Annotated in this window: 47 protein-coding genes, 2 riboswitches and 2 other annotated features (2 of these 51 running past the window's edge); of the genes, 32 read left to right on the top strand and 15 right to left on the bottom strand. The window is 31.1% G+C overall.

The annotated features are described in order from the left end of the window. From ACZ5N4_RS08385 to ACZ5N4_RS08435, 11 genes are all read left to right on the top strand, one after another. Positions 1–1,314 carry the 3' portion of an ABC transporter substrate-binding protein gene (locus tag ACZ5N4_RS08385; protein ID WP_464208929.1) on the top strand. The gene continues 1,134 nt to the left of window position 1, outside the view, so 1,314 of the gene's 2,448 nt are visible here — the last part of the coding sequence; the start codon falls outside the window, past its left edge; it ends in the stop codon at positions 1,312–1,314. 129 nt (positions 1,315–1,443) lie between these two features. Continuing rightward, positions 1,444–2,952, top strand: a complete 1,509-nt coding sequence (locus ACZ5N4_RS08390; RefSeq protein WP_464208931.1) for a DUF1846 domain-containing protein — start codon at positions 1,444–1,446, stop codon at positions 2,950–2,952. A gap of 248 nt (positions 2,953–3,200) precedes the next feature. Then, complete coding sequence (locus ACZ5N4_RS08395) at positions 3,201–3,365, top strand: hypothetical protein (protein ID WP_464208933.1); 165 nt, start codon at positions 3,201–3,203, stop codon at positions 3,363–3,365. A gap of 167 nt (positions 3,366–3,532) precedes the next feature. Next, positions 3,533–4,072, top strand: a complete 540-nt coding sequence (locus ACZ5N4_RS08400; RefSeq protein WP_464208935.1) for a hypothetical protein — start codon at positions 3,533–3,535, stop codon at positions 4,070–4,072. Positions 4,073–4,273: 201 nt separating this feature from the next. Beyond that, positions 4,274–4,633 (top strand): alpha/beta hydrolase, encoded by a 360-nt coding sequence (locus ACZ5N4_RS08405; protein ID WP_464208937.1) that lies wholly within the window; start codon positions 4,274–4,276, stop codon positions 4,631–4,633. A gap of 614 nt (positions 4,634–5,247) precedes the next feature. Then, the gene (locus tag ACZ5N4_RS08410; RefSeq protein WP_464208939.1) at positions 5,248–5,727 is read left to right on the top strand and encodes a UPF0158 family protein; all 480 of its coding nucleotides are present in this window, start codon (positions 5,248–5,250) and stop codon (positions 5,725–5,727) included. Between the two features lie 174 nt (positions 5,728–5,901). Continuing rightward, positions 5,902–6,702: a formate/nitrite transporter family protein gene (locus tag ACZ5N4_RS08415; RefSeq protein WP_464208941.1), complete on the top strand. Its 801-nt coding sequence runs from the start codon at positions 5,902–5,904 to the stop codon at positions 6,700–6,702. A gap of 247 nt (positions 6,703–6,949) precedes the next feature. Beyond that, positions 6,950–7,258 (top strand): hypothetical protein, encoded by a 309-nt coding sequence (locus ACZ5N4_RS08420; RefSeq protein WP_464208943.1) that lies wholly within the window; start codon positions 6,950–6,952, stop codon positions 7,256–7,258. A gap of 192 nt (positions 7,259–7,450) precedes the next feature. Then, entirely contained in the window at positions 7,451–9,031 is a 1,581-nt protein-coding gene (locus ACZ5N4_RS08425; protein WP_464208945.1) for a multicopper oxidase family protein, read from the top strand. A 280-nt stretch (positions 9,032–9,311) separates the two neighbouring features. After that, on the top strand, positions 9,312–10,160 hold the full coding sequence (locus tag ACZ5N4_RS08430; RefSeq protein ID WP_464208947.1) for a histidinol-phosphatase HisJ family protein: 849 nt from the start codon (positions 9,312–9,314) through the stop codon (positions 10,158–10,160). A gap of 187 nt (positions 10,161–10,347) precedes the next feature. Then, positions 10,348–10,731, top strand: a complete 384-nt coding sequence (locus ACZ5N4_RS08435) for a RidA family protein (protein ID WP_464208949.1) — start codon at positions 10,348–10,350, stop codon at positions 10,729–10,731. A gap of 119 nt (positions 10,732–10,850) precedes the next feature. On the opposite strand, the gene ACZ5N4_RS08440 is transcribed toward ACZ5N4_RS08435, so the two are convergent. Then, the gene (locus tag ACZ5N4_RS08440) at positions 10,851–11,879 is read right to left on the bottom strand and encodes a C40 family peptidase (RefSeq protein ID WP_464208951.1); all 1,029 of its coding nucleotides are present in this window, start codon (positions 11,877–11,879) and stop codon (positions 10,851–10,853) included. A gap of 479 nt (positions 11,880–12,358) precedes the next feature. Between ACZ5N4_RS08440 and ACZ5N4_RS08445 the strand changes: the two genes are divergently transcribed. After that, positions 12,359–13,603 carry a glycosyltransferase family 4 protein gene (locus ACZ5N4_RS08445; protein WP_464208953.1) on the top strand — a complete coding sequence of 415 codons (1,245 nt, stop codon included), beginning with the start codon at positions 12,359–12,361 and terminating at the stop codon, positions 13,601–13,603. A gap of 31 nt (positions 13,604–13,634) precedes the next feature. On the opposite strand, the gene ACZ5N4_RS08450 is transcribed toward ACZ5N4_RS08445, so the two are convergent. Further along, positions 13,635–14,312, bottom strand: a complete 678-nt coding sequence (locus tag ACZ5N4_RS08450) for a PHP domain-containing protein (protein ID WP_464208955.1) — start codon at positions 14,310–14,312, stop codon at positions 13,635–13,637. A gap of 336 nt (positions 14,313–14,648) precedes the next feature. Between ACZ5N4_RS08450 and ACZ5N4_RS08455 the strand changes: the two genes are divergently transcribed. Further along, positions 14,649–18,836 carry a DUF445 family protein gene (locus ACZ5N4_RS08455; RefSeq protein ID WP_464208957.1) on the top strand — a complete coding sequence of 1,396 codons (4,188 nt, stop codon included), beginning with the start codon at positions 14,649–14,651 and terminating at the stop codon, positions 18,834–18,836. 125 nt (positions 18,837–18,961) lie between these two features. Here the strand turns inward: ACZ5N4_RS08455 and ilvB are convergent, their stop codons facing one another. Next, positions 18,962–20,626 carry a biosynthetic-type acetolactate synthase large subunit gene (gene ilvB, locus ACZ5N4_RS08460; protein ID WP_464208959.1) on the bottom strand — a complete coding sequence of 555 codons (1,665 nt, stop codon included), beginning with the start codon at positions 20,624–20,626 and terminating at the stop codon, positions 18,962–18,964. Between the two features lie 43 nt (positions 20,627–20,669). Beyond that, positions 20,670–21,368, bottom strand: a complete 699-nt coding sequence (gene budA, locus ACZ5N4_RS08465; protein WP_464208961.1) for an acetolactate decarboxylase — start codon at positions 21,366–21,368, stop codon at positions 20,670–20,672. 392 nt (positions 21,369–21,760) lie between these two features. On the opposite strand from budA, the gene ACZ5N4_RS08470 reads away from it, so the two are divergent. Next, entirely contained in the window at positions 21,761–22,105 is a 345-nt protein-coding gene (locus tag ACZ5N4_RS08470) for a hypothetical protein (RefSeq protein WP_464208963.1), read from the top strand. 386 nt (positions 22,106–22,491) lie between these two features. Here ACZ5N4_RS08470 and ACZ5N4_RS08475 read toward each other — a convergent pair whose 3' ends face one another. The 4 genes from ACZ5N4_RS08475 to ACZ5N4_RS08490 are packed head-to-tail and all read right to left on the bottom strand — an operon-like array spanning position 22,492 to position 25,834. Then, positions 22,492–23,352, bottom strand: a complete 861-nt coding sequence (locus ACZ5N4_RS08475) for a PhnE/PtxC family ABC transporter permease (RefSeq protein ID WP_464208965.1) — start codon at positions 23,350–23,352, stop codon at positions 22,492–22,494. Next, complete coding sequence (locus ACZ5N4_RS08480) at positions 23,349–24,149, bottom strand: PhnE/PtxC family ABC transporter permease (protein WP_464208967.1); 801 nt, start codon at positions 24,147–24,149, stop codon at positions 23,349–23,351. The genes ACZ5N4_RS08475 and ACZ5N4_RS08480 overlap by 4 nt, the downstream gene beginning before the upstream one ends. Continuing rightward, positions 24,142–24,909: a phosphonate ABC transporter ATP-binding protein gene (locus tag ACZ5N4_RS08485; RefSeq protein WP_464208969.1), complete on the bottom strand. Its 768-nt coding sequence runs from the start codon at positions 24,907–24,909 to the stop codon at positions 24,142–24,144. The genes ACZ5N4_RS08480 and ACZ5N4_RS08485 overlap by 8 nt, the downstream gene beginning before the upstream one ends. A 10-nt stretch (positions 24,910–24,919) precedes the next feature. After that, on the bottom strand, positions 24,920–25,834 hold the full coding sequence (locus tag ACZ5N4_RS08490; RefSeq protein ID WP_464208971.1) for a putative selenate ABC transporter substrate-binding protein: 915 nt from the start codon (positions 25,832–25,834) through the stop codon (positions 24,920–24,922). A 356-nt stretch (positions 25,835–26,190) separates the two neighbouring features. Between ACZ5N4_RS08490 and ACZ5N4_RS08495 the strand changes: the two genes are divergently transcribed. Continuing rightward, complete coding sequence (locus ACZ5N4_RS08495; RefSeq protein WP_464208973.1) at positions 26,191–26,514, top strand: putative heavy metal-binding protein; 324 nt, start codon at positions 26,191–26,193, stop codon at positions 26,512–26,514. Positions 26,515–26,601: 87 nt separating this feature from the next. Here ACZ5N4_RS08495 and ACZ5N4_RS08500 read toward each other — a convergent pair whose 3' ends face one another. Next, positions 26,602–30,300: a multicopper oxidase domain-containing protein gene (locus tag ACZ5N4_RS08500; protein ID WP_464208975.1), complete on the bottom strand. Its 3,699-nt coding sequence runs from the start codon at positions 30,298–30,300 to the stop codon at positions 26,602–26,604. Positions 30,301–30,659: 359 nt separating this feature from the next. Further along, positions 30,660–32,372, bottom strand: coding sequence for a methyl-accepting chemotaxis protein (locus ACZ5N4_RS08505; RefSeq protein ID WP_464208977.1), 1,713 nt, complete (start codon positions 32,370–32,372; stop codon positions 30,660–30,662). Positions 32,373–32,622: 250 nt separating this feature from the next. On the opposite strand from ACZ5N4_RS08505, the gene ACZ5N4_RS08510 reads away from it, so the two are divergent. Next, positions 32,623–33,738, top strand: coding sequence for an aminopeptidase (locus ACZ5N4_RS08510; RefSeq protein ID WP_464208979.1), 1,116 nt, complete (start codon positions 32,623–32,625; stop codon positions 33,736–33,738). A 49-nt stretch (positions 33,739–33,787) separates the two neighbouring features. On the opposite strand, the gene ACZ5N4_RS08515 is transcribed toward ACZ5N4_RS08510, so the two are convergent. Both ACZ5N4_RS08515 and ACZ5N4_RS08520 read right to left on the bottom strand, forming a co-directional pair. Beyond that, positions 33,788–34,909 (bottom strand): threonine synthase, encoded by a 1,122-nt coding sequence (locus ACZ5N4_RS08515; protein ID WP_464208981.1) that lies wholly within the window; start codon positions 34,907–34,909, stop codon positions 33,788–33,790. A gap of 4 nt (positions 34,910–34,913) precedes the next feature. Next, complete coding sequence (locus ACZ5N4_RS08520; RefSeq protein WP_464208983.1) at positions 34,914–35,561, bottom strand: helix-turn-helix transcriptional regulator; 648 nt, start codon at positions 35,559–35,561, stop codon at positions 34,914–34,916. A gap of 373 nt (positions 35,562–35,934) precedes the next feature. Here ACZ5N4_RS08520 and ACZ5N4_RS08525 point away from each other — a divergent pair, with 373 nt between their 5' ends. The 4 genes from ACZ5N4_RS08525 to ACZ5N4_RS08540 all read left to right on the top strand — a co-directional run bounded on the left by ACZ5N4_RS08525 (position 35,935) and on the right by ACZ5N4_RS08540 (position 39,305). Beyond that, on the top strand, positions 35,935–36,786 hold the full coding sequence (locus tag ACZ5N4_RS08525; protein ID WP_464208985.1) for a site-2 protease family protein: 852 nt from the start codon (positions 35,935–35,937) through the stop codon (positions 36,784–36,786). A gap of 178 nt (positions 36,787–36,964) precedes the next feature. Then, positions 36,965–38,077: an AI-2E family transporter gene (locus ACZ5N4_RS08530; RefSeq protein WP_464208987.1), complete on the top strand. Its 1,113-nt coding sequence runs from the start codon at positions 36,965–36,967 to the stop codon at positions 38,075–38,077. Between the two features lie 15 nt (positions 38,078–38,092). Next, positions 38,093–38,275, top strand: a complete 183-nt coding sequence (locus ACZ5N4_RS08535) for a hypothetical protein (RefSeq protein ID WP_464208989.1) — start codon at positions 38,093–38,095, stop codon at positions 38,273–38,275. A 238-nt stretch (positions 38,276–38,513) separates the two neighbouring features. Then, positions 38,514–39,305 (top strand): methyl-accepting chemotaxis protein, encoded by a 792-nt coding sequence (locus ACZ5N4_RS08540; RefSeq protein ID WP_464208991.1) that lies wholly within the window; start codon positions 38,514–38,516, stop codon positions 39,303–39,305. A gap of 192 nt (positions 39,306–39,497) precedes the next feature. Here the strand turns inward: ACZ5N4_RS08540 and ACZ5N4_RS08545 are convergent, their stop codons facing one another. Both ACZ5N4_RS08545 and ACZ5N4_RS08550 read right to left on the bottom strand, forming a co-directional pair. Continuing rightward, positions 39,498–41,027 carry a methyl-accepting chemotaxis protein gene (locus ACZ5N4_RS08545; protein ID WP_464208992.1) on the bottom strand — a complete coding sequence of 510 codons (1,530 nt, stop codon included), beginning with the start codon at positions 41,025–41,027 and terminating at the stop codon, positions 39,498–39,500. 25 nt (positions 41,028–41,052) lie between these two features. Then, positions 41,053–42,057: a ketoacyl-ACP synthase III gene (locus ACZ5N4_RS08550; RefSeq protein ID WP_464208993.1), complete on the bottom strand. Its 1,005-nt coding sequence runs from the start codon at positions 42,055–42,057 to the stop codon at positions 41,053–41,055. A 77-nt stretch (positions 42,058–42,134) separates the two neighbouring features. Continuing rightward, a riboswitch (cyclic di-GMP riboswitch) is annotated at positions 42,135–42,220 on the bottom strand. A gap of 148 nt (positions 42,221–42,368) precedes the next feature. Between ACZ5N4_RS08550 and ACZ5N4_RS08555 the strand changes: the two genes are divergently transcribed. After that, a complete protein-coding gene (locus tag ACZ5N4_RS08555) occupies positions 42,369–43,115 on the top strand; it encodes a TatD family hydrolase (protein WP_464208995.1) in 747 nt (248 codons plus the stop codon). Between the two features lie 214 nt (positions 43,116–43,329). Continuing rightward, entirely contained in the window at positions 43,330–44,103 is a 774-nt protein-coding gene (locus ACZ5N4_RS08560; protein ID WP_464208997.1) for an ABC transporter permease, read from the top strand. Positions 44,104–44,178: 75 nt separating this feature from the next. Here the strand turns inward: ACZ5N4_RS08560 and ACZ5N4_RS08565 are convergent, their stop codons facing one another. After that, positions 44,179–44,418 carry a hypothetical protein gene (locus ACZ5N4_RS08565; RefSeq protein WP_464208998.1) on the bottom strand — a complete coding sequence of 80 codons (240 nt, stop codon included), beginning with the start codon at positions 44,416–44,418 and terminating at the stop codon, positions 44,179–44,181. A 374-nt stretch (positions 44,419–44,792) separates the two neighbouring features. After that, a riboswitch (TPP riboswitch) is annotated at positions 44,793–44,900 on the top strand. Positions 44,901–44,991: 91 nt separating this feature from the next. On the opposite strand from ACZ5N4_RS08565, the gene ACZ5N4_RS08570 reads away from it, so the two are divergent. The 10 genes from ACZ5N4_RS08570 to leuC form a co-directional block, all read left to right on the top strand. Further along, positions 44,992–46,014, top strand: a complete 1,023-nt coding sequence (locus ACZ5N4_RS08570; protein ID WP_464209000.1) for an ABC transporter substrate-binding protein — start codon at positions 44,992–44,994, stop codon at positions 46,012–46,014. A gap of 21 nt (positions 46,015–46,035) precedes the next feature. Beyond that, the gene (locus ACZ5N4_RS08575; protein ID WP_464209002.1) at positions 46,036–46,764 is read left to right on the top strand and encodes an ABC transporter ATP-binding protein; all 729 of its coding nucleotides are present in this window, start codon (positions 46,036–46,038) and stop codon (positions 46,762–46,764) included. 209 nt (positions 46,765–46,973) lie between these two features. Further along, the gene (locus ACZ5N4_RS08580) at positions 46,974–48,632 is read left to right on the top strand and encodes a SulP family inorganic anion transporter (protein ID WP_464209004.1); all 1,659 of its coding nucleotides are present in this window, start codon (positions 46,974–46,976) and stop codon (positions 48,630–48,632) included. A gap of 342 nt (positions 48,633–48,974) precedes the next feature. Next, a complete protein-coding gene (locus ACZ5N4_RS08585) occupies positions 48,975–50,486 on the top strand; it encodes a YfcC family protein (protein WP_464209006.1) in 1,512 nt (503 codons plus the stop codon). Positions 50,487–50,633: 147 nt separating this feature from the next. Next, a complete protein-coding gene (locus tag ACZ5N4_RS08590; protein WP_464209008.1) occupies positions 50,634–51,461 on the top strand; it encodes a nitroreductase family protein in 828 nt (275 codons plus the stop codon). Between the two features lie 285 nt (positions 51,462–51,746). Continuing rightward, positions 51,747–53,003, top strand: coding sequence for an MDR family MFS transporter (locus ACZ5N4_RS08595; RefSeq protein WP_464209010.1), 1,257 nt, complete (start codon positions 51,747–51,749; stop codon positions 53,001–53,003). Positions 53,004–53,285: 282 nt separating this feature from the next. Beyond that, positions 53,286–53,481, top strand: a binding site (T-box leader). Between the two features lie 143 nt (positions 53,482–53,624). Then, positions 53,625–53,822: a binding site (T-box leader), on the top strand. Positions 53,823–53,984: 162 nt separating this feature from the next. Continuing rightward, a complete protein-coding gene (locus ACZ5N4_RS08600) occupies positions 53,985–54,188 on the top strand; it encodes a hypothetical protein (RefSeq protein ID WP_464209012.1) in 204 nt (67 codons plus the stop codon). A gap of 52 nt (positions 54,189–54,240) precedes the next feature. Then, positions 54,241–55,239 carry a ketol-acid reductoisomerase gene (ilvC, locus tag ACZ5N4_RS08605; protein WP_464209014.1) on the top strand — a complete coding sequence of 333 codons (999 nt, stop codon included), beginning with the start codon at positions 54,241–54,243 and terminating at the stop codon, positions 55,237–55,239. 79 nt (positions 55,240–55,318) lie between these two features. Continuing rightward, positions 55,319–56,881 carry a 2-isopropylmalate synthase gene (locus tag ACZ5N4_RS08610; RefSeq protein ID WP_464209016.1) on the top strand — a complete coding sequence of 521 codons (1,563 nt, stop codon included), beginning with the start codon at positions 55,319–55,321 and terminating at the stop codon, positions 56,879–56,881. Positions 56,882–57,098: 217 nt separating this feature from the next. Beyond that, on the top strand, positions 57,099–57,671 hold the start of the coding sequence (gene leuC, locus ACZ5N4_RS08615) for a 3-isopropylmalate dehydratase large subunit (protein ID WP_464209018.1). It continues 702 nt past the right edge of the window; the window shows 573 of its 1,275 coding nt (coding positions 1–573); it begins with the start codon at positions 57,099–57,101; the stop codon falls past the right edge of the window.

A 57,671-nucleotide genomic window follows, 5' to 3' on the forward strand; every position in this document is an offset into this window, starting at 1 on the left:
GCTAAGAATTGGTATGTGGAAGATGATAATCGTACATGGATATTTAATCTGAGAAAAGGCGCTAAATTTCACAATGGAAAAGAAGTAACAGCAGAAGATGTAAAATATTGTCTTGAAAGATTGTTGAGCCCGAAACTTAATTCACCAAATAACTGGACATTAGAAGATATAGAAGGAGCTGTGGAATTTAAAAATGGAAGAGCTTCCTCTGTAAGTGGAATAAAAGTTATAAATAGATATTGTATTTCAATAAAGTTATCAAATCCATACAGTGGATTCTTATTAAATCTTGGACAGTTCTTTTGTGCCATTATGGATAAAGAGGAATTAGAGAAGGGTAATATAGTAGGATGTGGAGCTTTTCTTTTAGAGAAAAAAGGTGAAGATCATTGTACGTTAGCTGCATTTAAAGATTTCTTTAATGGTGTGCCTTATATAGATAAATTAGAAATTAAATTTAACAATCAAAATTCTTTACAAAAACTTATAGATAAAGAATATGATTTTATGGTTATAGACGGAAAAGGAGATATGGACAAGATAAAAAATGTAGAATATCTAAATACAAGTACAGCAATTCTAATGGGAACTTATTATGCTGGGTTTAATTTAGAGTCAAATTCAATATTTGCATCTAACAAGGAAGTAAGAAAAGCTCTAAATCTTGCTATAAATAAAAAGAGGATAATTGAGGAACTCCTTGGAGGTATGGGGGAAGAGGCAAAGGGACCAATTCCACCTGGTATATTAGGTAATTCGTATCTTGTGGCAATTCCTTATAATCCTCAGCTCGCTAAGGAATTGCTAAGAAAGAATAATGCAGGTGGCAAAAGTATTAATGTACTATACAGAGATGAGAGCGAATCATTACTTTTTAATAAAATAACAACCTGTATTGTAGAAGATTTAGCCTCTGTAGGGATTTCATGTAACCTTGTAAAAGTACAAGCCTCTGAATATTTGAAGCCTGAAAATATTAAAAAATGTGATTTATGTATAAGCAGATGGATTGCGGATTCAGGAGATGCAGATAACTTCCTACAGCCGATATTTAATCCTGCCAATATTGGAAATTTGTCTAGATATAATAATCATAAAGTTATTGAAAAACTTGAAGAGGCAAAAAAACTTATAAATCCTAATAGAAAGCGCGCTATGTATAAAGAAATTCAAGAGATGATAATAGATGATATGCCGTGGATTTCCTTATACCATCCTAAGATTGGAGTAGGTTTTAGAAAAGATGTATTAGGATTAAGAGTTAATCCAATTGGATTATTTAGTTATGATAATATAATTGCGGAGAAAATATAATATTATTTACTTTAAACTAAAATTGTGTAATAATAATAAGTTGTAAAGTTATGTTTATTGTTAGTATTTATAGAAAAATGTTGATGATAAAATAATTGTATAATAATTTTAGTATGGTGGGGAGTAAAAATGAATATAGGATTTGACCATAAGAAATATTTAGAAGAGCAATCAAAGTACATATTAGAAAGAGTTAATAACTATGACAAGTTGTACTTGGAGTTTGGTGGGAAATTGTTATTTGATCTTCATGCAAAAAGGGTTTTACCTGGATTTGATGAAAATGCAAAAATTAAATTACTTCATAAGCTAAGAGAAAAAGTTGAAGTTGTTATTTGTGTATACGCAGGAGACATTGAGAGAAACAAGATAAGAGGTGATTTTGGAATCACCTACGATATGGATGTTTTAAGATTAATTGATGACTTAAGAGCATATGATCTTGATGTAAACAGTGTTGTAATTACCAGATATGATGGACAACCAGCAACAACTGTTTTTATGAATAAACTTCAACGTAGAGGTATAAAAGTATATACTCATAGAGCAACGGAAGGATACCCTACAGATGTAGAAAAAATTGTTAGTGATGAAGGATATGGTAAAAATCCATATATTGAAACAACAAAGCCTATTGTTGTTGTAACAGCACCGGGACCAGGAAGTGGAAAGCTAGCAACTTGTCTTAGTCAACTTTATCACGAATACAAGCGTGGTAATGTAGCAGGCTATTCAAAGTTTGAAACATTCCCAGTATGGAATGTTCCACTAAAGCATCCTTTAAATATAGCCTATGAAGCTGCAACAGTAGATCTTAAAGATGTAAATATGATTGATTCATTCCACGTTGATGCTTACAATGAGATAACTGTAAACTATAATCGTGATATCGAGACCTTCCCTGTACTTAAAAGAATTATTGAAAAGATAACAGGAGAAGAATCTGTATACAAATCTCCAACAGATATGGGAGTTAACAGAGTAGGCTTTGGTATTATTGATGATGAAGTTATTAAAGAAGCATCTAAGCAAGAAATAATCAGAAGATATTTTAAAACAGGTTGTGAGTATAAAAAGGGTTATGTAGATAAGGAAACTTTCCAAAGATCTAAACTTATTATGGAAGAGCTTAACCTTAAACAAGAAGATAGAAAAGTGGTTATTCCTGCAAGAGAGCGCTCAGCTAAATTAAAGGAAGTCTCAAATAAAAATGATATTTGTCCAGCTGTAGCAATGGAGCTTAATGATGGAACAATATTAACTGGTAGAAGTTCAGATGTATTGGATGCGACAGCTGCTGTAGTTTTAAACGCTATAAAATACTTTGCAAATATACCTGATGAAATGCACCTTTTATCTCCAGTTATACTTGAGCCAATTATAAATCTAAAGTCAAAAACATTAGGTAGCAAAAATACTGCTTTAAACTGCGAAGAAGTGTTAATAGCACTTAGTATATGTGCTGCTACAAATCCAATGGCACAAGTTGCAATGAAAAAGTTAGTGATGCTTAAAGGATGTCAAGCACACTCAACTACAATTTTAAGTGCAAATGATGAACAGACTTTTAGAGAGCTTGGAATAGATGTAACTTGTGACCCAGAGTATCCATCAGAAAGTCTTTACTATAACAATTAACTCGTTGATATTACTGGCTTTGGTAATATTTTTTGAAAATATATAATCATGATTTTCCGGAATGTAAACATGAATAGGGCACTTTCGATATTGTAATTAAATATTGGAGGTGTCATTTTTATATAGCAAAAAAGTGATTATCAACTAAAGCGATTAATAGCGAAATTAAAGTTTCTACATCATTAGAATAACTTGTAAAAATGAAATTAAAAGGTAAAAGTAAATATACGATTGATATTTACAAAGAAATGATTAATAGATTTATTAAATTTATAGGGGATATAGAAACTAACCAAATTTATATTGATAGTTGTATTGAAGAATATTATAAGGCAGACACAAAAGCTATAAAATTAGCAGATTTACTACATAAAAATGTTTGGATAGTAAGAATTATAGGATTAAAGTCGTAAAAGATAGCAATACTGAAAAAGAAGAAGATAAATATAAGTTTTATAATATTACTTTTATTTATAACATTAAATATTTTAATACTTGGCTTAAAATTAAGGCTATAGAAACAAGATAAATCTTCTAATTTTGTAATAAAAGTGGTATTATATGATTAGGAGGTGTTTTCATGAAAAAAATATTAAGTTTTTTATTAGTAACTATTTTAGCTATTGGGGTTGTAGGATGTAGTGGCAAAAAAGAGACCACTCAAACTAATCAAACTAATCAAACTAATCAAACGAAAACAGAAAGTAAAAAAGCTTTGGGTGTTGGAGAAGAATACATATTTAAAAAAGATGGCAAAGATTACTATTCTATTAAAATAAATGGGGTAAAAATAGCTAATGATTTTAAGTATATAGATGGTTTTACTGAATCTAATAGAAAACAAATAGTTGAAGTAGATTATACTTATAGAAATATATCTAAAGAGGATGATAAAAATTTAGAGATAGGTAGTTCTGACTTAAAAGTTATGGATTCTACGGGTGCTATGGCTCAAAATTCGTATATGTTTCCGAAGCAAAAGCCACAAGCTGCACCAGTAGGAGCAAATTGTACTGTACAAGCTTATTATGGTCTTGCTAATAAAAGTGATAAAGTAAGAATAAATTTTACAAGTCAGACACTAGGAAAGACAGCAGAATTTGAAATACCAGTAAATTAAAAGACCTTAATGGTCTTTTTTATTATATTGAAAGTGTCATTTTATATAGTAAAAAATGGATGGTGCAAAAATACTAAATATAGAGTTTCTAAATGAAAACAAAAAATCTCCTTACAACATATTTACTTTGGTTAACTTTTAGTGTAAAATTACACTAAAAGTTAACTTTGAATAATAAATAGTGTAGGAGTAAATGACTATATGAATAAAAAAATTGGAGTTCTTATAATACATGGTTTTGCTGGAACTATAGAGGATATTAGTCCTTTAAACAAATTTTTATTAAATCAAGGATTTATAACAGTATGTACTAAGCTAAAAGGACACATAGGGAATCCATCGGATTTAATTAAAACAAATTATACTGATTGGATTGATTCTGCTGAGAAAAGCTTGATAGAGCTTTTAGGACAATGTGAAAAGGTTGTTATTATTGGCTTTTCCATGGGAGGGCTCATAGCGGCAAATATTGTGCTAAAGCATAAAATATCGGGGATTATAACACTTAGCACACCAATATATCACTGGGATATAAAAAAGAATATGTTTAAATATAGCTAAGGATTTTAGAACAAAAACATTTAAAAATCTAAAGCATTATATTAAAGCAATAATTAGGATTCCTTTTTCATCTATGATAAACTTTAAGATATTATTAATAAAAACAAAACCTTTATTTAAAGAAGTTAAATCCCCAATATTTGTTACACAAGGGCTGCTGGATGATACGGTACATTACAAAAGTGCAGATTATATATATTCAAATGTGTCATCAGAAAAAAAGATGATTAAATAATATGGTAATTCAAACCATATTATATGTAAAAGTAATGATAAGAATGAAGTATTTGATGATATACTTATGTTTATCCGATGCCTACAGCCACTAACACCCAAACTTTAAGAAAATCAGAGATTTGGGATCTCTGTTTTTCTTAAAGTTGGGCATAAGTGGAGCTACGACTCTGGACAACGGCTTCCCCTAAAGGATAACGCCTTCTAAGTGCTAAAGACACTAAGAAGCCTGTTAATAAGTTTCAGGTGGAGTTTTAGTTTGCATATTGAATGTCATTTAGGCATTTAACCTCCACTTGAAACTAAGAATCCTGTTTATAAATAGTAATTTTGTCTAAATTAATAGGTAGTAATGAAAAAGCTATCATAAGGAGGAAATAATGAAGAAACTAAATATCGATTTAGAATTACTTGTACAATCATTTTCATTTAATGAGGATGATTTAGCAAAAGAATATTTGGACACTTATACAGGAGAGATTATAAATATACCTTCTGAACTAGATAAGATAGTGCAAGGGGAGCAGGATGAGGAGGAGTTAGAGGAGTGGCAAAGAGAGTTATTAGAAGATGCCTATGCAATAAAAAATGATGATAAAGAGCGATATGCTCTAATACCTAATACTGATGATACATATACCTATGATATCATGGTCAGTTTTGTTAAGGAAAAAATATATTCTGAAAATCTTAGAGATATGCTGTTAAATGCTTTAAATACTAGTCAGCCTGTGAGAAATTTTAAGAATATATTATTTGAACATGAGGAAGAGTTGGTTAAATGGGAAACTTATGAAGAAGAAAAAGCCGAAGAATATGCCATAAATTGGTTAAGAACGCTAGGCTTAGAATTAGAGTAAAGAGCAGGTAGTCATCGGATAAAAGTTTAGTTTTGTAAAAGCACAATAAAGGATTGACAAATGTCGAAATATGATGTTAATATAGGTGAGTGTGTTTTTATAATGTGATTTTTTTATCACATTATTTTTTTTCTTTTAATTATATAATACATAGATCGGAAAGGATGAATAACTTTGTACAGTGAAGAAATTATTAAGTTAAGTGATGCAGCAGTAAAAAAGGACAAGCTTTTTAAAAATGGTAAGATGAAGTACGTAGTTTCCTCAGCTCTAGCTGGGATGTATATTGGTTTAGCAATTGTATTCATTTATACAATAGGAGGAATGCTGTATGCAGCACACTCACCTGCAGCAAAGATTGTTATGGGAGCTTCCTTTGGAGTAGGACTAAGCTTAGTACTTGCTTGTGGTTCTGACTTATTTACAGGCAATACCTTAATTATGCCATTAGGAGTTTTAGAGAAAAAAGTAAACTGGAAATCAGTATGGAATATATGTGTTACTAGCTATATTGGAAATTTTATAGGATCTGTGCTAATTGCAGCTATCTTTGTAGGATCAGGTCTTGCACAGGGAGATACTGCTGAGTTTATATTAAAGGGAGCTGCAGGAAAAATGGCTCCAACCTTTATGCAATTATTTTTCAGAGGAATAATGTGTAACATTTTAGTTTGTCTTGCAGTATGGGCTTATTATAAATTAAAAGATGAAACAGCAAAACTTATAATGATCTTTTGGTGTTTATATGCATTTATAAGCTCTGGTTTTGAACACTGTGTAGCCAATATGACATTGCTTACAATTGCATTAATGATACCACATAAGGCGAATATTTCAGTAGGAGCATATGTTCATAATTTAACTGCTGTAACGTTAGGAAACATAGTGGGAGGAGCAATTTTCGTAGGACTTGCCTACTGGTATATATCCAAAGAAAAAGATGATAGTAAAGAGAGTAATAAATCTGCAGCTTAAATGTATATAAATTCTTAAAAAATGGTGATAGCAATGATGGTTAGCTGTCACCATTTTTTATTATAGGAGAGGATTTGGCACTTATGAAAAATAGTTTTCTTTAAAATATAATTAAAATAGTTTTAATATTTGCATAACATTTGCCTGATAATATAAAAATGAAGTGAGTGGTTATGTTAGCAGCGACAGTAAATACACAAGAAAAATTCTTAAACTTATATAATTTCAATTGAAAGGCGGAATTTTTATGAGTGAAGAAGAAAAAAAATTATATAATATATTATTTCCTAATGACAATAATCCTTATCACATAAATTATGCATATTTTACAGGCGCAACTAAGAGATCTTTATCAATATTAAAATCCAAAATTAGAAACAGTTTTATAGAAGCTACCTTAGTGGAAGATGAAAAGGAGGATGGCTCATTCTTTATAAGGATATTACAAAAGGATGTGGATATATTTTTAAATATGATTAAACCTTTAAAATATAATGAAAGAAAGATACCAAATCGCTATATTAGTGAAATTAAGTTTTTATTTGGAGATAGCTAATAGTAACTCCAAAATATTATGTTTTGTTTTTTAAAGAGTAATTCTATAATAAGATAAACAGATGTGTAACCTGATGGTTTCGCATCTGTTATTTTTATTTGTAAGTTGTAACATAGGTTTGCAACCTTCATAAAATATACTACCTAAATAACAATGCATAAAATAATTTAATAATATTTTAGACTAAGGAGTATGATGGAGATGAACCTTACGAAATATATTGATAAACTGCCGATTCCTAGTGTTCTTTCACCTAAAGCAAAAAGAAATTTAGTCACTTATTATGAAATTACAATGCAAGAAGTTATGCAGCAGCTTCACAGTGAATTACCACCAACAAAGGTTTGGGGATATGAAGGAACTTATCCAGGACCAACTATTGAAGCTGCCATATATGAAAAAGTTAGAGTAAAATATATGAATGACCTACCTATGGATGAGCATTTATTGCCAGTAGATATGACAATTCATGGAGCAGATCATGGTGTTCCTATGGTAAGAACTGTTGTACATCTACATGGAGGACATGTAGCTCCAGAGTATGATGGACATCCAGATGCTTGGTTTACAAGAAATTTTGAACAAGTTGGAACTAAGTTTGAAGAAACAGTTTATGAATACCCTAACATTCAAGAGGCGACTACTTTATGGTATCATGATCATGCTGTGGGAATTACAAGATTGAATGTATACGCTGGATTAGCTGGTTTTTATATTATAAGACACAAATGCGAGGAAAAATTAAACCTTCCTAAAGGAAATTATGAAATTCCAATGGTAATTCAAGATAGATCTTTTAATGATGATGGATCACTTTTTTATCCAACGCAGCCTGATCCGCCAGTTTTAGGAGTTGACCCATCAATTGTTCCTGAATTCTTCGGAGACACTATATTAGTAAACGGCAAAGTTTGGCCATATTTAGAAGTAGAGCCAAGAAAATATAGATTTAGAATATTAAACGGTTCCAACTCTAGATTTTATAGATTACAATTTGATACAGATCAGGTGGTATGGTTTCAAATAGGTACAGATGGAGGTTTTCTTGAAGGACCAGTAAGATTAAATCAATTAATACTAGCACCAGCAGAAAGAGCTGATGTAATTATAGATTTTTCAAAAGCTTCAGAACAAAATATAATATTAGTTAACGACGCACCTACTCCTTTCCCAAATGGCGTTGATCCAAACCCTAAGACAACTGGACAAATAATGCAGTTTAGAGTTACACTGCCTCTTTCCAGCAAGGACACTAGTTCCATACCTAAATATCTTAATAAAATTGAGAAGCTAGAAGTTGATGATGCAGTAAAGGTTAGAGATTTATCCCTTAGAGAAAGTACTGACAACTATGGACGTTTATTCTTGCTTCTTACTGGAAGGAGATGGGACTATCCTATCACTGAAGAACCTCAACTTAATACTACAGAAATTTGGAGATTTATAAATCTTACTATGGATACTCACCCAATGCATCTTCACTTAGTTCAGTTCCAAATTCTAGATCGTCAGCCTTTTGATGTCGATTATTACAATCAAACAGCAGAAATTAGGTTTACAGGACCTCCTGAGCTGCCAGCACTTAACGAAAGGGGTTGGAAAGATACAGTCAGGGCTAACCCAGGACAAATAACCAGAGTTATTGCCCGTTTTGAAGATTTTTCAGGAGATTATGTTTGGCACTGTCATATTTTAGAGCATGAGGATCATGAAATGATGAGGCCATATGAAGTAGTAAATATATGTAAGAAAAAATTAGAAGAATGTAAATAGATATCAAGCAAGTACAGAAGAAAACCAAGGTAGCATTTAATAAATTAATATTAATATATTTGAGAATTAGATAACTGATCATTAATATTAGAGTTATAAGATAACTTAGGGCTTAACTAAGCCCTTTTTTTATTTAGAAAGCAAATATACTTTAAGATTTGAATCATAATTATTTAAATTTTATAGTCTTAATATGTAATTTACAATAATGTAACAGGAACTAAATGTATTAATGTTATCATGTAGATAAATCGAGATATTTAAATAAGGGAGGCAAAAAATGAATTATTTATATGATTATCATATTCACACTACCTATTCAACTGATGGTAATAATACTATTTTTGAGGTATGCAAAAGTGCAGTAGAAAAAGGATTAAAAGAAATTGCTATAACAGATCATTTTGAGCCAACAGAGGGAAATGAAAATTATTCTGAATATAAACCTAATGACTATAGAGTAGACATTGAAAAAGTAAGAGAGATATTTAGGGGAAAACTTAAAATAAAAATGGGTATAGAACTTGGTCAACCACATCATTTTTTAAATAGTTCTAAGTCAATAATTAATTCAATACCTTATGATTATGTTATCGGTTCAGCGCATAAGCTTTCAGATGACACAGACTTTAGCGAATTTGATTATAAAAATGTGCTTTTAGAAGATGCCTGTAGTGTTTACATTAGTGAGTTAAAGCAGCTTGTGAGTCAGGCAGATTTTGATTGTGTAGGTCATATGGATTTAATAAAGAGATACAGCACAGACATTTATAAAAGAAGAGTTTCTCTGATTACACAGCAAGAATTATTAAAAGAAGCTTTTGATACTCTTATTTCACAAGGAAAAGGTATTGAGATAAACACCTCAGGACTAAGACAAGCGCCAAAGGAAACAATGCCTGGAATAGATGTATTGAGACTTTACCGTGAATTAGGCGGCGAGATATTAACAATAGGTTCGGACTCACATTATGCACAGGATGTAGCTAAAGGATTAGATATAGCTATAGAAAATGCAAGAGAAGCAGGATTTAAGTACCTGACTATATTTTCTAATAGGGTTCCGGAATTTATTAGGATAAGCTATAAAAATGATTTTTACTACATGGATAACAGAAAAATTATATAGAATGCAAAGTTAGAAGTCTTGGGTATTATGTATCTAAGACTTTTGGTTAATCAGATGTTATTTGATTTTACATAATATTTATTATATGGAATAATATAGTTGAGAATCCAATGTATTTATTTTATACTAAAGTAGAGATATAACAAAGAGTATAATTCTATATTTAAAATTTGAAAGGAGTTTTACTATGACAAGGAAAGCTTTTAGTGCTGAAGGTGCTGTTGCCGTTGGACCTTATTCACATGCTGTTGAATCTGGTGATCATGTATATTTTTCTGGACAAACCCCTATAAATCCTGAAACTGGAAAGCTTGTAGAAGAAGATATTTCTGCACAAACTGAACAGTGTTTTAAAAATTTGTTTAACGTTTTAAAAGCTGCTGGTTTGACACCGGATGAGGTTGTAAAAGTTAACGTCTTTCTAACTGACATGAATAATTTTGCAGAGATGAATAAAGTATACTCCACAAAGTTTTCTACGCCATACCCTGCTAGGACTACAATTGGGGTAGCCTCACTACCTCTTGGAGCTCAAGTGGAAATTGAGATGGTTGCTCGAAGACAAAAATAGGTATACAGACCGAAAGTTAATTTATACGACGAGCTATGTTTCCAAGCTTCAATCCGTCAAAAACTTTTAGTCATCCTAAAGCTTAGAAACATATCCCTTTGTCTAAATTAACTTTCTAGTTACTTTTCTGATAGCTGCATAACTCTTCGAGCTGTTAAATAATCACTTCTGTTCAATGGTGAAATTTTGATGAAATCTCCTGTATGTGGTGCATGTATATATGCTCCAAAGCCTATGTACATACCTACATGATGAGGATCTTGCTTTGTACCAAAGAAAACTAAATCACCAGGCTTTAGTTTATCTACGGATACCTCAGTTCCATCTTTTATCTGATCATAAGTAGTCCTTCCGATATGTACCCCAAAATGTTCATATACATATTGAACGAAACCAGAGCAGTCAAAACCAGGTTTTGGAGAAGTTCCTCCCCATACATAAGGAGTTCCTAAAAAATCAGAAGCGTAGGCTATAATGTTATCAGAAGTCAAAGTAGATTTCCCATTTGCAAAAGCTTCAACAGATGAATCTTTTTTAATATTTTCGATATATTTAAGCGCATCTGCCACTAGAGCTGGATCATCGGAGTATCCGACAGCTTCAAATAAAAGTTTCTTTTGCTCCTCTTTATCTTTATTTAACTTAGCTAACTCTTTTTCGTTATCTGCTTTTAATGAAGCTAATACTTTATTTTTAGCGATTAAAGTTTCTTTTTTGCTGCTCATTAAGTCTTTTTTATCCTTATACTTATTAATAATACTTGCATCTAAATCTACTACTCTTTTAACTGCATCCGAGTTCGAAAGTAAATCTTTAACGTCTTTAGATTTAAGTAATGTATGTAAATAGCTGTCAAAACCATTTATATACATTGCTCTTATTCTATTATTGAATAAATTTTTTTCTTTGTTTAGATCACTTTCAACATCTTTAAGTTCTTTTTCTGTAACTTTAATGTCATTTTCAGTATCTAATATCTCTTTGTTGTTATCATCAATTTTTTTCATTACAGTTTCTATACTATTATCTAACTTTTCAATATTTATTTGTATACTTTCAATATTTTTCATTGGTTCAGCATAAACAGTACCAGTAATTAATAGTGATATTGTTAAAGTTAGGATAGACTTCTTTAAGAAAGAATTCAATTATATCACTCCTAAAAGATATATATATTGTTAAGTTTTTACAGAATATATTATATCATTAAGTTTGGCTAAGGAAATGAATATATTGTAAATAAAAAGTTAATAATTCAATGATTTAACTGACATAGAGATAAACAGAATTCTTGGCTTCAGGTGGAGTTTGTCTACGACCACTGGGCAATTCTGCCCGTTAAATGCCATTTAGGCATTTAACCTCCATCTGAAGCTTAGAAGTCGTTATCCAGGGGCATAGCCGCTCTTTACTCCCGCTTGAAGAAAAGCAGAGAGTCCAAATCTTCGATTTGGTACGAATCGCTTTCACAGAGTGCGATGGGAGTATTAGAGCGGGTAAGTCATCGGATAAATAATAAGGGAAAAATTGGCGAAATTTGCTTTACAGAAATGTTAATGTATTGTAGTATTTAGTCAAAAGAAGAAAGATGTTTATCTAAAGTAAGTTTCACTTTATGGAGGGTTTGATGAAAAAGATATTAAATATAATAGCACAAAGGCCAGATAGAACAGGAAGTGGAATATATCTGCAGGCTCTTGTCAAAGAAGGTGATGAAAAGGAATATAGACAGGCCGTAATTGCAGGAATATCAGATAATGATAGTAAAATTTGTTTTAATACAAAAATAGATGTTAAATTTTATCCAGTAGTATTTGATACAAAGGAATTACCCTTTCATATTGTTGGAATGAGCGATGTGATGCCTTATGAAAGTACTAGATATAGGGATTTATCCTTTGATATGTTTGAAAGATGGAAAAATGCCTTTTCAAAGGTTATAAAGAGAGCCGTTGATGAGTTTGAACCGGATATAATAATATGCCATCACTTATGGCTATTGACTTCACTAGTTGTAGAAATGTATCCAGATAAAAATATATTAGCCTTTTGCCATGGTACAGATTTAAGACAGCTGGAATGCTTTAAATATATAAATAGTGAGTTTTCTAGAGGAGTAATTAAATATGTTACAGAGAGCTGCAGCAATCTAAAGAAGATAGTTACATCTCATAATAGTGAAAAAGAGTTGGTAAAAAAGCAATACAACATAAATGAAAATAATATAAAAGTTGCTGGTACAGGCTTTAATCCAGATATTTTCTATATAAATGAAAATAAAAAAGACTTAAATAAGATAAAAATAATTTATGCAGGAAAGTTGAGTTATTCGAAAGGAGTACCATCTTTAATTAATTCTATAAAATTATTAGAAGATCAGTATGACAATATTGAACTCTATCTTGTAGGTTCTGGTGCAGGAATTGAGACATCAGATATAATCAATATGTGTAAAAATTATTCCTGCGGTGCTGACATACACATGCTAGGGGCGATACCTCAAAAAGAATTAGGAGAGCTATTTAGACACTGTGATATATTAGTACTTCCTTCTTTTTATGAAGGGTTACCATTGGTATTAATAGAGGCTATGGCCTGTGGACTAAAAGTAGTTTCAACAGATTTGTCTGGAGCAAGGGAATGGATGGGCAGTGTTATAAATAACAGTGGAATTATTGAATATGTAACCCTTCCAAGATTAAAAGACATAGATGTTCCTTTTGATGAAGATCTACCGCAGTTTGAAAAAAATTTGAGTATATCAATAAGAAAGCAGATAGAAAATAAATTAATAATGAATGAAGAGCTTAAGAACTCTATAAATAAAAAGTCTTGGAAAAGTGCTTTTGAAGATATAGAAAAGCTTTTTTAAATAGGAGCCTGATATAGGGCTCCTACAATGCTTAAATGGCTTTATACATATCATAAGGTAAGTTATTAGTGACTTTGTTGTAAATATCTATATGTTTAAATCCTTTATCTTGACGTATGGCAGGACATACATTTCCTTCTTTTATTGCATTTATAAGATCTATTTCATCTCTTATTCCATCAGGAAATACCGTAGCATATGTTCCTATCTTTTCAATAACATGTGCATCACTAGAGCCTATACATGGAAGGTTAAGCTCAGTGGCTAGAGAATAGGCATATAGGTTCTGATGAGGTTCTGTACTTCCATTAAAAGCTTCAACTCCATATAAACCTAACTCTTTAGCTTCTCTTATATAATTACCAAAGCCTCTATTGTTGTTTCTATATGGATGAGCACTTATGGCAACGCCATTGTGTGCATGGACCAATTTCAATAAATCTTTAGCATGCATCATTTCTTTAGGCCAGTCCTTTAAACCAAATACTAATACATCTCCCTCAAAGGTTAATATTTCAGCTCCTACTAATATTAAAAAACCTGTAGATCTTGATAGCGCATGTGCTTCTTCCATAATCTCGTTACTTTCATGGTCTGTTATGCATACACCATCTAGTCCTATTTCTTTTGCTCTTTTTATTATATCATTTAAAGATATTTCACTATCTAAAGAATATTTACTTTCATGAATATGAGTATCAATTAACATAGAGACCTCCAAATAGTAAGATTATCAGTATAGTATCATAGTATCATTTTATTAGTGTAATTGTTGAATTATTAAATAAATTTATAGAATATAAGACAACTATAAATGTTACTTATTTAGCAAAGTTAAAAATTATAAGAATTACTAAACAAGTTAGTTAAGACTGCGTATGCGTTGACAATATAAAGCAAGTGTAATATTATAACAGTGAATAAACTTCACCGGGTACTATTAAGGTGAAGCTTTTTTGATGAAGATATAATAATATGGGTGTAAGTCCGAAAGTTAGCATATACCTAACTTTCTTATTTCAAACCCTATGCTAAGGAGGACTTTATGCAGTTAGATTTAATAAAAGAAGTTTTAACTGGTTCTATAACAGGATATATAACAAATGCAATAGCTATTAAAATGATATTTAGAGAATATGGAATTGGTAAGTTTAAATTAGGCGGAGTAATAGTAAAAACTAAAGATGAATTTATAAATAATATAAGCTCACTAGTAGAAAGAGATATAATTAATAGTGATACTTTAAATAGTGAAGTATCAAAGGAATCCTTTAAAGAAAGTATAAAAGACTTTGTGGATGACTTACTAAGCGTACATATTTACCAAAATACATCTAACATCACATTAGGAGAACTAAATGCTTTCGACTCAACAATAAATAACACTAAAGAACTTGTGCAGAGTTCAGCCAATAAACACTTAAACAGTGTTTTTGATAAGATGCTAGAGAGTATAAGTTTTAAAGATATATTAAGCGAAAAACAAATTCAGCATATAAGTGGACAATTATATAATTGTGTTTTAGTGGCATTAGATAGTGACGATTTTATAGAAAAGGCTATAAAGGAGTTTTATGAAGAAAATAAATCAATAAGTTTTGGTGAGTTCTTCGGACAAAAGCTATTAGCAATTATAAGCAGCAATATTGAAGATAATATTAAAAATTTTCATATAGACTTAGAAAACAATTTTGATAAAGATATAGATAAGATTTTTGAAAATACTTTTGAAACACTAGAGGTCCATAAAATTTTAAATTCATTAGAAGAAAAGCTATTAGAAAAAAGAATAATAGATTTTATTAATAATAAGGACAATATTAATTTATCTAAAACTTTAATATATAAAATTAAAGGGTTTATAGAATCTAATGAAGGAAAAAGATTAATAAATAACTTTAGCAAAGAATTGCATAGTCTTTTGAAAAATATTGATCAGCCTGTGTTAGAGTTGCTTTCTGATGATTTAAAAGACAACTTTGAGGAGTTTTTCAAGGATAAGTTACAATATGCAGTAAAAGAAATAATATTATGGATAGAAAAAAACAAGAGTGATATAGAGGGACTAATAGAAAAGTCAATAGATGATACTATAAACTCCATTGATGATGGAATGAAAAAGAATGTTTTAAACTTAGTTAGAGATAAGTTCTTAAATGATGTGGCAAATAAATTTGATATAGTATCAAAAATTACTGAATATCTGGAGAATAATGCAGATATAGATTCTATAAGTAGGGATGTTACATCAATAATAATTACTTATCTTAAGGAAGAAAAGGTATCAGATATAATATTAAAGTTAGAAAAAAATAAGATATTCACAGAAGAAAGCTTTGCAAACTTTATAAATTATAATCTTGCTAACTACATTGACTATATACCAGAAGATTATTTCTGTGGACTCTTAAACATAAAAATGAAAGATATCTTCAGCTTAGATTTGGTTAATATCTTTGAAAAGCATGTTAAAGAATCAATAATTAGTACTTTAAAGTATAAATATATATACACAGAAAAAGTTACTAAAACTATAACTGTAGAGATTACCAAAAGGTTAAAAGATGTTAATGATATAAGTTTTGAAAAAATTATAAGCGAAGAGACTTTATCCTCTAACTATCCAAGTACTAAAAAAACAGTTATAGAAAAAATGAAGGATAATAAAAATACTATAATAGATTTGCTTTCTGATGAACTAAAAAAATCTATTTATTCTCTTCATTTGTATAGTGGATTAAATGATGAGATTAAAAATGGCTTATTAGATGAAATTGTAAGAGAAGTATCAAATAAAGCAGAAGAAAATTTAGAAAACTGCAGAGATATGAATCTGAAAATATTATGTGACAAAATAAATGATATAGAAGACGTTAATAATAATTTAGCAAATTCTATAGTTTTAATGTTGAAAAACAATCTTCAGTATATATTAAATGGCAATATAAAGAAGGCTGTATCCACTAACTTACATGACTTGAAAGATGAAGAACTTCAATTAATGATTGAAGAATTCATGGGTAAAGAAATGAAGCCAATTACTGTAATTGGTGCAATGCTTGGAGCTGTAATTGGTATAGGTATGTATTTCTTTGATAACTCAGTTACACAATATAATTATTTAACAGCTACCCTCGTAAGTATAGTAGTTTATGGATTTGTAGGCTGGCTTACCAACGTTCAAGCACTAGCAATGCTTTTCAAACCTTATAATGAAAAAAGACTATTTGGAATTAGAATTCCATTTACACCGGGAGTTATAGTAAGCAGAAAGCCTAAGTTTGCAAAATCTATGAGTACTTTCGTAGATGAAGAGCTTTTGAAAAAAAGCAGCATGGAAGAGCTATTTAATAAAAATAAGGATGCTATTCATAATTCACTAAAAGAAGTAATCTCAAAGGATAACTATAAAATAGTGGTAGATTTTTTAGATAGCCATTCAGATGATATTAGTGATAAAGCTTTTGAATATATTAAAAAATTAATTGAAAGAAATAAGAGAAGTATATCTAATTCTCTGACTAATAAAGCTGGCAATTTGGATATTGCTAACATAGATTTTTCTGAAATTGAAAATCAATTAAAGGGAAAGATATTATCTAAAATAGAAAACTCTAATATAAAGATATATGATGCGTTAGAGGGCATTTTTAGATATGATAAAGAGAGTTCAAGAGTAATTCCAGAACAGTTTAGAAAGTCTTTTGAGCAACAGCTGACTAACAAAGTCGAAGAAGAAATAGATAAGTTATTATCATATACGAGCAGAGCCGATAAAAGAAATGAGTTATTGATGATGCTCTCATACAAGTACGAAAATGTAATTAATAATTCAGTTAATGAAATGATTAATCCAGAAAATGCTATCAAGTGGAAAAGTTACTTTGGAAAATTAATAAGTGATAAAGTTAGTTCAAAAGAAACACGAACTAAAATTTTAAATTGGATAGAAAGCATTACGTCAAAAGAACTCAATCCTAATAGGAAAATAGGAGAGTTATTTGGTGGAACTCTCACAAATATAATAGAAAGTAATTTTAGTTATATAATGGATAACACAGTAAAAGCTATTGTAAGTGGATTAAGTAATAACAGACAGGTCATTTCGGAAGTTGCTATTACTACAACAAAGGAAAGTTTAAACTTTTTTGAGCTAATGGGATACAACATGCTTGATGGAGATAAAATAGTAGCTTCTGTTGTCGATGATCTTGTAAATGATAAATTCCCTGCTTTCATTGAATCTAAAAAAGGGGAACTTAATGAACTATTAGGTAGCTTTATTGACAATAAGATTTGCAACGGTACTGTTGGAAACTTAAATATAGGACTTCAACATAAAGAAGTTTTAGAAGTTATTAATAATTTTATTGATGAAAATGACTTTAGATTAAATGATAAAATTATTAAAATCACAGACAGCATGTTTAATTGGGTAACAGATATTAAATTAAGAGAATACTTAAGCATTTTATCTATTAATAAAATTGAAGATATAATAGAAATTTTTGAAGAAGAATTGAACTTTATTTCCGGGGAATTAAAAGATAATATTATTGAAAAAAAGCAAAAGCTAACAGATGAATATACAAAGCTTGCCTATAATATTTTAGAAGAGCTAGTATTATCAATAAAAGTTAATGTGCTTGCAAAGGGAATAGATAAGGAATATGTTGAAGACTTATCCTATAAAATATGCACAATAATTTCAAATAGTAATTCTATGAAAAACAATATTGAACAGTTTATAGAGAAGTTATCTTATGTGTTAAAACAAAAGAAAAGTAGTGAATTATTAGATCTAAGGGAATTTAATGTATGTGCATCGAATGTCTTAGAAGATATACTGCAGAATAAAGGATTAGATGCAGAAATAAGAAATGCAGTACAGAACATAATAAATGATATTATAAGAGATAATCTAAATATTATTGATGCTTCTACAAAAGATAATCTGTCCCAAATAGCAATTAACTCAATTTTAGATAGCGCATCACAGAATTTTTCTAAAGTTATAAGTACTATTGACTTTAGAGGAATTACAGAGCAGCAAATTAATTATATGGAGCCTAGAGAAATTGAAGAATTGTTTAACTCCTTTGCTAAAAAGTATTTTAATAAGCTGAAGTTATATGGATTATGGGGAGCGGTCTTTGGTATCCACTGGATTGTAGGACTTATTACCTGTGTTCTATATGCAACTAGTGCAGCAAAGGAAAAGATAAAGAGTTAGAAGAGGTATAAGTTTTAAACTAAAAAATTGACTTACACGAACGGATATAGGCATAGTCCTTTGTGTAAGCAATTTTTTAACAATATCCTGTGTATTAATTTATAGGGGGCTATCAAGTACCCCCACTAATTATTAATTGGTACATTTATAATACAAGGCCCTGTTTCAGTTAATGCTTCATTAAGTACCTTTATTGGATCATTCTCTTTTTCTAAATTATAGGATTTAACTCCAAAACCTCTGCTGACAAGGGCAAAATCTGGATTTGCAATAAACTTTGTTGCTATGTAATTCCCATCGTAGAACATCTCTTGTAACTTTTTCACTAATCCAAGATGTCCATTATTTAATATTATTATTTTTATATCTAGATTTAAATCACTTAACGTTGCCAGTTCTTGAATATTCATTAAAAATGAACCATCCCCTGAAAAACATATAACTTTTCTATCAGGGTTGGCAATAGCTGCACCAATTGCTGCTGGTAACCCAAATCCCATAGTTCCAAAACCGCCTGATGTTAGAAAAGTTCTTGGAAGTTTAAAAGGGTACGTTTGAGCAGTCCACAGCTGATGCTGCCCTACATCTGTAGTAATAATTGTATTATTAGTAACTAATTCACTTACACTTTTAATTATATTAATCGGATGAAGATAATCTAACTTGTCTGGAAATATTAAAGGCTTCTGCTCTTTTTTCTTTTTAACCTCTATAATCCATTGATCCCTATTGTCATTGTTTACTAAAGGAATTATTTTATCTAATATTAAACCAATGTCTCCTTGTATTGCTAAATGTGATTTTTTAATTTTATCAATTTCGGCTTTATCTATATCTATGTGAATTATTTTTGCATTTTTACAAAACTTTTTCGAGTTACCTGTTGCTCTATCATTAAATCTTACTCCTAATGCTATAATTAAATCTGCTTCACTCAGTAGCATATTTGCATATCTTGATCCATGCATACCAGTCAGGCCTAGATATAAAGGATCATCAGCAGGAAAACCTCCTAAGCCCATTAATGTTGTAGCTACTGGTATACTATTTTTCCTTGCGAATTCATGAAGTATATTACTAGCATTAGAACTTATAATTCCTCCACCTACATAGAGTAATGGCTTTCTAGCTTCATTGATAAGCTTGGCAGCCTGATCAATTAATTGTTCGTCAAATTCACCAATAGTATTATCATTAACAACTGCTGGCCAATTGTCAAATTCAAGTTCTTCCATCAGTATGTCTTTTGGAATATCAATTACTACCGGACCTGGACGACCACCTTCAGCAATTTTAAATGCTTCCGGAATAACATGGAACAATTCTTCTACTGAACGAACAAAAAAATTATGTTTGGTAATTGGTGTAGTCAACGCATACATATCCACCTCTTGAAAAGCATCTGTTCCAATAAGTGAAGAAGAAATTTGTCCGGTTATGGCAATAATAGGAATAGAATCGGTTTTTGCATCTGCAATAGCTGTAATCAGATTTGTTGCTCCCGGTCCAGAAGTTGCAAAACAAACAGCAGCGCTACCCTTAGAACGTGCTATTCCTTGAGCAACAAAAGCAGCCCCTTGCTCATGCCTCGTTAAAATATGTTTAATACTACTTCTAGATAAAGAGTCATATAGAGGAAGGTTAGCACCTCCCGGAATTCCAGCAATTACTTTAATACCTTGTCTTTCAAGTAATTTTATAGTTATATCAGCACCTCTTAATTTCATGTCATTTTCTCCTTTGTTTAAATTCTTACATTCACTACTAAAAATTTTATTACGTTTTAACATAGTATATTAATTCAACTTTTTCTGTTTTATGAAAATAAATTGATTAATTGCCCGCATTAATACCTAAATCCATCTCATAGAAAGTACTGTTTTGTGGTAATTCCATCTTAAAACAGGAACAGTTTTGAAGTTTTATTTTTGCTATACCTATGCCGCAGTCTACAACATGTCCACCAACATCTTTATCTTCACTTATAAAATGAAAATGGTATCCTGCTACATTTAGTCCATCAACATACTCTGGACATCTAAAGCCAACCATAGTGCCTTTTATATTTACATACTCAAAAATAGGTTGGTTTTTTACTGCTTCAGTAAAAGGCCTATAGGGTTTCTCTTGTTTTACCACATTTCTTGTTTTTAAATACTTAAATTCACCTTCTATGCTAAATGCATAAAAAATATTTTTACTTTCAATAAATTCATTTAATCTTTTTATAAGTTCTTTGAAATTACAGCAATCTCTAATTATAAACTCTTTATAATCGTTAAATTTTGTCACCACAGCAAAGGGGGCAGTTACACTTTCATCACATAAACATATACTGCCATCAGGGTTTGTTCTATAGCAATTGCCATCCAAAAGTGTTAATTCACCATCAAGACCTTTAAATGTTCCTAGGCCAAAATCGCCATTTTCTTTTAATTTACTTAGAGATATACATTCATCATATAAACCTGACATTAATGCACTAATAGTAGACATTTGATATATGTTATTTGAAACTTGTTGTTCATTCATCTTTAGTTTCCTCCTAAAAAGTTTTTGCAATATATTTTAATTTTAGAAGCTATTTTATTACCTTAAGCTTAGGTTTTACTTCTACTCTATATAATCCTATCAATTTTGAAATAGTCTCACTCCTTTATATCATATGAAATTCATTATCAATTAACAATTAAAAAAATACATTATCATCTAGTTGTTATTAGATGATAATGAGAATTATTATCATTATAATGTTTTATTCCATAATTGTAAATGGTATATGTAAATTTTCTTATTGTGTAAATTTTTCCATATAGTTATTTTAGCCGTAACCTCAAATTATGCTATTGGATACATAAATAAATAATGCTAAAGAACTTGTGCAGAGTTCAGCTAATAAACACTTAAACAGTGTTTTTGATAAGATGCTAGAGAGTATAAGTTTTAAAGATATATTAAGTGAAAAACAAATTCAACATATAAGTGGACAATTGTATAGTTGTATTTTAGAGGTATTAGTTAGCAAAGAATTATACAGTCTTTTGAAAAACATTGATAAGCCTGTACTAGAGTTGCTTTCTGATAACTTAAAAGATACTACTCAGGATTTCTTCAAAGATAAGTTACAATATGCAGTAAAAGAAATAATACTATGGATAGAAAAGAACAAGAGTGATATAGAAGGACTAATAGAAAGAGCAATAGATGATACTATAGAATTCATTAATGATGGAATGAAAAAGAGTACTTTAAACTTAATTAGAGGATAAGTTTTTAAATGATGTGGCAAGTAAGTTTGATATAGTATCAAAAAGGAATTACAGAGCAGCAAATTAATTATATGGAACCTAGAGAAATTGAAGACTTATTTAATCCTTTGCTAAAAAATATTTTAATAAGCTAAAGTCATATGGGTTATGGGGAGCGGTTTTTGGTATCCACTGGATTGTAGGACTTGTTACCTGTGTTCTATATGCAACTAGTGCTGCAAAAGAAAAGATAAAGAGTTAGAATACATATAAGGGTTCAAGGAAGAAAATTGACTTACACAAAGGGCTATGTTTTCAAAGCTAAAAGTTTTTAATGGACTGAAGCTTGAAAACATAGCCCAGGTTGTAAATCAATTTTTGGCATTTGAGCCCTATATTAACTATAGTTATTGTGCTACTTTACGAGAGCCTTCCGATAGCAAGTCAGCTAATATAACAAGTAATGAGTAGCAAATTAAAATTAAAGTTATTTCCGAATATTTAAAATAGCTCATACTGAGTTTAAATTGCATACCTAGGCCGCCAGCTCCTACAAAACCTACAATGATAGTTGTACGGATAATTACTTCCCAGCGGTATAATATATAGGTTAAAAATTTCTGCATTACCGTAGGAATAACACCATAAATAAGTAATTGTCCAGTGCCAGCTCCACAGGAAGCTAGATTTCTAATTGGCCTCAAATCCAAGTCCTCAACTACTTCAGCACAAAGCTTTCCTACTATTCCGAAGTTATGAAGAGCTAGAGCTATGGCTCCTGGAAGAATTCCTGGTTTGAGGATAAATATTATAATCATTGCCCAAACAAGTTCAGGTACTGCTCTTGAAAAGATGTATAAACAGCGGATTAATCCAAAGAGTATCCAGTTGTACCACTTTTTAGACAAAGTTAAAGAACCATCTGCTGCATTCCTTGCGGCTGGAATAACGGTAAGTATCATTCCCATAGTTGAAAATCCTATAGCCATAACACTCATTTGTAAAGTTTCATAGGTGAGCTTCAAAATATTTTTCCAGCTGTCTATGTCTTTAAATGCTGGATTTTTTTCTCCTATACCCAATAAACCATTTAAGAATTTTTTTGCGTAAAGTGAATTTTTCTCATTAAATAGGCCTAGAAAATCTGCGTTGTCAACCTTATAAATAAATGCCCATGAAGCAGCAATTAAAAGGAACATCATAAGCAAAGAAAATTTAACAAAGTTAAAACTAAACTTTTTCTTTATTTTTGTCTTTGTATGAATCATTCTACCAACCTCTTTCGAAGTAGATTGCTCCAAAAATCAATTAGCAATACCAATGCTATTAAAAAGAATATATAGGTCCAAACTTTATTGTAGTTCAAGTCTTGAAGTGCTAACTGAATTTGAAAGCCTAATCCACCTAAACCTACAAAGCTCATGATTGTTGATGAACGAACTGCGCATTCAAACCTATACATGGTGTAACTTATCATATCTGCTTTAGCCATCGGTAAATAACCATAAAATAAAATCTGCATCCGTGAAGCACCGGCTGCTTTTAGCGTTTCTATTGGTTCTTTAGGAACATCGTTAAGTATATCTGCAAAGATACGTCCAAGTGTTCCACCATAGGGAATTGCTAAGGCAAAAATTGCGGCATAAGGAGATAAACCAATAGCCGCTACAAAGAACCATGCCCAAATAAGTTCATTTATAGCTCTCATAAACCCTAAAATTCCTCTAAATACTCCTTTTGAAAGATGGCGATTTAACTCGGAATAGAATAAAACTCCAGAAGCTAAAACTCCAAAAATTAACGCAATAATTATTGCCAAGGTCATACCAGCTACAGCATAAGCTAAGGTACGCCATGTTGATATAAGTGAAAGTTCCAGCATTTCAGGTGATAAATCAGGTTTAAAAAGAGACTTAGCCACCTGCTCTAAAGTAACCCTACCACCAGGATGCAGAAGTTCTGGTCCCCAATGTACTGAAAATAAGCTCCATATAAAAACCAAAACAAGCACACCTGTTAGCAAGCTTCTTTTATAGAGATCCAAAGAACGTGAAAAGCTATGCATCCAACCTCAGCTCCTTTAAGTCATAAAGATCAGATAGATGCTTATTAGTTACTTTTTCTGTTGGAAGATCAAAATAAACTTTACCTTCTCTCATTCCAATGATACGAGTAAAATATTTTTTAGCATATTCTACAGAGTGAAGGATTGTTACAAGGGTTTGATTTTCTTCCTTAACAAGTTTTGTAAGCATAAAAAGAATATCTTCAGCACGAGCTGGATCTAAGGCTGATACTGGCTCATCTGCTAAAATAACTTCTGGCTTTTGAACTAGAAGACGTGCCAATGCAACTCTTTGCTGTTCACCACCAGATAAATTAGAAGTCTTATCATAGACTTTATCAGAAAGTCCAACTCTATCTAAGGCTTTAATAGCTAATTGCTTCTCTTGAGGAAGTAATAGAGATAAAAGAGATTTAAAAAATCCCCAGTCAACCAATCTGCCTGCTAAAACATTATGAATAACTGGTAATTGTCCTACTAGATCAAACTGTTGACGAATGATACCCACTTTTTTAGCAAATTCTTTACCGTTTTTATAACTACCGGAAGTCTTTCCGGCTATCAAAAGCTCACCGGTATCCGATTTAATAACGTTAGCTAATATATTTAACAGTGTTGTTTTTCCAGCTCCACTTGGGCCGATTAGGGCGACGATTTCACCTTTTTTAATGGTAAGAGAAAGGGAAGATAATGCTATCTTCCTTTCATAACTTTTTGATATTTCTTTTAATTCAAAAATATTTTTTAATCGTTTATCCATAATACACCTATTATTTAACCATGCCTAATTTTTTACCAACAGCTTCGATTGCTTTATAGTTATCGTTATTAGTAGGAACAAACTTATCTGTTTGGAAGAATTTTAAAGCTTGAGCTTGATCGCCACCCTTGTCAAGGCTCATAGAAAGTAATGCTTCTTTAATTTTTTCTTTAGTACCTTCTCCATATACTTTATCTATATTATCAGGTTTATTAATTGTCCAATGGTAGTCGAAGTATTCTGGAGTAGTATAGAATACTTTAACTTTATTTAAATCAACTTTACCTTCTTTAACAGTTTTATCCCATACGGAAATATTCAAAGCTCCTGTTTGGAAAGCACCAGACTCTACGAGTTTAATTGTTTTATCGTGTGAGCCTGAGAAGTTGGGTTTGCCGTTAAAGTCCTTATCAGGATCAATTCCTGCCTCTGTTAAGAAATAACGAGGCATTAAGCTTCCAGAGGTTGAACTCTCACTACCAAAAGTAAAGGTTTTTCCCTTTAAATCTTCTAATTTTGTAACATTTAAGTCCTTCTGAGCAATGAATACTGATTTAAATTTAGCGTCCAATGGTCTTTGAGCAATAGCTTCAGATCCAGGAGCTACAGCTCTTGCCTGAACGCCTGTAAGTCCACCAAACCAAGCCATCTGCATTTCTCCTCTTTCAAATGCAGTAACTAAGGAGGCGTAGTCAACAGATGCTACATATTGAACCTTTAATCCTGTTTTTTCACTAAGATATTTTGCTGTAGCTTCCATATTTTTATTTAATTCTGCTGCATTTTGGTCAGGAATAGCTCCAATTTTAAATACCGGCTTTTCTTTTGCAGCTTCCTGTTTTTCCGATTTTTGTGAACAAGCAGTTAGTGATGCTACCATTAGCACTGCAGCTAACGCTGAAACAATTTTTCTCATTTTTTTCATGATTATGTTCCCCCTAAGTTTTTGAAAATAGTTATCAATTGTCTACTAATTATATTGTATATTATTCGACAATAATTTTATAGTGTATATGCATTTAAATATCAGGTTTGGTTATAGAATATATTTATAGATGGAGATGAGCGTATAAGTTATTTTAATACACAGGTATACTTAACTTAATATTTCTCAAATATATAAAATAAACTTAATAATTATGCCTGTAAGTGTTATTAAATAACTTATCATATAATATTTAAATTTATAAAATGCAATATAATATACTTGACAATAATATTTTAACTATGGTATTATTTTCTTAGAAAAAATTACGTGTTTATATTATAGGAGGTTAAATTATGATAGTTACAACAACACCACAAATTGAGGGAAAGAAAATAATGGAGTATAAGGGAGTAGTTTTTGGAGAGGTTATTTCAGGAGTAAACTTTGTCAAAGACTTTATGGCTGGTATAAGAGATTTAGTAGGTGGAAGATCTCAAACCTACGAAGATGAGTTAATTAATGCAAGGAATAATGCCATAGAGGAAATGAAAAGAAGAGCTCAAGCTATGGGAGCTAATGCTATAGTTGGAGTAGATGTTGACTATGAAGTTCTTGGTCAAGGCGGCGGAATGCTTATGGTAACAGTATCTGGAACAGCTGTTGTAGTAGAATATTAATATCATTTACAAATTGTAAATTTTATAATAAATCTGAATAAGTGACCCAAAAGGTCACTTATTCTATAATATAAGGTTGCTATAATACTAACATTCACCACATTCTTTATCAAAAGAATTATTTTCATTTATCACTTTTAAATCTCTACAAATTTTATTAAATATCCTAAATATTCCCCACATGCCTAATTCTACATCCCAACGGAATATACCAGATCTGTATGCATAATCACCTGGGTTTTGATTTGCTCCACCTTCTATAATAATATTGAATACATTACCAACACTTATTGCTCCTTGTACAGATATAATATCAGAAAATGGATCGGAGTATTGAGCTTTCCATGAATGTCCATGCAATACAAAGCTGTGATTTCTTGATTTATCTGCTGGCATAAGGAGTCTGATTCTTATAGGGTCGCCAGGATATGATTTAAAAACAGGAGTAGCTGGATCACCATGAATTTTAGAACTCATTACAAGATGCACCCTAGGGTCTTCTTTTAAACGATTTTCAAAACGCTCAGATCTGTAGTTAATACCCTTTTGTCCTTGGTCTTCAAAGTCAAGATGAGGTACATCATGTTCTGGATTATCATGACCTGGATCCCCATGGCCTACATCAATTGGATCTGGTATTGGTTTATTATTTTTATCATATAAGCTTATACCATTTTGCATAAACACTACAAATTCTCTAAAGTCTGGCATACCTGGATTGGATATTACTATCTCTTCTAAATAGCCATCTTTTACTTCATTACAAGTTTGTGGATGAATATATTTAGAGCCTGTAGGTTCGATTATTATAGTTCCAAAGAGTCCATGATGTCTATGGTTTCGTATATCTCCAAATCCAGTAAGCATACAAGCACCTAATTCAAAGTCTGCAAACCATCTATAGGTTATACTTTCACCAGGAGCAACACTTTGATCATAGTTGAAACCTACTGTTGCTCCATCAGAGCCTAAAACATCATATTTTAGTAATTGTGCATGAAGAGAAACCCTATTTGATGGAGGGAATGGTGCGTCTACAGGTACCTCAGGATGTTCATCTTGTTTTATTGGATTAAAAATATGATTTGTTAAAGTTATTTCTATACAATCTCCTGCATTTGCTCTTAATATCAAAGGTTTAGTTTCCATAGTTCCATTCATAATTGCCTTTTCATGTTCTGCTAATACAAAGATCAGTCCATTTGGATCATGATCTCCAAATTTATTGTATACAATATCCTTTTGTATAGCAACAATATCAAATTTCCGTATATTAGCATACTTAGGACATGGATGACCAGGGCATTTTGCTTTAGGTGGTGGATTACCTGTTTTGCAAGGCAGCGGTTTTGTCTGTTTTAAAGGTAACGGTCTATCCCTAAGAGGCAATAGATGAGGAACCCTTTCTCTATGAACTCTTAATATTCCCCATAAACCAAGCCATAAGTCATCCATTCCTCCAAAGTAATATAGATAATCACCTTTTTTATAATCTTCGTCTATTTCTATATTAAAAGCTTCTGATATACCTAAAGTTTGTGACTGAATAAGAGGAGATCTAGCATCAGTAGGCTCTTTTCTCCATCTTAAACCATGAAGATTAAAAGAGTGTTGTTCTTCTTGAGCACCATCAAACAACCTTATTCGTATTGGATCTCCTTCATAAGTTTCAAGAAGAGGTGTAACTGGATCACCGTGTACATATGAGCTAAAAATATATGCAGGATCGCCTTTACGGAATTGAAAAGGCTCATTCTTATAGTTTACACCCATAACGCCTGGGTCATCTTGAGATCCTGGGAAAGGCGGTGGATTTAAAGGATTCCCATCTTTATCAAAGAGCAGAGCAAAATCATGAACTGCTAGAATAAACTCTCTGAAATCAGGTTCACCAGGTCTTTTTATTATCGCCTTAGTTCCACTCTTTATTTTTTTACCGGTTTCAGGATGGTAATAAGTGGAGTTATGAGGTTCAATAATCAATGCACCAAATAAGCCATGCTGTTGATGGGTACTTGCGAATAAGTGATCATGAAAGAATATTGTTCTTAATTCTGTATCAGCATAAAATCGCTCAATAATCGTATCGCCAAAATCCGCTGAGGAATCGTTACACCAACCGTTAGCACCACCATCAGAAACAATGGTATCAAATTTAACAAGGTGTATATGCCAACCAGCCTCTGTGGTTTCAGTCTTCAATTGAAAGGCATTTCCACCTATTGTTTTAGGAAGTTTATTTGTAAGTCTAATTTCTATACAATCTCCCACATTTGCTCTTATAACAAAAGGTTCAGGTTCTTTTTTGCCACTTCTAACTGCGTATTCATCTTCTTTTAAAACAAATATCCTTCCCTCTGGATCCTTCCATCCTTGCTTATTATATTTTATAGGAACTTGTATAGCCACCACTTCAAAAACTTTAGTAACTGCATCTGATGGGCATGGATTAGAATATAAAGCTCCAGGTTTTGCTTTTGGAACAAAGTTTGCTTCTTCTAAATCAGTAGGTCCGCGACCTCCAACTATTCCTAGTGGCGGTTTAAAAGCCTTTTCACCAACTTCTCCAGCTATAAATCTAGGATAACCAGGATGCTTATCATCTGGTGGCGGTGGAGGAGTTCTATCTGGTAGTGGAATTAGAGCGGGTACATGACTACCATTAGGAAGCACTTTTTTTCCATCTTCTAGTCTATCTAGTATTCTCCATAAGCCCCACATTCCTTCAGCAAAGTGAGGGTAAAGATGACAATGCCATATAACATCACCTATACACCCATTTAAACTTCCTGCTCCAAATAGAGGTTCAATGGTAAAGCTCTGCTGAGGGCTAAAGGATATAGAGTCAATTATAGTAGACTTAGGATCATTAGGTTCTAATCTCCATTGATGATTATGAAGATGGAATACGTGAGTTTCCTTTATTCCACCATGAATTAGCCTAATCTTAGCTGGGTCACCTTTGTAGGCACGCAATATGGGTGTAGCAGGATCACCAAAAGGCCATGAACTCAATGATACTTCCTCACCGACACCACCAGTACCTTGAGGATGACGATTTCTCATAGGTTCTGCTCTATAATTTATAGGCATAGTGGATTCCGGCATATGTGTTTCATGATTCATAGGTGGATTTCCGTTAATATCCTTTATCTCTGGTTCATCGTGAAATATTGTTACGTATTCTCTAAAGTCTGGTAATGATGGATGGTGTATATCTGCATATAAACCACTTTTAAGCTCTTCATTGGTTACAGGATCTGTCCATGTTGCTCCCACAGGTTCAACTATTAGTGCGCCAAAAAGTCCGTGGACATTTGTAGATTCTTCGGAACTTCTAGGGTCGGCCATGTCATTAAAGAAGAATATTCCTTCTTTATCAGCAATCCACGTATATCGTATTTTTCCCGTAGTTGTAGTATTAGGATTAAATCCTATATAAGCTCCATCTGAATTCAAAACATTATGATATATGTCTTGAATATGAATGGATGCAGGTCTGTTCAACTTATTTTCAAAATCTATAATTAAAAAATCTCCTAAATTAGCTCTTATCACTAAAGGTTGTACGATATCTACAGGAGTAAAAGGATTTTTTTCTACTTCTTTTCTTAAAATATCTTCATTTTCTTTTAAAACATACATTAATCCATTTGGATCGTGATCTCCATGCATGTTATATACGATTTTAGTAGATATAGCAAGTATATTAAAGTGTCTAACTTTTACACATTTTCCTTTGTAATAAATTTTATCATCACAAGGTTTATAACTTTTTTCGCTCATTATATTTTCACTCCTTTTAGTTTGAAAAAAGTGAGTAATATAGTATTCACAATAATTTTCTTATCAGTTTTTAGATAGTATATATTATGAATTATATACAGTAAGCGTGAAGTAAAATAGAAGATCTAATTCTCTTGCTCAAAAATTATCCCAACCTTAAATATACATTTTTCACCAGTAATTGTTACAAAATCCATATTACTTTGTTTAGCTAAAGACTCAACAACTTGCAAAATTAATTATGTAGATAGTCATGCTAGATAAGAACTTTACTTACTATTTATTTAAACTCTATAGCATAAGAGAAAACCTTACTTATAAACATATATCGGTCTATAAGTAAGGTTTTCACTAAAAATTTATATTTTAAATTTCTCAACTAATTGAAGCAATCTATCGGATATTTCTTTTTGGCTCATAGCAGAATTAGACACTTCTATCATTGAATTGGTTACTTTATTAAGATTATTTATTATCTCACTGGAGCCTTCAGAAGATCTTTGAGAGACACTAGACACATTTTGTATTGCTTCGGATATCTGAGTAATTGTTGCATCTATTTCTTCTGACATAGAGGCAAGCTCCTGAGACATACCATTTACAAAATCAGCATCACTGCTATATTGTGTTCCTACAGATACAAATGTATTAAATTCAGGAACAACCTTATCATTCATGAACTTTAAAACCTCACTACTGTTTTCAGAAAGATTATTAAAGGCATTTTGAACTTTAGAAATAGTATTATGAATTGTTGATACAGCCTGAGAAGACTGTTCAGCTAATTTCCTGACCTCTTCGGCAACCACTGCAAAGCCTTTTCCTTGTTCACCAGCCCGTGCTGCCTCTATTGCAGCATTTAATGCTAATAAATTTGTTTGAGATGCAATACCGGCTATAACATCAGCCATTATTTTAATTTCACTGACTACTTTACCTTCCTCAATTGACTTAATTATATTGAGTTGTTTTTCATTATACATATTATTTATATTTTCAATGGCATTCTGAGCATTTTTATGAACGTTAGAAGCTCGAACCTTAAATTCACTTGCATTGGCACTTCCATCCGTTGCTTTTTGTGCCATTTCTCCTATACTAGAGTTCACTTCTTCTATTGATGCGCTTATTTCCTCAGTTGCTGCGTTGGACTCTTGAGTTATGCTTCCTATTTCTTGTGCTGAGTTGTCTATAATTGTTAGACCATTTGCAATTTCTTTTGTTGTTTTGGATAGTTCATTGCTAGATTTATTCATAACCGATGAATTTGCTATTATATCTTTTATTAATCTGCGAATATTTTCCTGTGCCATTGACAGTGCAGAAATAGTTTGTCCGAATTCATCTTTTCTTGCAATATTCCATTCAGTGGAAAAATCATAGTTAGAAATATTTTCAGCATATATTTTAATTTTGGATAGTGGTTCAGTTATGTCCATAGTGATAATAAGACCTAATAATACTGCAAGTACTATTCCCGAAAGCATAATTATGAGCATTAATGTATTTGACTTAATAAAAATGGAGTTATTATTAATATTGGTATCTTTAGCGCTCTCTAAGTTATCTGTAATTAGATTGTCCATATGCTCCATTACAGCTTTATTAATTTTAGAAATATCTTGATATTGTGATATGGCCTCATCATATTTTCCTTCATCGATAAGCTTAAGCAAATCTTCACGTTTTGATCTATAATCTTGAAGCGTTTGCTTAAACTTTCTATAAAGTTCTTTTTCTTTATCAGACATCTGAATATTTTCATATTTTTTGAAGTAATCATTATTCTCATCTTCAATTTTTTTTATGTTGTCTTCTAGTTTTTGTTTGTTAGAAGAATCTTTAATAAAAAGTAATTCTTCAATGTCCATTTGAATTTCTGTCAAGTTTTGTTTTATATCAGTCATCATATAAACTGGCTGAAGATTGTTATTATACATTTCATCTGAATTCTTAGCAGTTTTACTTAAACCATTCATGCCTATTATTCCAACTACACAAATAAGTAAAGCTACTATTAAAAAGGTACTGACTAGCTTTGTTTTTACTTTTAAGTTTTTTATAATATACATAGAATCTTTCCCCTTCGTAAATAGTATTTATTACCTCAAAAAATATAATATAATGTCATATCGAGAAAATCAAGGTAATTAATGTTAAATTATTATTATTTATAAAAAAATTAATATATATGGACAAATTTATAAAAATTATGCCTATTTTTGATTAAAAGGAAAAATTATATTATAATGGTGGTAATATGATTAATCATATATGTGTATACTAAAGTCGTATTAAAAACTTAAAGATGGAGGAACTATTATGAAAGATCCAAGAATAATAACACTTGCAAAGAATTTAATTAATTACTCTTGTAGTATTCAAAAGGGTGAAAAGGTTTTAATAGAAACTATAGGAACACCAAATCCTTTGACTCTTGAATTAATAAAGCAAACTTATTTAGCTGGAGGAGTTCCTTTTGTAACTAATAAGTTACCAGAAGTTGATAGAGAATTATATATGAGCTGCACTGAAGAGCAGCTAGAAATGATGGCAAAGTATGAAGCTGCGAGAATGTCTGATATGGATGCATATATAGGGCTAAGAGCGCCTAGCAATCTAACAGAAACCTCTGATGTACCTGGAGAAAATATGTCTCTAGTTATGAAAAAGTTTTGGCAGCCAGTTCATGGTGAGATAAGAGTTCCTAAAACTAAATGGGTGGTTTTAAGATACCCAACACCGGCTATGGCTCAAGCAGCAGGAAGTAGCACAGAGGCTTTTGAAGACTTCTATTTTAATGTATGCAATTTAGATTATGGCAAAATGTCAAAGGCTATGGATGCATTAGTGGAGTTAATGAACAAAACTGATAAGGTTCATATAAAAGGAGAGGGAACAGATTTAAAATTCTCTATAAAAGGACTAAATGCTATAAAGTGTGATGGAAAGTTAAACATTCCAGATGGAGAGGTTTATTCAGCGCCGGTGAAAGACTCTGTTAATGGTTATATTACATATAATACTCCAGCAGTATATAATGGATTCACTTATGAAAATATAAGACTTGAATTTAAAGATGGTAAAATAGTAAAAGCTACAGCAAATGATACAGAAAGAATAAATAAGGTATTTGATACAGACGAAGGTGCAAGATATGTAGGAGAATTCGCAATAGGAGTTAACCCATATATATTAAAGCCTATGAAAGAAACTTTATTTGATGAAAAGATAGCGGGATCAATCCACTTTACACCAGGAGCATCTTATGATGATTGCTTTAATGGGAATAAGTCTTCAGTGCACTGGGATTTAGTATATATACAAAGACCTGAGTACGGTGGCGGAGAAATTTATTTTGACGACGTATTGATAAGAAAAGACGGTTTATTTGTAGTTGATGAATTAAAAGATCTAAATCCAGATAACTTAAAATAATTAATATTTAGTGTTAAAAGGCTGCCTAAAAGATAGGTAGCCTTTTATTCTAATGTGACTTCAATCCTGCTCCACATAAAGGTAAGATTATTTTTCCACTAAATTTATCAGCATTATTTTTATAGTAATCAAAGAACCCAGCAAAGGTTGCAGCAGTAGTTGGCTCTACATAAAATCCTTTTTCTGCCAGATAATTTCGTGTTCCAACTATTTTGTCTTCAGCAGCAATGATAATTTCTCCATTTGTATTTCTTATGGCTTCTAGTATTTGCTTGCCTCTCATTGGAGCAGCAATAGCAATTCCTTCAGCTAAAGTGCCTGTATTAATTGTTTCTTCAACGAAATTTTTACCTTCTTTAAAGGCATCATATATAGGAGAACAACCTTGAGCCTGAACAGCAATGATTTTTGGCATTTTTTTAATTAGTCCTGACTCCAATAATTCTCTAAAGCCGTAATAGCAACCTAAAACTAGCGTACCATTTCCTACTGGAATTACTAGAAGCTCCGGTGCTTCACCCTTTAACTGTTCGTAGATTTCATATGCGTAAGTTTTTGTGCCTTGGTAAAAGAAAGGATTATAAACATGGCTAGCATAGAAGCCCTCTCCTCTTTCTACGGCCTTTAAAGCTGCCTTTGCAGTAGCTTCTCTAGTGCCAGGAATTACATGAACTTTTGCACCATGAGAAGAAATCATTCTAATCTTTTTAGATGATGTACCTTCAGGAACATATATATCACATTCAATGCCCGCTCTATTTGCATAGGCAGCTATGGAGTTACCAGCATTACCACTACTGTCTTGAATAACTTTTTTCACTCCTAACTCCTTTGCTTTAGCAATTAGCACTGCAGCACCTCTATCCTTAAAGGATAGTGTAGGCATCATATAGTCCATCTTTACTAATAAATTCGGAGTATCCTTATCAAGAGGAACAAGAGATGTTAAGCCTTCACCCATAGAAATATCTTTCCATAAAGTAAAGTTTTCATCAAAGGGAAGCACCTTTAAATATCTAAATAAGCTCCATTCATTACCTAATATATCTTCTTTAGCAAATTTAAAGTCAAATTTTTCAAGATCTAGCATTCCTCCGCAGTCACATCTGAAAATAAGTGTTTTTGGATCATGTCTTTTTCCGCATTTATTACAAACATAATTAATTGACATATAATCATCTCCCATCCTCATTCTTTTTTATTTCATCTAAATAACTATATACAGTTACTTTAGATATATTTAACTTTTCAGCTACCTTTTCAATTGCTCCCTTAATAAGGAATATTCCTTTTTTGTCCATGAATTTAATTAAATCAATTTTATCCTTTCTTTTTAAATTATCAACATCATTAGTACCGATAATTTTATCTATTAAATCATCTACTATTTCCATTACGTTATCAAAGGGCTCCACATCTTCTTCAACCTTTTCTTGTTTAACGGTCATAAAGTCTTCTAGAAAGCCTTGAAAATTCTTCATTATTTCCAAATCGTAGTTTATACATAGGGCACCAATTACTTTTTCTTTAGAATCTCTAATAAGAGCAGTAGAGGATTTTATTTCTCTACCATCTTCAGTAACGAATTTATAGTTTGCGGTATAGTCTTCATGGAATTCCTTTGATAATAGAACCTGTTTAATTAAGTGATCAAATGACTGACCAACTTTTCTTCCAGTTACATGGTTGTTAACTGCATAAACAACTGAATTCTGCGGTACCGATAAATCATGAATTACTACTTCACAATTTCTACCAAAAGTCTTAGCTATCAAGTTAGCCGTTGGAATAAATTTTTCTAGCTCTCTATTTAATTTAAACAATATAATCAACTCCACATATATAAAATTATATTTAATGATTTGTTTTGTATAAAAAATTATATATTTTTGTAATATTATTAGTACTTGATTTAAATTATATAATTTTTTATATAAAAATCAATATAAAATATAAAAAATTATATGATTAGTTTATTTAGAAGTCTGGTATATATTAATACTTAAATGCGAGAAAACTTTATTAATTACAAGTAAAATAAAGAAAACATATAATACATTGTTATTACAATAAAAATTAATAGGAGATAAGAGTGTTTTGGAAAAACATGGCCTTGATTAAGAACTATAAGAATGGTAAAATGTAGTTATCATAAATTTAAAAAGCGATATTTAATACTGCATGGAGGAAGTGTAAATGGATGATAACCTTAAGTTCCAAATAAAAGAGAAGGATGGCGTTCAGATAGTAGAAAATCTTGATGAAGTAGAAAGGCTTCCAAAAGAGAAAAGCAAAAAGGGTAAATTAGTAGGATTAGGATTGACCGGAGCACTTTTAACTAAAATCTTTGTTAAGTTTAAATTTCTATTTGTTTTCCTTAAGCTAGGTAAGATAATATCAACTTTTGGTTCCATGCTTCTTATGATTTGGGTTTATGCTACAATTCATGGATGGATGTTTGGTGTGGGATTTGTGTTGTTATTATTTATGCATGAAATGGGACATTATTTTGCAGCTAAAAAAGCTAAATTACCAGTAGCTACACCAATATTTATACCTTTTGTAGGAGCATTTATTTCTATGAAAGAGATGCCATCAGATGCATCAACTGAAGCATTTGTGGCTATAGGAGGTCCTATTCTTGGGAGTATCGGAGCATTAATATGTCTAGCCATTTATTATATAACTGGGAAAAGCATATTTATAGCATTGGCATATAGTGGTTTTATACTCAACTTATTTAACCTTATACCTGTTCGTCCATTAGATGGTGGACGCATTGTTGCAGCTATATCACCAGCACTTTGGATTATAGGTATACCACTGATGTTAGTTGCTGCAATAAAGTTTTTAAATCCTATAATAATAATGTTTCTAATTCTAGGAGCTATTGAATTATATAAATATTATAAAAATCCAGATAAAAAATACTATGAAGTTAAAAAAACTACCAGGGTAATATATGCTCTAACTTATTTTGGGCTAATAGCAGTATTAGGTCTATGTAGTGGATATATTTTTCACGTAATACCCAATATATCAAGATAACATTATAGAGAAACAAACTAGAAAATTGACATATACCGGCGTATAAGTCAATTTTCGGCCTGGTAACTCTATAAGGTTGTTAAAAACCTTTAAAGCTGTCAATAATAATTGAAAAGAGATTATAAAAATGATATATTATTAAATATATTATTTTTGTAATTTCAAGGAGGGATATCTTTTGTTTCTTAATAAAGATAAAATTAAGTATTTTGATTTAATAGTTGCTATAGTTATATCGTTTATATGTATTGAATTAATTTTAAATTATAAAAATATATTATCAATAATAGGCACTGCAGCAAAAATTTTATCGCCATTTATTTTAGCTTTTATAATAGCGTATATGTTAAATCCTATAATGGTCTTTTTAGAAAAAAAGTTAAACTTAAAAAGGGGACAGAGCATACTAATTACATATGCTTTTATAATCGGAGTGATAGTGATTTTTTCCATGGTGCTGCTTCCTAAAATATTTAGTAGTGTGATGGAGATTATTCAAAGTGTACCTGATTTTACATCAGAAGTTTATAAATGGATATATAGTCACACAGCTAGTACGATGATTAATTCTAGTGACTTTATAAAGAGTAATGCAGGTACCTTAGTACAAAAATTTGGTTCTTTTACATCTAATTGGTTAAATATAGTCTTGTCAAAGACCATATCCTTTACTAGTTCTTTAGTAAATATACTATTTGGATTAGTAATATCCATATATATATTAGCTGATAAAGAGAAGTTTAAAAGCATAGCTAAAAATATAACATGTATAACTTTTAAAGAAAAATATTCAAGTCATATAATAGATTTTTTTAAGAACATAAATAATATAATAAGTTTATATATAGGTACAAAAGTTATAGAGTCATTAATAATAGGTCTTATAGGTTTTGTTGGACTAATTTTATTCAAGTCTCCATATGCACTGCTTATATCTATAATAGTGGCTATAACAAACATGATACCTTATTTTGGACCATTTATAGGTATGATTCCACCTTTTGTAATAAATCTATTTTATGACCCTAAGAGAGCCTTTTGGATTTTACTATTTTTAATATTGCTTCAGCAGTTTGATTCATTGTATTTGGAACCTAAACTTGTGGGTGGTAAGATAGGATTAAGTCCTTTCTTAATTATACTAGGAATAACAGTTGGTGGAAGTTTATTTGGTATATGGGGAATGATATTAGCTTCTCCTATTATGGCCGTTTTAAAAATATATATTGGAACCTGGTTCGAAAATAAAGTTAGAAAATTTAATGAAAAAGAAAAATCTATTAAGGTATAGAGAGGAGAGGAGCTTTTGGAAATACATGTGTTCTTAAAAAATCAGAAGGAGCCAGTCGTCTATAATGGAGACAGAATTGATGTATTAGATTTCGAAATGGCTGGTGTTAAATATAAACAGATAAGATATTTTAAAAAAGGTTTTAGCAAAAGTGAGCTTATAGAAGAGAATATTATAAATAAAATAGTTGAAAAGTAACTAGTTACTTTCAACTATTTTTACGTTTAAGCAGGCATCCAAAATCTATGATTTTGAGATGATCGCTTACTCATTCGACAATAGGAGAAGGAGTTTCATATATATACTTATTTTTCATTCTTTGTATCATTAGTTAGCTAATAATATTGAATTGTCCTTAAATTTCCTATAAAATTAAGTTGTACTAAAGGTTTACTGAAATTATGATTAAAATATATAGTTTGAAAGGTGGAAGCTTATGAACATAGTTATTGTTGGAGCCGGACACGGGGGCTATAGCATTATTCAATCTTTAAGTAATATTAGTGATATAAGAATTAAAACCGTTGTTGATAGAGATATGGATGCACCAGGAATTAAATTAGCTAAGCAGCTAGGAATTAGATGTTTAAAATCAATGGATGATATAAATTGTGACAATATTGATATAATTCTTGAGGTTACAGGGAATGAGAATGTCTCAAGAATTTTATTTGAAAAATTTAGTGACAAGACTACTATACTTAATTCTAAAGCTGCATTATTAATAACAACATTAGTGAAAAAAGATATAGAAACATTGGAAAAGCTTAATAAGAGTATGGAAGTAATTAACGATACTTCATCTGTAATACAAAAGGAACTTAAAGATATATCAAGCAGTGTTAAAGGTATTCATAATGTGAGCGACGCTTTAGTGATTTCTACTAAAAATTCAAATGAGTATATTGCCAAAACAGACGAAATAATAAAGTATGTAGAAAAAATGACTAAGCACACAAAAATACTTGGGCTTAATGCGGCAATTCAAGCAGCAAGAGCCGGAGAGCAAGGAAAAGGATTTTCAGTAGTTGCAGCGGAAATTCAAAAGCTTGCTGAAAGTACAAGAGGCTTTAGTGAAGAAATAAGTAAAATTTTAAGCCAGTTATCCGGTGAAATAAAAAATATTAAAGAAGAGTCAAATAAGTTGAATTCTTTATCAGAACTTCAGGTCACTGCTTCAAATAGAGTCAATAATGAGGTAGACAAGTTGGTTAGTGAAACAAGCTAGCCTGGATATAACATTTATGTAAATTAAAATGTGGTATAGTTTCAAATATAAAAAGAATCTCCTATAATTAGGTTTTCGGTAAAACTAATTACAGGAGATTCTTTTTTATTGTTAAAATAATGTATGCTTCTAGTTATTAAGAAAAATACATTTTACTATAATGGTAATATGGATGTCCATAGAGTTATTATTTTAGGAAATTAATTTGTTCATTTCAACAGCAATATTTTTTAAGCTTTCAGCACTGCTAGTCAATTCTTCGCTTACAGCTAAATTTTGACTTATAGATTTATTAACTAAATTGAAATTGTTTATAGTTTCTTTTGTAGTTTCACAAATATTACCGTTAAATACAACAACACTTTGAGTTTCTGATAATAGAGTATTGGTCAACTTACTTATTTCTTTTATATTTATTCCAGAATCCTTTAATCCAGTTAACATAACTCTTATGTTCTCAACAGCATTGTTTATAATAGCATCTCCAGTGCTTATTTTTTCAGTGTTCTCAGTCATAAGATTCTCTACCTCAGTAACTCTTTCCTTAAATTCATTAGTAATTAAGGATACATCGTTTAGTGATTCTCTTGTATTTTCAGCAAGGGTTCTGATTTCATCTGCAACAACTGCAAAACCTCGTCCAAGTTCACCAGCTCTTGCTGCTTCAATTGATGCATTTAATGCAAGTAGATTAGTTTGTTCAGATATCTGTCTTATTATAAGGAGTATTTCATCAATTTGTTGGGATTTTTCCTCTAATATCTTTGTAGCATCAAATGTATTTTCTACACTGCTTTTTATACTACTTATAATATTTAGAGTTTCATTTAACGCTTCTTCATTTTGATTAGATAAATGAATGAGGTTTATAGAATTACTTTCAGTATCCTTGGCTTTAGCCGAAATAGATTCATTTGCATTCAAAAGGTCATTAAGTATTATAGTATTTTCAGAAGAATTATTTAACAGCTTATCTGCATCTTCAGAAATTGTTTGAGTAGTGTTTGATATTTCCTCCATAGCTTTACTTTCTTCTGTAGCTATAGCAGCTAATGTTTCACTTGAACTTAACAAACATTTGGCAAATTCAGCGGTTTTATTAAATAAATTACTTATATTTTCATTATTCTTTTTAAGTTCCTCTTCACTTTTTTCAATAGAGTTTAGTAGTTTAGATGAAAAAGATGTAAAAGCTATAATAGCAAATGAAACTAGGAATATAGAAATTATCCTAAGTATCAATTCTCTTAAAAGGAACTGATTTGGTAATGTATAAGGATTCATAGTAAACAATATAATTTCTGAGACAATACTTAATATAATAGAAATTATGTTCATTTTATTATCCAAAAATAGGGAACCGAGTAAAATAAAATAAAATACTGTTACCCAAAGCTCTTTGGATGGAATTATTAAACCCATATATATGTAGTTTGTATAGGAAGCCACAAGTATAACGATTTTTAGATTATTGAAGAATTTATTGTTTAGCTTTTTATCTGCAACTGCTAGCTTATACATAACGTTGAGAATAATTAGTTCAAAAATACCTAGTAAAAATAATGCAATTAAATAAGGCCAACTAACTTCATTATACAAGCCAAGTAGTTTCATTATAGGAAACATTGACCCTGCAAGTAATGCACTTATAGAATAGATAACTATAACAAATTTTAATGTTTGCTCTTGATATTTAATTATAGTGTTTGAATTGGTTTGCATATAATTACTCAACTCCTTGAAATTACTACCATTTATACAGTAAGGTTCCTATACTATATCCAGAAGCCACAGAGCAGAATACAACTATATCATCTCTATAAAATTTTTTATATTTTAATCTGTCATCTAAGGCCATAATAGGACTTGTACACCCAGTATATCCATATTTATTTCCAATGAAGGTTGCCTTACTTATATCGGCGCCAAGTTTCTCTAAAGTTAGCTCAAGATCTACCCGTGAAAATTGTGACATAAAATAATGGTTAACGTCATCAGGCCCGTATCCGTAGTCCTGTAAAAGTTTTGTAATTGTTTCACTCCATTTTTCTGAAAGAAAGCTAAAATCGAATGGTTTCCAAAGCATTTTTTTATCTTCTGAATCTATACTGCTATCAGGAATATTTGACATTCCGCATCCGGGCATGGTTACAGACCAATAGTAAGAATCGTCTGTAAACATTCTAGAACCTAAAATACCTCTTTCTTCCTCTTCCTCTTTTCTCTCAAGAATTATTGCAGCAGCGCCGTCAGCAGAACAACCAAAGGCTACCATGTCATCTTCTCTAGCTAGTTTACTTATTAATAATGATCCAACAACTAATACTTTCTTATATTTATTGTCAGTTTTAAGATATCTTGCTGCTACATCTATACCTGTTATCATACCTATACAATTACAGTTAACATCGAAAACTGATGAAACATTCTCTGCTTTAAGCTGATTTTTAATTAAAAGGGCGCAGCATGGTGATAAATATTCAGGTGTATCAGACACTGAGATAATCATATCGATATCAGATGCAGATAATCCTGCGCTTGCTAAAGCCTGGTTAGATGCTTGAACTGCCATGCTAATAGTAGTTTCATTCTTGTCAGCAAGTGTTCTAATTTCTCTTCCTAGCTTGCCCATAAGTGCTGCAGCGTGGTCTTCAAGTTGATATTTTTTAAAGTGTTCAACGAAATAGTGATTGTCCAACTGTCTGTTGGGATGATATGCTCCCACTCCAATTATGTGTACATTTTTATGCATAGTAACTCCTCCTAATAATTTGCTGCAAAAACAAAAAAATAGCAATGCTAAGCAATGCCATTTTTAAACAGCGATAACCTAGCAACCTGACAATCATGGGAAAATATCCTTTAGACTCATGGCTTTGCGTCCTTACCTTTAGATAAGTTTGCCTTTATTAAGTTTAACTATTATTTTGTTTAAGCTACTATTTAATAACCGTTTTAATTATACCATAATTTTCATAAAACTCAATATATCTATTAAATGATATGTATAATATAATTATGCATATCATTATAATCTGAAAATAACAGGAGGATATAAATAGCATGTTTATAGATGTACATACTCATATAGATCAATATAGCAAAGAGGATTTAAAAATGGCTATAAAGGAAATAAATGAAAATAAAATATTGAGTATAGCTAATTCCATGGATATGGAATCTTATATAAAAAGTAAGAAAATATCTGAAATGTGTTCTTATATAGTGCCTACTTTTGGGATACACCCATGGAAAGCAAAAGGTTGTGAAAAAGACTTATGGACGCTCATTCCTTATATAGAAGAAACTCCAATTATTGGAGAGATAGGCCTTGATTTTTTTTGGGTGGAAGATAAAACAAGTTTTGAATCACAAATAAAAGTATTTGAATTTTTCTTACGTGAAGCTAAGCGGCTAAATAAGGTTATAAATATCCATACTAAAGGTGCTGAGGAAGAGGTTTTAAAGCTTTTGGATAAGTATTCAATGAGTAGAGTAATAGTTCACTGGTATTCTGGTCCTAAGAATGTGTTATATAAAATGATAGATAGAGGATACTATTTTACAATAAGTACGGAGCTTTTTTATTCAGATATTATAAGGGAAATAGCAGCAATTGTACCTGTAGATAAAATGTTTGTAGAAACTGATGGGCCGGGAGCAGAAGAATGGTTGAGCGGTAATATAGGAATGCCCAAATTAGTTTTAAGGATTATGAAAACACTAGGTGAGATGAAAAAACTGACCTTTGAGGAAATGGAAAAACAGATGGAAGATAATTTTAGTACCTTAGTTGGAAAGGATATATAGAGTTTAAGGTCTTAAGTTAGCTTTGACATAATTATCTATAAAATGATATAATGACAATCAGTAGAGATTATTACGTTCGACCCTTTTCCAGGTTGGGAGAAGGGTTTTATGTATTTGTAGACAGGCAACTTATAATTTGTAGTATTTTAAATATTGTTATCAAAGCAATGATTTTTACAAAAATATATATCTAATTGATTAGGATGTGTAATTAGTGAAGAATTATAGTAAGTCAATTAATGGGATAATATCTGTTATTTTTCAGTTAATATTAATTTTATTATGGCAATTAGTTGTGGATAAAGGAGGAATACCTAAGTATATTCTTCCATCTCCTAAGGACATAATAAATACTCTTTTTAGAATTATGCCAGATTTAAAGCCTCACATTTATGCTACCTTATATGAAGCTCTTTTAGGTTTTTTACTTTCAGTAATTTTTGCAATAATATTATCTATAATTATGGACAGTGTAAAAATAGTAAAAAGCTGTATTTATCCTATACTTGTAATTTCTCAGACTATACCAACAATAGCTCTGGCACCAATATTTATAATATGGTTTGGTTTTGGCATGCTTCCAAAGGTTATTGTTGTTGTAATGGTGTGTTTTTTCCCTATTGTTATAAGTTTAGTTGATGGATTAGAAGCGGCAGACAACGATATGTTGAGTCTTATGGATATAATGGGAGCTTCTAGAATACAAAAATTTATTTTTGTTAAGTTTCCAGGATCTTTAGGATCTTTTTTCTCGGGACTTAGAATAGCGGCAACATACAGCATAATGGGGGCGGTAATTGGTGAGTGGCTTGGAGGAGACAAAGGTCTTGGTATCTTTATGGTAAGAGCTAAAAATGCTTATGCTCTTGATAAAATATTTGCAGCTATAATTATAATAATAGTATTAAGCATGACTTTATTTGGATTTATGTATATGCTTCAATATATTTTTATGCCATGGCAAAGAAAAGTTAAAGAAAGAGGATAGTAACACCGCTGTAATTATAAGTTTAAGAACAGAAAAGTCAATTTTCTAGCTCAGACACTTATAACTATAGCAGTGTTATTTTTTGTTTATTATACTTTTTTCTATATTTTTAAGAATAATCTTTTCGGAGTTTCTTGATATTTGATCCGGTGTTTGTTCTAGTTTTAAATAATTGCTTATGCTGGTATAAATATCTATTAGTCTATTAAATTTATAAGTAGAGATATATGCTGCATTTGCTGTAAAGGATGTATAAAATAATATAGCTGAAATACCAAAAGTAATGACAAATTTTTGTTTATTAAATATTATCATAAAATATACACCTTTCTTTGATAATTATAAAAGATAAACCATTTTACAATTCTAATATATAGTTATCTTACATTAGATGAAAAAATATACTAAAAAATAACAGATAGAGCGTAATAAACTTCAAACTAATGCATCAAATAGATAGTGTACTCTAAGTAAATCCTATATCATGGATAGAATAAATAACTACAATTTAATTTTACATGTATAATTTTAAGTAAGATTTAAGTCAACGTTAAATTAATATTAAAGGTTTTTATATATAAATATAAAAATCATGCTTAAAGGACTTACAAATCTAAAGTTGTTATTATGTATACGGTTTGACATATTTATGCACGAAGTGATATACTTTATGTGTTAGATATTTCAATAAAATAAATTAGGGGAGGCAATAATATTGTCTGAGAGGAAGTTTTAAGCTTCGACCCTTATAACCTGAATTGGGTAATGCCAGCGTAGGGAAAATAGTTTAATTTTAATTTGTTGCTATTTTAGCCCTTTTCGCATTTATGAAAAGGGTTTTTATTATTTCGAAGGGAGGTTGTCGGGTATTTACCGGACAGTGTATTTATGAAAAGAAAAAAAATTTTAACCATTTTAACTTCAGTTATAGTAGCAACTACTATTTTTGCAGGATGTGGCTCAACAAATAAGGCACCTCAAAGTAATACAACAGAAAAGAAAGAATTAACAAAGGTTAAGGTGATACTGGATTGGACACCTAATACTAATCATACAGGCTTATATGTAGCAAAGGATAAAGGTTACTATAAAGAAGAAGGTTTAGATGTAGAGATTATTCAACCTTCAGAAGGAACAGTAGGAAACCTAATAGCTGCTGGTAAAGGTGATTTTGGTGTAAGTTATCAGGAGGATTTAACTTATGCTAGGACTTCAGAGAATCCACTTCCTATTAAGGCCATAGCTGCTATAATTCAGCATAATACTTCAGGTTTTGCAGCTCCAAAGAGCAAAAACATAAAAACTGTAAAGGACTTTGAAGGAAAGACTTATGGAGGATGGGGTTCACCTTCTGAGAAAGCGATATTGCAGGCAATAATGCAAAAGGAAGGTGCTGATTTTAATAAGCTTAAGATAGTTGACATGGGAAGTCAAGATTTCTTTGCAGCAACTAAAAGCAATGTAGATTTTGCATGGATATATGAAGGATGGACTGGAATAGAAGCAAAACTTAAAAACATACCTTTAGATTACATAGAGTTAAGAAAATTAAATCCTGATTTAGACTACTATACACCTATACTTATTGCAAATGAAAGTACTTTAAAGAATAAACCAGAATTGGTTAAGAAGTTTATGAAGGCTACCACTAAGGGATATGAATTTACTATGGATAAACCAGAAGAAGCTGCAGATATTTTGGTTAAAAATGCTCCAGAGATAGACAAAAACCTTGCTGTAGAAAGCCAAAAGTACCTTAAAAACAAATACAAGGAAGATGCTCCAAGATGGGGAGAAATGAAGGCATCTGTTTGGAACAACTACACAAAATTCCTTCTTGATAAGAAGCTTATAACTAAAGATATGAAGGCAGAGGACGCATTTACAAATGAATTCCTTCCATCTAAGTAATTTTAAAGGAGATAGGTTGTTTTGGATATAGCAAAAAATGATAAGAAGCTTGTATTAAAAAATGTATCAAGATCCTTTGACACAGACAAAATACTCAATAATATAAGCTTAGAGATAAGAGAAGGTGAATTTGTAAGTCTTCTTGGGCCAAGTGGAAGTGGCAAGAGCACAATATTAAATATAATATCAGGAGTACTGAAGCCAGATAAAGGAGAAGTAAAAGTTGAAGGAGAAATTAGCTATATGCACCAGAAGGATTTACTTCTTCCTTGGAAAAAAGTAATAGATAATGTAGCATTACCTCTTTATATAAAGGGAAAAAGTAAATCGGAAGGAAGAAAGCAGGTTATAGATTACTTTGAGCCCTATGGATTAAAAGGGTATGAGTTTAAATATCCTTTTCAATTATCTGGCGGAATGAAACAAAGGGCAGCATTCTTAAGAACTTATATGACTTCTAGTAACATAATGCTTTTAGATGAGCCTTTTGGTGCATTAGATGCCATAACAAGAGGAAAAATGCAAAATTGGCTTTTGAATGTAATAAAAGACTTAAGAAGCACTATACTATTTATAACTCACGATATAGAAGAAGCTATATACCTTTCAAATAGAATTTATATATTATCTGACAAACCTGCATGTATAAAAGGTGAGATAGAAGTAGATCTGCCTAGAAATAGAACTAAAGACATGATAACTTCAGATAAATTTGTAGCAATAAAAAAACAGGTGTTAGATTTTATGTAGTAAGTTAGTATGTATTGTCATGCTACGCATTCAAATATCAAAAGTTAAGTATACAATAGAGAGAAAGTGAGAGGATAAATCTCGCTTTCTTTTTAATTTAATCATTAAAGATACTTGCTAATAAGCCAAAATAGTACTATAATCAATAACGTTGCCTTTAGGGGTAATATAAGTAAATTTTTATACATAAGAGAAAGAAGCGTGAAAAAGTGTTAGTTCCAAAATTATTTACTTGCATCAAAGATTATAGTAAAGAACAATTTGCAAAGGATTTTATTGCTGGAATTATTGTAGCAGTAATAGCACTTCCTTTGTCTATAGCTCTTGCAATAGCATCAGGAGTATCTCCTGAAAAAGGGCTATATACTGCAATTATAGGAGGGTTTATAGTATCCTTTCTTGGGGGAAGCAGGGTTCAAATTGGTGGACCTACAGGTGCTTTCATAATAATAGTTTACGGAATAATAGAGAAGTACGGCATAACAGGACTAACTGTTGCTACAATAATGGCAGGAGCAATATTAATCATTATGGGATTATGCAAATTTGGTAAGGCATTAAAGTACATTCCATATCCTATAACTACAGGATTTACATGTGGTATTGCAATATCTATATTTTCAACTCAAATAAAGGATTTCCTTGGATTAAAAATTACATCTGTACCATCAGAGTTTATAGCAAAATGGTGGTCCTATATAAATCACTTAAATACAGTGAACTATGAAGCTTTATTTATAGGTGCTTTAGCTCTTGTAATAATAGTTTCATGGCCTAAAATAAATAAAAAAATTCCAGGAACACTAATTGCTTTAATTATAACTACTATAATAACTATAGTTTTTAAATTAAATGTAGAAACTATAGGAAGTCGTTATGGAGATATACCAGCTGTACTCCCTAAAATAGCTGTACACGATATTAATATAAATATGGTAAAAGAATTAATACCGCCATCTATGACAATTGCAGTTTTGGCAGCAATAGAATCTCTTTTATCTGCAGTAGTAGCAGATGGAATGATTGGTGGTAATCACCGTTCAAATATGGAATTGGTTGCACAGGGGTTTGCTAATGTTTTCTCAGGACTTTTTGGAGGAATACCAGTTACTGGTGCTATAGCAAGAACTGCAGCTAATATAAAAAATGGAGGAAGAACACCTATAACAGGAATTGTGCATGCAGTAGCTCTATTGCTTATTATGATGTTATTTATGCCTTATGTTAAACTTCTTCCTATGACTTCTTTGGCTGCTATATTGATAGTGGTATCCTATAATATGGGAGATTGGAAAGTATTTAAAAATCTTAGCAAAGCACCTAAAAGTGATGCTATAATATTTTTAACAACATTTTTACTTACAATATTATTAGATTTAGTAGTAGCTATAGGAATTGGTGTAGTATTGGCTTCCTTCCTTTTCATGAAGAGAATGGCGGATTACGGAGAAGTAAAGTGTTTGTCAGATAAAGATAAGGATTGTTCAAGGCTCATAAATACAACAGATTTTCCAGATAAAATATCCTTTTATGAAATTCAGGGACCTTTCTTCTTTGCAGCAGCAAACAAATTTGTCAAGGTTACTAAAAGCATAGAAGAAGATCATAAAGTATTAATAATAAAAATGAGTAAGGTACCAGCTATGGATGCAACAGGATATCATGAATTTGAAACTTTATATGATATCTGCAAAAATCAGCAAAGGGATCTTATTATATTAGAAGCTAAAGAGCAGCCATTTCAGGTGCTTCAGAGTTATGGTTTTGTAGATAGATTGGGAAGAGAAAACTTCTGTAATAATATTGAAGAGGCTATTGAAAGAACAAATTATTTGTTAGATTGTAAATTTAGGAGCAATGTTGCATAAATTAAATGAAAAAAGTATATAATTTTAAATTAATATGTATTATTTATACAAGGAAAGTATAATTTTTATACTTTCCTTTTTTGTATGAATTTAAGCAAACGTATTCATTAAATATCACTAATAGTATTATTTGTGATAGATAACATAAAAATATTGTTAATTATTTAACTTATAAATATGAAAAATAATGAAAAAATAAACGTATAAATATAAAAAATAATGAAAAAATTCATGTATAAATATAAAAAATGGTGAAATTTTAGTAATTTTTTCAATAATGGTTGAAAAATGTAAGAAAAATTTGTATAATTTAATACAATGACAACTAAGGAGTGATAAAAAATGAACAAAAAGAAAAGGAGTTTTCCAACTGCGTTTACTGTGTTATTTATAGTTTTAATTTTTGCAGCTGCTCTTACTTATATAGTTCCAGCAGGTTCCTATGCAAAATTAAAGTATGAATCTGATAAAAAGGTTTTCACAGTAACCAAGCCAGACGGATCTGTAGAAGAGGCAAAACCTACACAGGAAACACTTAATAAGCTTGGAGTCAAGGTAGATATACAGAGATTCGTTGATGGAAGTATTAGTAAGCCGGTAGCAATTCCAGGTACATATGAGAAAGTAAAACAAAATCCTCAGGGGCCTATTGATGTGATACAAGCTCCAGTAAAAGGTATACAGGAGACTATTGATATTATTGCGTTCTTACTTATAATTGGAGGATGTATTGGAGTACTAAATAATAGTGGTGCTTTTGATGCTGGTATTGCTAGTCTTTCACGTGCCACTAAAGGAAAAGAATTTTTATTAATTGTTATTATTACAGTGCTAATTTCATTAGGTGGAACGACTTTCGGATTAGCAGAGGAAACAATTGCTCTGTACCCAATACTTGTTCCCGTATTCATGGCAGCTGGATATGATGCACTTGTCTGTATAGCTGCACTTTATATGGGATCATCAATTGGTACAATGTTTTCAACGGTGAACCCATTCTCCTCAGTGATTGCTTCTAATGCTGCTGGAACAACATTTACTGCAGGATTAGGCATGAGAACAGCTGGGTTAATCATTGCAACAATATTTACTATTATTTATATAGTTAAGTATGGTAAAAAAATTAAGAAAGATCCAGCTAAATCATTGATATATGATCAAAAGGAAGAAATTGAAGAAAAGTTCCTAAAGAGCCATGAGCAGAAGGTTATTCCAGAGTTTACTTTTAGACGTAAATTAATGCTTTTAGTATTTGGATCAGCCTTTGCTGTAATGATTTGGGGAGTTTCTACTAAAGAATGGTGGTTTACTGAAATGACTACATTATTCCTTGTTGTAGGAATAGCATTAGGTGTAATTTCAGGAATGGGTGAAAAAGAGTTTGTTAATAAATTTATTGCTGGTGCTGCTGATTTAATTGGTGTTGCATTAGTTATTGGAGTAGCAAGAGCTATTAATTTAGTCATGGAAAATGGACTAATATCTGATTCCATACTACATTTTTCATCAAATGCAGTTCAAGGGATGAATCCATATATATTTATACTTGTAATGCTTTTATTATTTATAATTCTTGGATTCTTTATTCCATCATCATCAGGACTTGCAGTGCTATCAATGCCAATTATGGCTCCATTAGCAGATGCTGTTGGATTACCAAGAGATGTAATAGTAAGTGCATATCAATATGGACAAGGGTTAATAGCATTTATAACTCCAACAGGGCTTATACTAGCTACCTTAGCACTTGTTGATGTAACTTATGACAAATGGTTAAAATTCATTATGCCATTAATGGGATATACTGCAGCATTTGCGGCGGTAATGCTATTAATTCAAGTAGCATTTAAATAAGAATTTAGAGAGCTGTGTCAGAATGATTTAAAAAATTATTTTGATACAGCTCCTTATTTATTATAAGAATAATACTATATTTGGCAAATCCTTGGTATAATATAATGAAAGTTTGTATTTCATTATATTAAAGGGAGGAAAAGCTTAGTGAATATAAGAGAAGCAGTAATAAAAAGGAAATCAATGAGAACTTATAAAGAAGAACCAATTTCGCAAGAACTGAGACAAAAGTTAATAAATTATATAGAGCATGTAAAAGCACCATTTAATACTAAAGTAAGATTCAAAATAATAGATATGGACAATATAAGTTCAGATGTGAAACTAGGAACTTACGGAGTTATTAAAGGAGCAAAAAACTTTATATGTTCAGCAGTAGAAAAAGAGAACAGATATGAAGAAAATCTAGGATATGTTTTTGAAAAAATAATATTATATGCAACAACATTAGGTTTAGGAACCTGTTGGCTTGGAGGAACCTTTAAAAGAGGAGAATTTGGAAAGGCAATGGAGCTAAAAGAAAGAGAATCTATGCCAGTAATAACTCCTATAGGATATGCCAAGGAAAATAGAAGCTTACTGGACTCTTTAATGGTAGTTGTTGCTGGCTCTAAAAATAGAAAAGATTGGAATGAACTGTTCTTTGACAAAAGTTTTGATAAAGTTATTAAAAGAGAGGAGGTTGGGAAATTTAAAGAGGCCTTTGAAATGGTTAGAATAGCACCTTCAGCCTCAAACAAGCAGCCTTGGAGAATAGTCAAGGATGGAAATAGCTTTCATTTCTTTATAGCTAGAAATAAAGGATATGGAAAGGCATTAAATTTCGATATACAAAGACTAGATATAGGTATAGCAATGTGTCATTTTGAATCTACACTAAATGAGCTTGGGTTTTTAGGAAAATGGAATGACGATAATCCGAATTTGATCGCTACTGAGAATACAGAATATATAATCACTTACACTATTGATTAAACAAAATAAGTAGAAATAAATTTTATCCGATGTCTACCGCCACTAACACCCCAACGCACTCTGTGAAAGCGATTCGCACCAAATCAAAGATTTGGGCTCTCTGCTTTTCTTAAAGTTGGGGATAAGTGGCGCTACGACCCTGGATAACGGATTCTAAGCTTCGGATGGAGTTTAAAACTCCACCTGAAGCCAAGAATCCTGTTTATATATTTTTATTTTAGGATTACAAACTAGAGAGTTAACTTTCGGTTTCTAAGCTCTATATTAAAAAAATTGGGGGAATAAATGAATATTAAAGGCATTTTTAAAAGTTATAAAGGATTACCTTTTAGTATATATGTACTTTTTGTAGTTAAAGTTATAAATTCATTAGGTGCTTTTGTAGCACCTTTTCTTACTATGTTTCTTTCGGACAAGATAGGATTAAGCAAAGATGTAATTGGAATATTCATAATGGCAAATGCAATTTGTACAGTTCCTGGTTCACTTATTGGCGGTAAAATTTCAGATACTTTCGGAAGAAGAAACGTATTAGTCACTTTTCAGGGATTAGCTGCATTATGTTATATACCTTGTGCATTTCTTGAAAGATCTATTATAGTACCATATTTATTAATTGTTTCATCTTTTTTTAATTCTATAGCACAACCTTCTTATGGAGCTATGATTGCAGATTTAACAAATACTAAAAACAGAAGAAGTGCATACTCTCTTCTATATCTTGGAAACAACTTAGGCTTTTCTATAGGTCCTATGATAGCAGGTTTTTTATTCAGTCATTATCTTAAGATGCTCTTTATTGGGAACAGCATAGCGGTTTTTACATCAATAATTATAATATATACCTTTGTAAAAGAAACAAAACCTGATAAGGAAGCAGAAAAGCAAATCATAAATGAAAACGAAAAAGCAGAGGAAAGTAGTCTTATAAGCGCATTGTTTAAAAGGCCACTACTCTTATCTTTTGCATTATTATCTATGATATATAGTTTTGTTTATGCTCAATTTCCTTTCTGCATACCACTTCAAGTAGAGGAAATATTTAAGAGTAATAGTTCAGTTCTATATGGAAAGATTATGGCAACAAATGGGCTAACTGTAATACTTTTTACCACAGTTATAACTAGGTTAACTAGAAAATTTTCAGCAATACAGAATGTAGCTGGAGCAGGAATATTTTATGGTGTAGGCTTTGGAATGATGTATTTTATTAAGAGTTACTCTATGTTTATACTGGCAACAGTAATATGGACCTTAGGTGAAATAATTCATACTACCAATTCTGGAGTATATATTGCAAATCATACACCTATGTCACATAGAGGAAGATTTAATGCAGTTATACCTCTTATAACCGGTGCAGGCTTCGCAGTGGGGCCAGCTATCATGGGAATGTATATAAAAAATAGAAGAGTTATAGATGCATGGCCTGTAGCATTTACTTTAGCTATTTCAGCCTCTGTGTTATTTTATGTACTTTATATAGTAGAAAATAAAAAAAAGGATACCAGAAGTTGCATAAATCCAACGGGGAATAAATAGCACAATTTCTAATTCATAGTCTGAAAGAAAAATGTTAATACAAATATTGAGGATAACATTCAAAAACTGTTATGATAGAAAACTTAAATTTTTTATTCAATAAATAATTGAAATCATGCGTATAACTAAATGTTTTTAATATTATGGATAATTTATTTTGTGTTGACAGGTAAAATTTACGGTGCTAGAATGATAAAAATGAAAATTCAGAAAAACAAATAACAATTTAAAAAAAGTATATTGACAAATTGTTAAAAACATAGTAAATTTATAAACAATATATCAAAAGCGATAACAGGATTAAGTAGATATGTTTAATACTTTAAAGAGAGTGGGAAATGGTGGGAACCCTAAGTATACATATTGAAACTCACCCTGTAGCTGCAGGCTGAAATAATAGTAAGCTGAGCCGGTGTAAGCCGTTATTTAAATGAAGTAAGAAATTTGGGTGGTAACGCGGCAGATCTTCGCCCCATGATGAAAATGGGCAAGGTCTGTTTTTATATACTCAAATTTAAAAAATTTGCTGATTTAATTTAGAATATCATGTAATAAAAAATATAAAATCTATGAATAAATTGCTAATTTAATAATATATTTAAATCTATACAAGTAAATATACAAAAAGCAATGACAGGAATAAGTAGATATGTTAAGTATTTTAAAGAGAGTGGGGATTGGTGAAAACCCATAAGTACACATATTGAAACTCATCCTGTAGCTGCAGGCTGAAATAATAGTAAGCTGAGCCGGTGTAAACCGTTAATTGGATGAAGTAAAAAATCTGGGTGGTACCGCGGACAGACTTTCGCCCCATTATATGGGGAGAGTCTGTCTTTTTATTTACCTTATAATCAAATATTCTTACAAACAAATTAAAGTTTAATAGTTTTTCATCTGGCCAGTGAAAACTTTAAATATATTTTATACACATGCTATGTAAAATAATTAAAGTTATGTAATTAAAAGGGGGCAAACACAATGTCAATGTTTACAAGTAAAAAATACTCAAAGGATCTTAAACAATTTAATGAAACGCATAATACTTCAAAGGATAGTATGTCATCAGAGGCAACTTCACAAATATACGAAGCAGGTAAGGCCTATTATGAATATTTAAGAAGTTCAAAATTACAAAGCGATGATACAGAATGTGATTACTGTACAGCATTTATGATGTTTTAATTTAAGGCAATTATATAAAAACAAAGAATTTAGAATTTTAGGGGGAAACAAAATGGCAAACATGTATTACGATAAGGATGCAAATTTAAATCTACTAGAAGGAAAAAAGGTAGCTATTATAGGCTATGGAAGTCAGGGGCACGCACATGCGTTAAATTTAAAAGAAAGTGGAGTAGATGTTTGTGTAGGTCTTTATAAGGGTAGCAAGTCTTGGAAAATCGCTGAAGAAGCAGGACTAAAGGTTTTAGAAGCTGAAGAAGCAGCAAAAGAAGCAGATTTTATTATGATACTTATACCGGATGAAAAACAAACTAAGCTCTACAAAGAAAATATTGAACCAAATTTGACAGAAGGAAAGGCGTTGATATTTGCTCATGGATTTAATATTCACTATGGACAAATTGTTCCTCCTGAATATGTAGATGTATTTATGGTAGCTCCAAAAGGACCAGGGCACACTGTAAGAAGTCAATATGCTGAAGAAAAAGGAGTACCTTGTCTAATAGCTATTCATCAAAATTATACTGGAAGGGCCAAGGAATATGCATTAGCTTATGCTAAAGGAATTGGTGGTGCTAGAGCAGGAGTACTTGAAACTACTTTTAAAGAAGAAACAGAAACAGATCTTTTTGGGGAGCAAGCAGTATTATGTGGGGGAGTTACTGAACTAATAAAAGCAGGATTTAAGACCTTAGTGGACGCAGGTTACCAACCAGAAAGTGCATATTTCGAATGTTTACATGAACTAAAGCTAATAGTTGATCTTATAAATGAAGGTGGACTTAGCTACATGAGATATTCAATTAGTGATACTGCAGAATACGGTGACTACGTTAGCGGAAAGAGAGTTATAACAGAGGAAAGTCACAAAGGAATGAAAAATATTTTAGCTGAAATACAAGATGGAACTTTTGCTAGAAACTGGCTGCTTGAGAATCAGGTAAAACGTCCATACTTTAATGCAGTTAGAAAGCAGGAGAAAGAAGAACAAATAGAGGTTGTTGGTAAAGAATTGAGAAAAATGATGCCTTGGGTTAAAAGAAAAGAGTAGAAATAGGGCATTAAGAGATGTTGAGTTATTGCATCTCTTAATGCTAAAACAAAAATATGAGCAGGGGGAAGTGGATTTAATGACAAAAAAAATATATATTTTTGATACTACATTAAGAGATGGAGAACAAACTCCAGGAGTGAGTTTAAACATACATGAAAAATTAGAGATTGCAAGACAGCTTCAAATACTTGGAGTAGATATAATCGAAGCAGGATTTCCATTTGCATCTAAAGGAGATTTTGAAGCTGTTAAAGCTATTGCAAAAAACATAAAAGGATCTATTATTACTGGGCTTGCTAGGACCTCTAAGCAAGATATAGATACTGCATGGGAGGCTCTAAAATACGCAGAAAGCCCTAGAATTCACACATTTATTGCAACATCAGATATCCATATGCAGCACAAGCTAAATATGAAGCCTGAAGAAGTTTTGGAAAGAGCAGGCAGTATGGTGAAGTATGCTAAAAGTTTTTGCCCAAATGTTGAGTTTTCGCCAGAAGATGGAACAAGAACCCGTCCGGAATTTTTGTATAGGGTATTGGAAGCAGTAATTGAGGCTGGTGCAGATGTAGTAAATATACCTGATACCGTTGGATATACAACACCAGGGGAGTATGGAGCATTTATTAGAGGAATTAGAGAGAATGTCCCTAATATTCATAAAGCCGTCATAAGTGTTCATTGTCATAACGATTTGGGATTAGCAGTTGCAAACTCACTTGCAGCTATAGAAAATGGAGCTCAGCAGATAGAATGTGCAGTAAATGGACTTGGTGAGAGGGCTGGCAATGCTGCTTTAGAAGAAATAGTAATGTCCATTAAAACCAGATCCAATTATTTTAAGTGTCATACAGATATAGTAACTGAGCATTTAACAAAAACTAGTAATCTAGTAAGTCACTTAACAGGGGTGCAGATCCAAAATAACAAGGCTATTGTTGGTTCAAATGCCTTTGCTCATGAATCCGGTATTCATCAGCATGGAGTTTTAAATTGCAGAGAAACTTATGAAATAATGACTCCAGAGTCTGTTGGATTAAAGAAAAATCTTATAGTCCTTGGAAAACATTCCGGAAGACATGCTTTTGAACAGCGATTAAAGGAAATAGGATATGATAACTTGGATTCTGTTAAGATTAATGAGGCATTCTTAAAGTTTAAGGATTTAGCAGATAAAAAGAAATCTATTTCAGATGAGGATATAGAAGCACTAATAAAACAAGAGGTATTTCAGCTTCCTGAAAACTATAAACTTGAACATTTTCAAGTTTCAAGTGGAAACAACATGGTTGCCACTTCTACTGTAAAAATACGTTATGATGGAAATTCGATTGATGAGGCTTCCTGTGGTGATGGTCCAGTAGATGCAACTTTCAAAGCAATTGAAAAAGCCATAGGAATAAATGTTAAGCTAAAGGATTATTTCCTAAAGTCAATAGGTAGTGGAAAAGATGCATTAGGAGAAGTTACTGTAAAAATTGAAAAAGATAATAAAATATTTTCAGCCAAAGGAGTAAGTACAGATGTAGTAGAGGCTAGTGCCAAAGCTTTTATAAATGCTATTAATAAAATGCACTACTACTTATTTCAAGAAGAGAATTCTGCTTCGTGTATTGATAAAACAATTGTCGAAGTTTAATAATAAAATAGATTTTTAATCAAGTATTAAAAAGAAATAAAAATAACGGATAACTATGACTACAAATAGGTTAATAAATACAATTAAATATAATTTAAAATATCGTTTGCTCTAAGAATCAAATGTATAAAGTACTAGGGAAGAGCATGAGAGTTTTATTTACTTAAATAGCTAATTTATATATTTAATTTCTAGACATATAAGAAGTATTGGAGGAATGAATATGGGAATGACGATGACACAAAAGATTTTAGCTGCTCATGCAGGCTTAGAAAGTGTAAAGGCTGGACAGCTAATTAAGGTAAAGTTAGATTTGGTACTTGGAAATGACATAACCACTCCTGTAGCTATTAAGGAATTTAATAAAATTGGGGTTACTGAGGTTTTTCATAAGGAGAAAATAGCTATTGTACCTGACCACTTTACCCCAAACAAAGATATAAAATCTGCAGAGCAGTGTAAATGTGTAAGGGAATTTGCTTACGATAAGGGAATCAAAAATTATTTTGAAATTGGACAAATGGGTATTGAACACGCATTAATACCAGAAAAAGGTCTGGCTGTTTGTGGAGATGTAATAATTGGAGCAGATTCACATACCTGTACATATGGAGCTCTAGGAGCTTTTTCGACAGGTGTGGGAAGTACAGATATGGGAGCTGGCATGGCTACAGGGGAAGCTTGGTTTAAAGTTCCGGAAGCTATAAAATTTATACTTAAAGGAAGTTTATCACCTTGGGTAAGTGGAAAGGACGTAATACTGCACATTATTGGTATGATTGGTGTAGAT

Source organism: Clostridium nitrophenolicum (genome assembly GCF_055391695.1).

Coding starts and splice junctions, on each gene's coding strand:
- ACZ5N4_RS08445 (WP_464208953.1), top strand. CDS start 12,359: ATGAAAAAGATATTAAATATAATAGCACAAAGGCCAGATAGAACAGGA.
- ACZ5N4_RS08455 (WP_464208957.1), top strand. CDS start 14,649: ATGCAGTTAGATTTAATAAAAGAAGTTTTAACTGGTTCTATAACAGGA.
- ilvB (WP_464208959.1), bottom strand. CDS start 20,626: ATGTTAAAACGTAATAAAATTTTTAGTAGTGAATGTAAGAATTTAAAC.
- ACZ5N4_RS08550 (WP_464208993.1), bottom strand. CDS start 42,057: ATGCATAAAAATGTACACATAATTGGAGTGGGAGCATATCATCCCAAC.
- ACZ5N4_RS08585 (WP_464209006.1), top strand. CDS start 48,975: ATGAACAAAAAGAAAAGGAGTTTTCCAACTGCGTTTACTGTGTTATTT.
- ACZ5N4_RS08570 (WP_464209000.1), top strand. CDS start 44,992: ATGAAAAGAAAAAAAATTTTAACCATTTTAACTTCAGTTATAGTAGCA.
- ACZ5N4_RS08565 (WP_464208998.1), bottom strand. CDS start 44,418: ATGATAATATTTAATAAACAAAAATTTGTCATTACTTTTGGTATTTCA.
- budA (WP_464208961.1), bottom strand. CDS start 21,368: ATGAATGAACAACAAGTTTCAAATAACATATATCAAATGTCTACTATT.
- ACZ5N4_RS08430 (WP_464208947.1), top strand. CDS start 9,312: ATGAATTATTTATATGATTATCATATTCACACTACCTATTCAACTGAT.
- ACZ5N4_RS08490 (WP_464208971.1), bottom strand. CDS start 25,834: ATGAAAAAAATGAGAAAAATTGTTTCAGCGTTAGCTGCAGTGCTAATG.
- ACZ5N4_RS08485 (WP_464208969.1), bottom strand. CDS start 24,909: ATGGATAAACGATTAAAAAATATTTTTGAATTAAAAGAAATATCAAAA.
- ACZ5N4_RS08515 (WP_464208981.1), bottom strand. CDS start 34,909: ATGTCAATTAATTATGTTTGTAATAAATGCGGAAAAAGACATGATCCA.
- ilvC (WP_464209014.1), top strand. CDS start 54,241: ATGGCAAACATGTATTACGATAAGGATGCAAATTTAAATCTACTAGAA.
- ACZ5N4_RS08540 (WP_464208991.1), top strand. CDS start 38,514: ATGAACATAGTTATTGTTGGAGCCGGACACGGGGGCTATAGCATTATT.
- ACZ5N4_RS08480 (WP_464208967.1), bottom strand. CDS start 24,149: ATGCATAGCTTTTCACGTTCTTTGGATCTCTATAAAAGAAGCTTGCTA.
- ACZ5N4_RS08525 (WP_464208985.1), top strand. CDS start 35,935: ATGGATGATAACCTTAAGTTCCAAATAAAAGAGAAGGATGGCGTTCAG.
- ACZ5N4_RS08595 (WP_464209010.1), top strand. CDS start 51,747: ATGAATATTAAAGGCATTTTTAAAAGTTATAAAGGATTACCTTTTAGT.
- ACZ5N4_RS08470 (WP_464208963.1), top strand. CDS start 21,761: ATGCTAGAGAGTATAAGTTTTAAAGATATATTAAGTGAAAAACAAATT.
- ACZ5N4_RS08500 (WP_464208975.1), bottom strand. CDS start 30,300: ATGAGCGAAAAAAGTTATAAACCTTGTGATGATAAAATTTATTACAAA.
- ACZ5N4_RS08390 (WP_464208931.1), top strand. CDS start 1,444: ATGAATATAGGATTTGACCATAAGAAATATTTAGAAGAGCAATCAAAG.
- ACZ5N4_RS08505 (WP_464208977.1), bottom strand. CDS start 32,372: ATGTATATTATAAAAAACTTAAAAGTAAAAACAAAGCTAGTCAGTACC.
- ACZ5N4_RS08555 (WP_464208995.1), top strand. CDS start 42,369: ATGTTTATAGATGTACATACTCATATAGATCAATATAGCAAAGAGGAT.
- ACZ5N4_RS08495 (WP_464208973.1), top strand. CDS start 26,191: ATGATAGTTACAACAACACCACAAATTGAGGGAAAGAAAATAATGGAG.
- ACZ5N4_RS08395 (WP_464208933.1), top strand. CDS start 3,201: ATGATTAATAGATTTATTAAATTTATAGGGGATATAGAAACTAACCAA.
- ACZ5N4_RS08405 (WP_464208937.1), top strand. CDS start 4,274: ATGAATAAAAAAATTGGAGTTCTTATAATACATGGTTTTGCTGGAACT.
- ACZ5N4_RS08425 (WP_464208945.1), top strand. CDS start 7,451: ATGATGGAGATGAACCTTACGAAATATATTGATAAACTGCCGATTCCT.
- ACZ5N4_RS08610 (WP_464209016.1), top strand. CDS start 55,319: ATGACAAAAAAAATATATATTTTTGATACTACATTAAGAGATGGAGAA.
- ACZ5N4_RS08475 (WP_464208965.1), bottom strand. CDS start 23,352: ATGATTCATACAAAGACAAAAATAAAGAAAAAGTTTAGTTTTAACTTT.
- ACZ5N4_RS08510 (WP_464208979.1), top strand. CDS start 32,623: ATGAAAGATCCAAGAATAATAACACTTGCAAAGAATTTAATTAATTAC.
- ACZ5N4_RS08400 (WP_464208935.1), top strand. CDS start 3,533: ATGAAAAAAATATTAAGTTTTTTATTAGTAACTATTTTAGCTATTGGG.
- ACZ5N4_RS08410 (WP_464208939.1), top strand. CDS start 5,248: ATGAAGAAACTAAATATCGATTTAGAATTACTTGTACAATCATTTTCA.
- ACZ5N4_RS08545 (WP_464208992.1), bottom strand. CDS start 41,027: ATGCAAACCAATTCAAACACTATAATTAAATATCAAGAGCAAACATTA.
- ACZ5N4_RS08420 (WP_464208943.1), top strand. CDS start 6,950: ATGAGTGAAGAAGAAAAAAAATTATATAATATATTATTTCCTAATGAC.
- ACZ5N4_RS08600 (WP_464209012.1), top strand. CDS start 53,985: ATGTCAATGTTTACAAGTAAAAAATACTCAAAGGATCTTAAACAATTT.
- ACZ5N4_RS08450 (WP_464208955.1), bottom strand. CDS start 14,312: ATGTTAATTGATACTCATATTCATGAAAGTAAATATTCTTTAGATAGT.
- ACZ5N4_RS08435 (WP_464208949.1), top strand. CDS start 10,348: ATGACAAGGAAAGCTTTTAGTGCTGAAGGTGCTGTTGCCGTTGGACCT.